Annotated in this window: 54 protein-coding genes and 4 tRNA genes (2 of these 58 running past the window's edge); 8 read left to right on the top strand and 50 right to left on the bottom strand. The window is 48.0% G+C overall.

Annotated elements, in window-relative coordinates:
* The 5 genes from ACS5WU_RS00860 to ACS5WU_RS00840 all read right to left on the bottom strand — a co-directional run.
* Window positions 1-902: the 5' end (the start) of an ABC transporter ATP-binding protein gene (locus tag ACS5WU_RS00860; protein WP_465088877.1), read on the bottom strand. Its footprint begins 907 nt before the window's first position; only the first 902 of its 1,809 coding nucleotides appear in the window; the start codon lies at window positions 900-902; its stop codon lies off the left edge, out of view.
* Between the two features lie 13 nt (window positions 903-915).
* Window positions 916-2,628, bottom strand: coding sequence for an ABC transporter ATP-binding protein (locus tag ACS5WU_RS00855; RefSeq protein WP_046443074.1), 1,713 nt, complete (start codon window positions 2,626-2,628; stop codon window positions 916-918).
* Between the two features lie 138 nt (window positions 2,629-2,766).
* Window positions 2,767-3,312, bottom strand: coding sequence for a glutathione peroxidase (locus ACS5WU_RS00850; RefSeq protein WP_046443075.1), 546 nt, complete (start codon window positions 3,310-3,312; stop codon window positions 2,767-2,769).
* Between the two features lie 106 nt (window positions 3,313-3,418).
* Window positions 3,419-3,655: a hypothetical protein gene (locus ACS5WU_RS00845; RefSeq protein WP_046443076.1), complete on the bottom strand. Its 237-nt coding sequence runs from the start codon at window positions 3,653-3,655 to the stop codon at window positions 3,419-3,421.
* The gene (locus ACS5WU_RS00840) at window positions 3,645-4,460 is read right to left on the bottom strand and encodes a glycerophosphodiester phosphodiesterase (protein ID WP_302760019.1); all 816 of its coding nucleotides are present in this window, start codon (window positions 4,458-4,460) and stop codon (window positions 3,645-3,647) included. The genes ACS5WU_RS00845 and ACS5WU_RS00840 overlap by 11 nt, the downstream gene beginning before the upstream one ends.
* Window positions 4,461-4,570: 110 nt before the next feature.
* Here ACS5WU_RS00840 and ACS5WU_RS00835 point away from each other — a divergent pair, with 110 nt between their 5' ends.
* Window positions 4,571-5,443, top strand: coding sequence for a patatin-like phospholipase family protein (locus ACS5WU_RS00835; RefSeq protein WP_302760018.1), 873 nt, complete (start codon window positions 4,571-4,573; stop codon window positions 5,441-5,443).
* A gap of 17 nt (window positions 5,444-5,460) precedes the next feature.
* Here the strand turns inward: ACS5WU_RS00835 and ACS5WU_RS00830 are convergent, their stop codons facing one another.
* The 9 genes from ACS5WU_RS00830 to ACS5WU_RS00790 form a co-directional block, all read right to left on the bottom strand.
* The gene (locus tag ACS5WU_RS00830; protein WP_046443078.1) at window positions 5,461-6,357 is read right to left on the bottom strand and encodes a sugar phosphate nucleotidyltransferase; all 897 of its coding nucleotides are present in this window, start codon (window positions 6,355-6,357) and stop codon (window positions 5,461-5,463) included.
* Entirely contained in the window at window positions 6,354-7,943 is a 1,590-nt protein-coding gene (locus tag ACS5WU_RS00825; RefSeq protein WP_320607269.1) for an ABC transporter permease subunit, read from the bottom strand. The genes ACS5WU_RS00830 and ACS5WU_RS00825 overlap by 4 nt, the downstream gene beginning before the upstream one ends.
* Window positions 7,940-8,707 carry an ABC transporter ATP-binding protein gene (locus tag ACS5WU_RS00820; RefSeq protein WP_302761684.1) on the bottom strand — a complete coding sequence of 256 codons (768 nt, stop codon included), beginning with the start codon at window positions 8,705-8,707 and terminating at the stop codon, window positions 7,940-7,942. The genes ACS5WU_RS00825 and ACS5WU_RS00820 overlap by 4 nt, the downstream gene beginning before the upstream one ends.
* A complete protein-coding gene (locus tag ACS5WU_RS00815) occupies window positions 8,707-9,681 on the bottom strand; it encodes an extracellular solute-binding protein (protein WP_197408913.1) in 975 nt (324 codons plus the stop codon). Before ACS5WU_RS00815 ends, ACS5WU_RS00820 begins: the two co-directional genes overlap by 1 nt.
* 199 nt (window positions 9,682-9,880) lie before the next feature.
* The gene (locus ACS5WU_RS00810; RefSeq protein ID WP_302761686.1) at window positions 9,881-14,131 is read right to left on the bottom strand and encodes a 2-hydroxyacyl-CoA dehydratase; all 4,251 of its coding nucleotides are present in this window, start codon (window positions 14,129-14,131) and stop codon (window positions 9,881-9,883) included.
* A gap of 117 nt (window positions 14,132-14,248) precedes the next feature.
* Window positions 14,249-15,727 carry a C40 family peptidase gene (locus ACS5WU_RS00805; RefSeq protein WP_059109168.1) on the bottom strand — a complete coding sequence of 493 codons (1,479 nt, stop codon included), beginning with the start codon at window positions 15,725-15,727 and terminating at the stop codon, window positions 14,249-14,251.
* 132 nt (window positions 15,728-15,859) lie between these two features.
* Window positions 15,860-16,522 (bottom strand): 4Fe-4S double cluster binding domain-containing protein, encoded by a 663-nt coding sequence (locus ACS5WU_RS00800; protein ID WP_465088876.1) that lies wholly within the window; start codon window positions 16,520-16,522, stop codon window positions 15,860-15,862.
* 1 nt (window position 16,523) lies between these two features.
* Window positions 16,524-16,652, bottom strand: coding sequence for a hypothetical protein (locus ACS5WU_RS00795; protein WP_268872442.1), 129 nt, complete (start codon window positions 16,650-16,652; stop codon window positions 16,524-16,526).
* Between the two features lie 12 nt (window positions 16,653-16,664).
* Complete coding sequence (locus tag ACS5WU_RS00790; protein ID WP_046443084.1) at window positions 16,665-17,804, bottom strand: sodium ion-translocating decarboxylase subunit beta; 1,140 nt, start codon at window positions 17,802-17,804, stop codon at window positions 16,665-16,667.
* A gap of 194 nt (window positions 17,805-17,998) precedes the next feature.
* Here ACS5WU_RS00790 and ACS5WU_RS00785 point away from each other — a divergent pair, with 194 nt between their 5' ends.
* Entirely contained in the window at window positions 17,999-18,574 is a 576-nt protein-coding gene (locus ACS5WU_RS00785) for a flavodoxin family protein (protein WP_059108902.1), read from the top strand.
* 407 nt (window positions 18,575-18,981) lie between these two features.
* Here the strand turns inward: ACS5WU_RS00785 and ACS5WU_RS00780 are convergent, their stop codons facing one another.
* Together ACS5WU_RS00780 and typA are read right to left on the bottom strand one after the other, a co-directional pair.
* Window positions 18,982-19,611, bottom strand: a complete 630-nt coding sequence (locus tag ACS5WU_RS00780) for a class I SAM-dependent methyltransferase (RefSeq protein WP_059108903.1) — start codon at window positions 19,609-19,611, stop codon at window positions 18,982-18,984.
* Window positions 19,608-21,422 carry a translational GTPase TypA gene (gene typA / locus ACS5WU_RS00775; protein ID WP_059108904.1) on the bottom strand — a complete coding sequence of 605 codons (1,815 nt, stop codon included), beginning with the start codon at window positions 21,420-21,422 and terminating at the stop codon, window positions 19,608-19,610. The genes ACS5WU_RS00780 and typA overlap by 4 nt, the downstream gene beginning before the upstream one ends.
* 127 nt (window positions 21,423-21,549) lie before the next feature.
* Between typA and ACS5WU_RS00770 the strand changes: the two genes are divergently transcribed.
* A complete protein-coding gene (locus tag ACS5WU_RS00770) occupies window positions 21,550-23,241 on the top strand; it encodes a U32 family peptidase (RefSeq protein ID WP_059108905.1) in 1,692 nt (563 codons plus the stop codon).
* 47 nt (window positions 23,242-23,288) lie between these two features.
* Here the strand turns inward: ACS5WU_RS00770 and ACS5WU_RS00765 are convergent, their stop codons facing one another.
* From ACS5WU_RS00765 to ACS5WU_RS00730, 8 genes are all read right to left on the bottom strand, one after another.
* Window positions 23,289-23,720: a DUF7832 domain-containing protein gene (locus ACS5WU_RS00765; RefSeq protein WP_046443088.1), complete on the bottom strand. Its 432-nt coding sequence runs from the start codon at window positions 23,718-23,720 to the stop codon at window positions 23,289-23,291.
* A 69-nt stretch (window positions 23,721-23,789) separates the two neighbouring features.
* Complete coding sequence (locus tag ACS5WU_RS00760; protein ID WP_302760496.1) at window positions 23,790-26,231, bottom strand: AAA family ATPase; 2,442 nt, start codon at window positions 26,229-26,231, stop codon at window positions 23,790-23,792.
* The gene (locus ACS5WU_RS00755) at window positions 26,228-27,346 is read right to left on the bottom strand and encodes an exonuclease SbcCD subunit D (protein WP_059108907.1); all 1,119 of its coding nucleotides are present in this window, start codon (window positions 27,344-27,346) and stop codon (window positions 26,228-26,230) included. The genes ACS5WU_RS00760 and ACS5WU_RS00755 overlap by 4 nt, the downstream gene beginning before the upstream one ends.
* A 172-nt stretch (window positions 27,347-27,518) precedes the next feature.
* The gene (locus ACS5WU_RS00750; RefSeq protein WP_046443091.1) at window positions 27,519-28,691 is read right to left on the bottom strand and encodes an iron-containing alcohol dehydrogenase; all 1,173 of its coding nucleotides are present in this window, start codon (window positions 28,689-28,691) and stop codon (window positions 27,519-27,521) included.
* Between the two features lie 282 nt (window positions 28,692-28,973).
* Window positions 28,974-29,049, bottom strand: a tRNA-Lys gene (locus ACS5WU_RS00745).
* 81 nt (window positions 29,050-29,130) lie between these two features.
* Window positions 29,131-29,205: transfer RNA gene (locus tag ACS5WU_RS00740), tRNA-Gln, on the bottom strand.
* Between the two features lie 25 nt (window positions 29,206-29,230).
* Window positions 29,231-29,307 (bottom strand) — tRNA-His (locus ACS5WU_RS00735).
* A gap of 20 nt (window positions 29,308-29,327) precedes the next feature.
* Window positions 29,328-29,404: transfer RNA gene (locus ACS5WU_RS00730), tRNA-Arg, on the bottom strand.
* Window positions 29,405-29,783: 379 nt separating this feature from the next.
* On the opposite strand from ACS5WU_RS00730, the gene ACS5WU_RS00725 reads away from it, so the two are divergent.
* A complete protein-coding gene (locus tag ACS5WU_RS00725; RefSeq protein WP_235811566.1) occupies window positions 29,784-31,058 on the top strand; it encodes a glycosyltransferase family 2 protein in 1,275 nt (424 codons plus the stop codon).
* Window positions 31,059-31,183: 125 nt separating this feature from the next.
* A complete protein-coding gene (locus ACS5WU_RS00720) occupies window positions 31,184-32,284 on the top strand; it encodes a glycerol dehydrogenase (protein WP_302760495.1) in 1,101 nt (366 codons plus the stop codon).
* A gap of 46 nt (window positions 32,285-32,330) precedes the next feature.
* Here the strand turns inward: ACS5WU_RS00720 and ACS5WU_RS00715 are convergent, their stop codons facing one another.
* From ACS5WU_RS00715 to rph, 4 genes are all read right to left on the bottom strand, one after another.
* A complete protein-coding gene (locus ACS5WU_RS00715) occupies window positions 32,331-33,533 on the bottom strand; it encodes a chloride channel protein (protein WP_465088875.1) in 1,203 nt (400 codons plus the stop codon).
* 166 nt (window positions 33,534-33,699) lie between these two features.
* Complete coding sequence (locus ACS5WU_RS00710; RefSeq protein ID WP_046443153.1) at window positions 33,700-34,176, bottom strand: metallophosphoesterase; 477 nt, start codon at window positions 34,174-34,176, stop codon at window positions 33,700-33,702.
* 5 nt (window positions 34,177-34,181) lie between these two features.
* Window positions 34,182-34,769: an XTP/dITP diphosphatase gene (locus ACS5WU_RS00705; protein WP_046443094.1), complete on the bottom strand. Its 588-nt coding sequence runs from the start codon at window positions 34,767-34,769 to the stop codon at window positions 34,182-34,184.
* Window positions 34,766-35,491, bottom strand: a complete 726-nt coding sequence (gene rph / locus ACS5WU_RS00700) for a ribonuclease PH (protein ID WP_046443095.1) — start codon at window positions 35,489-35,491, stop codon at window positions 34,766-34,768. Before rph ends, ACS5WU_RS00705 begins: the two co-directional genes overlap by 4 nt.
* 97 nt (window positions 35,492-35,588) lie before the next feature.
* Here rph and ACS5WU_RS00695 point away from each other — a divergent pair, with 97 nt between their 5' ends.
* On the top strand, window positions 35,589-37,349 hold the full coding sequence (locus tag ACS5WU_RS00695; protein ID WP_465088874.1) for an Rqc2 family fibronectin-binding protein: 1,761 nt from the start codon (window positions 35,589-35,591) through the stop codon (window positions 37,347-37,349).
* On the top strand, window positions 37,346-37,969 hold the full coding sequence (locus tag ACS5WU_RS00690) for a hypothetical protein (RefSeq protein ID WP_302762122.1): 624 nt from the start codon (window positions 37,346-37,348) through the stop codon (window positions 37,967-37,969). Before ACS5WU_RS00695 ends, ACS5WU_RS00690 begins: the two co-directional genes overlap by 4 nt.
* Before the next feature lie 45 nt (window positions 37,970-38,014).
* Here ACS5WU_RS00690 and pyrE read toward each other — a convergent pair whose 3' ends face one another.
* From pyrE to gdhA, 19 genes are all read right to left on the bottom strand, one after another.
* Entirely contained in the window at window positions 38,015-38,599 is a 585-nt protein-coding gene (gene pyrE / locus ACS5WU_RS00685; RefSeq protein ID WP_046443154.1) for an orotate phosphoribosyltransferase, read from the bottom strand.
* 21 nt (window positions 38,600-38,620) lie between these two features.
* Entirely contained in the window at window positions 38,621-39,532 is a 912-nt protein-coding gene (locus ACS5WU_RS00680; protein ID WP_046443098.1) for a dihydroorotate dehydrogenase, read from the bottom strand.
* Window positions 39,525-40,298, bottom strand: coding sequence for a dihydroorotate dehydrogenase electron transfer subunit (locus ACS5WU_RS00675; RefSeq protein WP_046443099.1), 774 nt, complete (start codon window positions 40,296-40,298; stop codon window positions 39,525-39,527). The genes ACS5WU_RS00680 and ACS5WU_RS00675 overlap by 8 nt, the downstream gene beginning before the upstream one ends.
* Entirely contained in the window at window positions 40,295-41,359 is a 1,065-nt protein-coding gene (locus ACS5WU_RS00670) for a carbamoyl phosphate synthase small subunit (RefSeq protein ID WP_320606862.1), read from the bottom strand. The genes ACS5WU_RS00675 and ACS5WU_RS00670 overlap by 4 nt, the downstream gene beginning before the upstream one ends.
* An 11-nt stretch (window positions 41,360-41,370) precedes the next feature.
* Window positions 41,371-42,300, bottom strand: a complete 930-nt coding sequence (gene pyrF, locus ACS5WU_RS00665) for an orotidine-5'-phosphate decarboxylase (RefSeq protein ID WP_046443101.1) — start codon at window positions 42,298-42,300, stop codon at window positions 41,371-41,373.
* On the bottom strand, window positions 42,281-43,561 hold the full coding sequence (locus ACS5WU_RS00660) for a dihydroorotase (protein ID WP_302761370.1): 1,281 nt from the start codon (window positions 43,559-43,561) through the stop codon (window positions 42,281-42,283). The genes pyrF and ACS5WU_RS00660 overlap by 20 nt, the downstream gene beginning before the upstream one ends.
* A 53-nt stretch (window positions 43,562-43,614) precedes the next feature.
* Window positions 43,615-44,937, bottom strand: a complete 1,323-nt coding sequence (locus ACS5WU_RS00655) for a uracil-xanthine permease family protein (RefSeq protein WP_046443103.1) — start codon at window positions 44,935-44,937, stop codon at window positions 43,615-43,617.
* Between the two features lie 68 nt (window positions 44,938-45,005).
* Window positions 45,006-45,560: a bifunctional pyr operon transcriptional regulator/uracil phosphoribosyltransferase PyrR gene (gene pyrR / locus ACS5WU_RS00650; protein WP_046443104.1), complete on the bottom strand. Its 555-nt coding sequence runs from the start codon at window positions 45,558-45,560 to the stop codon at window positions 45,006-45,008.
* A 316-nt stretch (window positions 45,561-45,876) separates the two neighbouring features.
* Window positions 45,877-46,794, bottom strand: a complete 918-nt coding sequence (locus tag ACS5WU_RS00645) for an RluA family pseudouridine synthase (protein ID WP_046443105.1) — start codon at window positions 46,792-46,794, stop codon at window positions 45,877-45,879.
* The gene (gene lspA, locus ACS5WU_RS00640) at window positions 46,775-47,263 is read right to left on the bottom strand and encodes a signal peptidase II (protein ID WP_046443106.1); all 489 of its coding nucleotides are present in this window, start codon (window positions 47,261-47,263) and stop codon (window positions 46,775-46,777) included. Before lspA ends, ACS5WU_RS00645 begins: the two co-directional genes overlap by 20 nt.
* 100 nt (window positions 47,264-47,363) lie before the next feature.
* Complete coding sequence (locus ACS5WU_RS00635) at window positions 47,364-48,038, bottom strand: DivIVA domain-containing protein (protein WP_046443107.1); 675 nt, start codon at window positions 48,036-48,038, stop codon at window positions 47,364-47,366.
* A 30-nt stretch (window positions 48,039-48,068) separates the two neighbouring features.
* Window positions 48,069-48,572: a cell division protein SepF gene (locus tag ACS5WU_RS00630; RefSeq protein ID WP_046443108.1), complete on the bottom strand. Its 504-nt coding sequence runs from the start codon at window positions 48,570-48,572 to the stop codon at window positions 48,069-48,071.
* Between the two features lie 16 nt (window positions 48,573-48,588).
* The gene (locus ACS5WU_RS00625) at window positions 48,589-49,275 is read right to left on the bottom strand and encodes a YggS family pyridoxal phosphate-dependent enzyme (protein ID WP_302761365.1); all 687 of its coding nucleotides are present in this window, start codon (window positions 49,273-49,275) and stop codon (window positions 48,589-48,591) included.
* A 4-nt stretch (window positions 49,276-49,279) separates the two neighbouring features.
* The gene (locus ACS5WU_RS00620; protein ID WP_046443110.1) at window positions 49,280-50,482 is read right to left on the bottom strand and encodes a biotin/lipoyl attachment domain-containing protein; all 1,203 of its coding nucleotides are present in this window, start codon (window positions 50,480-50,482) and stop codon (window positions 49,280-49,282) included.
* Window positions 50,483-50,562: 80 nt separating this feature from the next.
* A complete protein-coding gene (locus ACS5WU_RS00615; protein ID WP_307756813.1) occupies window positions 50,563-50,928 on the bottom strand; it encodes an ATP-binding protein in 366 nt (121 codons plus the stop codon).
* A 181-nt stretch (window positions 50,929-51,109) separates the two neighbouring features.
* Window positions 51,110-51,850, bottom strand: coding sequence for a sigma-70 family RNA polymerase sigma factor (locus ACS5WU_RS00610; protein ID WP_052740405.1), 741 nt, complete (start codon window positions 51,848-51,850; stop codon window positions 51,110-51,112).
* 21 nt (window positions 51,851-51,871) lie between these two features.
* Entirely contained in the window at window positions 51,872-52,261 is a 390-nt protein-coding gene (locus ACS5WU_RS00605) for an ATP-binding protein (protein WP_059108913.1), read from the bottom strand.
* Entirely contained in the window at window positions 52,258-52,578 is a 321-nt protein-coding gene (locus tag ACS5WU_RS00600; RefSeq protein WP_046443113.1) for an STAS domain-containing protein, read from the bottom strand. The genes ACS5WU_RS00605 and ACS5WU_RS00600 overlap by 4 nt, the downstream gene beginning before the upstream one ends.
* 154 nt (window positions 52,579-52,732) lie before the next feature.
* The gene (gene gdhA / locus ACS5WU_RS00595) at window positions 52,733-54,067 is read right to left on the bottom strand and encodes an NADP-specific glutamate dehydrogenase (RefSeq protein ID WP_059108914.1); all 1,335 of its coding nucleotides are present in this window, start codon (window positions 54,065-54,067) and stop codon (window positions 52,733-52,735) included.
* A gap of 368 nt (window positions 54,068-54,435) precedes the next feature.
* Between gdhA and ACS5WU_RS00590 the strand changes: the two genes are divergently transcribed.
* Window positions 54,436-55,656, top strand: a complete 1,221-nt coding sequence (locus ACS5WU_RS00590; protein ID WP_052740406.1) for an AI-2E family transporter — start codon at window positions 54,436-54,438, stop codon at window positions 55,654-55,656.
* Window positions 55,657-55,683: 27 nt separating this feature from the next.
* Here ACS5WU_RS00590 and ACS5WU_RS00585 read toward each other — a convergent pair whose 3' ends face one another.
* The 3 genes from ACS5WU_RS00585 to recA form a co-directional block, all read right to left on the bottom strand.
* Window positions 55,684-56,478: a TlyA family RNA methyltransferase gene (locus ACS5WU_RS00585; protein ID WP_302761073.1), complete on the bottom strand. Its 795-nt coding sequence runs from the start codon at window positions 56,476-56,478 to the stop codon at window positions 55,684-55,686.
* A complete protein-coding gene (locus ACS5WU_RS00580) occupies window positions 56,462-57,013 on the bottom strand; it encodes a hypothetical protein (protein WP_046443116.1) in 552 nt (183 codons plus the stop codon). Before ACS5WU_RS00580 ends, ACS5WU_RS00585 begins: the two co-directional genes overlap by 17 nt.
* A 640-nt stretch (window positions 57,014-57,653) precedes the next feature.
* Window positions 57,654-57,671 carry the 3' portion of a recombinase RecA gene (gene recA / locus ACS5WU_RS00575; RefSeq protein WP_302761075.1) on the bottom strand. Its footprint extends 1,062 nt past the window's final position, so 18 of the gene's 1,080 nt are visible here — the last part of the coding sequence; its start codon lies beyond the right edge, outside the window; it ends in the stop codon at window positions 57,654-57,656.

Here is a 57,671-nt window from a genome sequence, read left to right as displayed (position 1 = left end):
GTAAGCGTCCCGTTTGAGGTGAGCACCCCGCCAAGCACACAAATCCCGACGTATCCCAGATTACCCACAAAATTTGTAATCGGCATGATAATACTCGACGCAAACTGCGAACGCCGCGCGTCCTCATAAAGGGCGTCGTTCATTTCATCAAATTCTTTCTCCGTACGCTCTTCCGTATTATATAATTTGATAATATTATGCCCGGAGTACATCTCCTCCACATAGCTGTTCACCGATCCAAGCTTGTCCTGCTGACCAATATAATATTTCTGCGACTTGCGGACTACAAGCGAGGACAAATACATTGCAATCGGCAGTACCAGAAGCGCAATCAGCATCATCTGCCAGCTGATAGAGATCATCATTACGATAATACCAATAATCGTAAACACCGCCGTAATAAGCTGCGTCATCGTTTGCTGGATTGTCGTGCTGATTCGCTCAATATCCGTAGTGGTGCGCGAGAGCACGTCCCCATGCGTATGCGTATCAAAATAATTAAGCGGCAGCCGCTGTATTTTCCTGTCCACTGCTTCGCGCAAATCAAAAATCGTGTTCTGGGCTACCTTGGCAGTGGTTCTCTGCTGCAGGTACGTAAACAGGGCCGAAAGCCCATACACCACTACAAGTGTCGCCAAAATTGAAGACAGCTTCTGGAAGTCGATATTCGCGGAAGAATTATTACCATCCGCGGTGCTCGCGATGCCTGCAAAAATCGTATTGGTCGCTTCTCCAAGCATTTTAGGGCCAATAATCAAAAACAGCGTTCCCAACGCGGCCAGAATAAGCACCGCAAAGAGCTGTTTTTTATATGGCATGAAAAATCCAAGAAGACGTTTTGTCGTTCCGCCGATATTTTTTGCTTTTTCATCCTGAACCGGTTGTCCTTTTCCGACTTTCACTTCAAAACACCCCCTACGACATCTGCGTACGCGCGATTTCCGCGTAAACGTCACACGTTTTTACGAGCTGGTCATGCGTACCCTGTCCGATAATTTTACCTTTATCGATCACGAGAATGTTATCCGCGTCCATAATCGTATTAATCCGTTGCGCAACAATAATCACCGTTGCGTCTTTTGTATTTTCCTTGATTGCTTTTCGCAGCGTCGCGTCTGTCTTGAAATCAAGCGCAGAAAAACTGTCGTCAAATATATATATGCTTGCATCCCCCGCGAGCGCCCGCGCAATCGCAAGCCGCTGTTTTTGTCCGCCCGAAACATTCGAGCCTCCCTGCGCGATCGGATCGTCGTACTTCGACTGTTTTTGCTCGATAAACGAATCCGCCTGTGCGATACGCGCTGCGCGTTCTACCTGGCTCATAGGCATATCTTCGTTTTCATAAGCAATATTTTCCCTGATCGTTCCAGAAAACAGCACCGCTTTTTGCGGCACATAGCCAATACGGTCGCGGAGCTCGTGTATGTCATAATCACGAACATCAACGCCGTCTACAAGAACCGCTCCGTCTGTTACGTCGTACAGCCGGGGTATCAGCATAATCACAGATGATTTTCCGCTGCCCGTAGAACCGATGATCGCAGTGGTCTGCCCGGGCATCGCCGTAAAACTGATATTGGAAACCGCGGGGTTTTCCGCATCGCCATATTTAAAAGTAACATTCCTGAACTCCACAACGCCAGATTTTGCCTGCGGTTTTTCGGTATGCTCCTTGTTCCTGATATCAATATCAATATCCATAACCTCGTTAATTCTGTCCGCACACACGCTCGCACGCGGCATCATAGCAAAAATAAGGGACATCATAACAAGCGAATACATGATCAGCACGAGATACTGGATGAACGCCATCAAATCTCCCACTTCCAGAGTCCCCTGCGCGATCTGCTGCCCGCCAAACCATACAACGGCAATCGTTCCCAGATTGACAATCAGCATCAAAAGCGGCATAAGCGTAGACATCAGTACCTGCGAACGGACTGACGTTTTTGTCAAAACCCGGTTTGCATCCTCAAAACGTTTCTCCTCGCGTTGCTCTGCCGTAAATGCGCGAATCACGCGTACGCCGGTGATATTCTCACGCATAACGACGTTGAGTCCGTCAAGCTTGGACTGCATCGAGCGGAATACAGGGAATGCCTTCCTCATAACGATGATCAGAAACACCAGGATAAGAGGCATGCAGGCGATAATAACCCATGCAAGCTGCATGTTTTTTTGTATGGCGAGCGCAATTCCTCCCGCGCACATCAATGGAGCCAGGATTACCACACGAAACATCATAATCGAAAAATCCTGTATCTGCATAATATCGTTGGTGGTACGCGTAGTCAGCGAAGACGTTCCAACTTTATCAAACTCCGCCATTGTAAATTGCCCCACCTTATGGAAAAGCTTTTTACGCACATCCGTGCAAAATCCCACGCCGATCTTCGAAGCAAAATAACCTACGCCGATCGCGCTCGCAGAGCCAACCAGCGTTATACAAAGCATAATAATACCCGTCGTGGTAATGAAGCCGATATCGCCTGCAATCACACCTTTATCTATGATAGAAGACATCAGATTGGGAAGCATCAGCATGGAGAACACCTGGCCCAGCATCAATATGATCATCAAAACCAGTTGCCCGGTATATTTTTTTAATCCTTTGTATAGTTTCAGCAACGTCGGCCCCTCCCAAAATATGTTGATACAAATATTAATTCTATTCTATATGATACTGTCATGAAATTCCATACTTTTTTAATCTATTACGGGAATGCACAAAAAAACGCCGTCAAGCGGCGGCGTTTTAAATTATCATTACAAAAGCGCTTCGATATGCGGAGCAATTTGTTCGGGCGTTGACGTGGGTTCAAAGCGTTCTACCACGACTCCGTCCTTATTCACCAAAAACTTTGTGAAATTCCATTTGATGCTGCTGTCTTTGTCATAATCTTTATTCTCTGCACGCAGAATTTCATCAAGCTTCGCGGCAATCGGATGGGCCGGATCAAAGCCCGCAAAGCCCTTTTGGGATTTCAGGTAATCGTAAAGCGGATCAGCATTTTCACCGTTTACGTCAATCTTTGCCATCATTGGAAACGTAACGCCGTAGTTCAGGCTGCAAAATTCCTTGATCTCTTCATTGGAGCCCGGATCCTGCCCTGCAAACTGGTTGCACGGAAAACCAACCACCACAAGTCCCTTATCCTTATAATCCTGATATAATTTCTCCAGACCTTCAAACTGTGGCGTGAAACCACATTTGCTCGCTGTGTTCACAATCAACACAACCTTGCCCTCAAAGTCTTTCATCGGCTGCGTCCCGCCGTCCATCTTTTTCACACTGAAATCATAAATATTCATGATTGGCATCTCCTGTTCTAATTATTCCTCCACACCTGCATATACAGATATGTGCAGCTTATTTATAAGAAAAAGGGAGCACATTAAAACAACTATTTTTCTAATATCAGCTAAAGACAGAAATTCCCGCCGCATTCATCATAAAAAGATAGATTGCGCAGGCAACAATCGCAAGGAGCATTCCAACGACCGCAAAAATATGCACCGTCTTTAGCATCGCCCCGCCAATCACCACCGCCAGAATCGCGAAGGCAAGTCCAAGCCACCACACGGTCGGCACAAAAATCAAAAAAGACAGCGCGCCAAACAATATGATTAAAAAGGACAGAATCTTATTTTTCAATGTTTTTCACCTCAATATTTTCAAACACCATTACATCGGCATACTTCAACGCCCGTTCTTCCTCCTCACCAGTACGCACCGTCCACGCAAAAATTGGGATACCTCTTTTCCGAAGGCGCTTTATGACCGGCATTTCCAGCCCGTCAAGCTCATAGTTGATGAAGTTTGGACGGCTGATGGCGTTCACAATTAAATGCTTAAGGGCCCGGCGTTTCCATTTTGGAAATTCGTCGGCATACTGCGAAAAGGTTGCAGAAAGCTGCCCCCTGAGAACGCCCGGCGCATTTTTACGAAACCACCGAACTGAGAACGGCGAGAATGACTGCACCGCATATTTGCCACGGTATGTACTGAGGGCTTCGAACAGTGCCATCTCAAGCTTTCCCGCCCTTCCGACATTTTTCAGTTCAATCAGCAACGGTACCTTTCCATCTACAGTGTCAAATACTTCCTGCAGGGTTGGTATACCGTGCTGCGTACCTGCAAGCCGCAGCGTTCTGAGCTCTTCGAGCGTCAAATCCTCTATTCTTCCGTCAAAGCCCGTCATCCGTTTGAGGCTTTCGTCATGAAATACAACCAAAACCTCATCCCGTGAAAGATGAACGTCAAGCTCGATGGCATATCCATGATCAACCGCGTTTTGAAACGCGGCAAGGGAATTTTCCGGAAATTCCCCTGTATGCAGCCCGCGATGGGCATAAGCGTAATCCTCGAGCCATGACCGTACCGGCTTTCCCGCTGTCATAAAATAATAAAGAAACACGATCAGGCACAAAACCGCCGCAAGCAAAATAATCCAAAACATATCACATAACTCCTGATCATATTGTACCATACTTTTGATTTTATTTTTCAGAAAAGTTATAATAATAAAATACGCTTGTTTGCGTATATCGATCATGCGAGGTGAGACAAATGACAAATGCAGGACTGGTTCTGGAGGGCGGCGGAATGCGTGGCAGCTACACCGCCGGCGTTCTGGACGCATTTCTCGATATGGGAATCGAAATGAACGATATCATTGGCGTTTCTGCTGGAGCCGCAAACGCGATTTCTTATGTATCCGGGCAGCACGGAAGAAACCTGGCTATCTACAACACCTGTATCAACAGGAAATACCTGAGCTTGTGGAATTTTATTACCACCGGCTCGTTTTTTGGTATGAAATATGTCTTTTACGAGGTGACGCGCAACATCATCCCCTTCGATTATGACGCGTTTTGTGATTCCAAACAAAAGCTGACGATTGTTGCGACAAACGTTGAGGATGGAACGCCCTTCTACCATCAGCTTAACGATCTCACCAACGATTCCGACATGAAGTACCTTTGCGCTACTGCGGCAATTCCCATGGCATCCACGATTGTAAAGGTGGACGGCCATAAACTCATGGACGGCGGAGCGAGTGATTCGATCCCAATCGAATATTCCATGAAAAAAGGAAACAGCAAAAATATAATTGTGCTTACGCGTTGCGAAGGCTTTCAGCAGCACAGGAGCAAAATGCCATGGTTCCCCTACGTGCGTTACCCTTCCCACAGGCAATTTGCACACACAATCGCAAACCGTTATGCGTATTATAACGAAAGCATTCAAATCGCTGAACGGCAGGAAAAAGAAGGGAAGGCAATTATCATCCGCCCCACAAAGCCCATCATTGCAGGACGGATGGAAAAAGATCCTGCGAAACTGACCGCACAGTATCACGTTGGCTATGACGATGCAATGGCGCAAAAGGAAAAACTCCTCGCATTTCTGCGGGGAGTTGAAAATGTGACCATCAAATAAAATGATTCGAAGCTTCCTTATGCCTCGCCATATGTTGGATCGAGGCATTTTAATTCTTTGTAGGTATCGATCTCAATAATGTCGTCGAACGTGCATTCGCGGATGGCAACCTTAAAATCCCTGATATGATATTCAAGCGGTACCTGATCCCAGTACCGCTCTTTGCCGCCCGGCATCTCGTAAACCTGTTTTACGCATTCACCCAAACGTTTTCCGTCTTCGCCCGTCCAGTAGGATATTCCAAACATATGGTGGCAGTTCGTTCCGCCAATTCCAAGCTTCGTGATATATTTATGGTTACTGCTGTAAAAACACCAATCTTCCGTCTCCTTTACAGGCACGCCCAGATAATTGGAGGAATATTGATATTTCCGAATTATCTTCGGATTATACAACAACAAATCCGCTTCAAGTACATACGAATTTTCAAGCAGGTCGCGCGCATACATCACAGAAGAAATGTTGTTTGCCTCGTTATACACCGGATTTTCAATAAATTTGATCTGCGGATATTTGTATAGGAGCTGATCGAATTGCTCTGCAAGATATCCGCGCACAATATATATTTCTTCAATTCCCGCAGCAATAACGGCATCGATCAGCGTATCAATCAGCCTCGTGCCGTTTACCCGCACAAGCGGTTTTGGAGTGTTGAGCGTAATCGGTACGAGCCTTGAGCCAAATCCCGCAGCAATAAAAACAGCGCGTTTTACACGGTATGGTTCCAGCGCCAAAAGCCCTTCCTGAGTGATTTTCCCTTCCCGCGCATAGCCAAGGCTTTGTAACTGCGTCATCGTCTTATTAACCGTACCGAGCGCTTTCCCCAGCTTTTGCGCAAGCTCGCGCTGTGTGAGCACTTCTTTATTTTGTTCCAGGTCCGCCAATAGTTCAAATTGATTTTTTGTTAAATTCATGCCAGTTCCTTTTTCCTTAAATTTCGTTTATACAAGTTGATCCCGCCCTTTAAAAGAAGGTTTACCGCAAGTATCAGCAGAGATACAAACGCCGCGCATTCCAGCATCATCTGCGCCTCAAACATTGTAATCATCAGCGATAAAGGCTGCGTACTGAGCGTTGAAAGAAACGACACCGCGGAAATCGTCATCATCGAATTCACAAAAAAGTAAGCGAACATTTCCGCAATCGTCGCTTTTGACTGCGGTATCAGGACATCCAGAATGATTCTTCCACGGCTGATACCCAGCGTCGCTCCCACCGCTTCCAGATTCTGGTTCAGCTTTCCGAATGTATTATACATCATCAGGTAGGGCGAAGCAAAAAAGTGCATGATGTTGACCAGAATCAATATCGCAAGCGTGCCATAGATGGGAGTCCCATTGAAAAACATCATATAGGAGAGCCCAAGCACGAGTCCGGGTATTGCAAGCGTAATGATCGAAACAAGATGCAGCATCTTTGAAGATTTTGACGGCATACGCGCCGTCATATAGGCTGTAATATACGCGACGACCACGCCAAGCACTGCCACAAACGCTGAAATAATCAGTGAATTTGCAAGATATCGGTCTGCTCCGATTTCAAGCGTTCGCGTGATGTTATCAAGCGTCAGCGTCATATCGATCGGATACTTTGTTACGAAGGTTAACAGCGCAAACGCCGCAATCGGCAGCAGGATACACAGACTGACTGCCGTACAGGATACGTATGCAGCCGCGTCCCTTATTTTGTTCTTGATGATTCTGAACGGCCTCGTTACAAACGACAAATTTCCTTTGTTTTTATCCAGCAGGTCAATCAGGAAAGCCACAAACGCCGGAACAAGTAAAACAAGGCCGATTACACTTCCCTTTCCAAACTGCAGCAGACCTACTACATCCTGATACATCATAACCGGAAGCGTGGAAAACTGTCCTCCGACGGTAAGCGGCACGCCGTAATCTGTTATGATCAGCGTAAAAACTGCGAAAATTACGGAAATCATAGGTTTACGCAGGTATGGAAAGCCGATTGCACCAAATTGCCTGGCTTTTGATATTCCAAGCACACTCGCCGCTTCATAGGGCGTACTGTCCTCATATTTGAGCAAATCCAATATCATCAAAAACGCCACCGGGAACGAATACATGACGGAACCGATCACAATGCCCCAAAAGCCATATATGTTTCCTTCCAGATGAAGCAGATTCGTTATGACGCCGTTTGAGCCAAACAGCACAACAAGGCCCATGCCGTGTGAAATAGATGGAATCAGCATTGGCAATGTAAACAGAATGGTAAAGAGGCCTTTAAAACGGATGGCGGAACGTGCAATGAACCAGGCCAGTGCCGTTGCCAGCCCTACGGAAATCAGCGTGGAAACCGTTGACACCAAAAGCGAGTTTTCCATTGCGGTCAAAAAGGTCTCCGACGTGATGATGCCCGAAACATCCTCGCCTGCCATGGAAGACAGCATACGGATCAACGGAAGCAGTACGGCTACAATAAAAAATGCCGCAAGCAAAAGATGGATACCATTGACGCCCTTCTTCGCAGTCCTCATTGCTTTGCCCTCGCAAACCCAATCAGGGAATCTATTTTAAGCTGTATATTATGGATTACAAAGCGTTCCACATAATCATTCGCCGGATGGTCGACGATATTCCTCGGCGTATCGATCTGCTGTATCCTGCCATCATTTAAAACCATGATACGGTCCGACATGGCAAACGCTTCCTCCTGGTCGTGCGTAATATAGATCATCGTTGAGCCAAACTGCTTTTGAATACTCTTCAGCTCTGCGCGAAGGGAAAGCCGCGTATCCACATCCAGCGCGGACATGGGCTCGTCGAATAAAATAACGTCCGGATTAAGCGCCAGTGTGCGCGCAATCGCGACACGCTGCTGCTGTCCCCCTGAAAGCTTGTGCGGACGTTTCGCGCTGTGCTCTTTCAGGCCGACCTGTTCGATCAGGCGCTCTGCGATCTCACGTGATTGCCCTTTCAATTCAGGATTCCTTTTCAGCGCATATTCCACATTGCCAAGTACCGTCATATTTTCAAACAGCGCATAATTCTGGAATACGATTCCCATGCCCCTTTTTGCAGGAGCAAACCCTGTGATATCCACTCCATCCTTTTTGATCGTTCCCTTGCTTGCCTGCTCAAGGCCGATCAAAATACGCAGTATCGTCGTTTTGCCACAGCCGGACGGGCCGAGGATCGATAAAAATTCTCCCTCGTTAACGGTAAAGCTTATATTCCGCAATACCTCGTTTGTCCCAAATTCCTTTGAAATTCCTTCAATAACCAGTTTTTCTTTCCCCATCAGTATACCCACTTTTCCAGCAAACGCTCTTTCTCCGCTTTTGTATCGTTACTCATATCCGCATATTGAATGTCCTGCGGATATCCCTGCACATTGAAATCAACATCCTTATAAATTTTTTCCGGGAAGAATTTCTCTTTATCCTCCGCTATCAGCGTACTATCCAGAAATTCGAAAACATCCCGCACACATTGGCGGTCCTGTTTTCCCGCTACCATTGCGGCGCCGTATCTCGAATATGGCGAGCCTTCCTTGAAAAACTTGATTTTTAACTTTGCACCGTTGTTGTTTTCCATGACTGCCTGGCTTGTCATCGCAAGGCCGATCGCCGCTTCGCCCTGCACAAGCGCGTTTACGGGCCCCGATCCGGATGAGGTAAATTGCAGTATATTTTTAGAGAGCGCGTCAAAATACGCAAACGCTTTCTCCTCTCCCCATGCGTTCACGAGGCTTTTTAAAAACATATATCCGGTTCCCGATGATTTTGGATTTGGCATTGAAATGAGCCCCTTATATTCCGGTTTGATCAAATCTTCATAGCTTTCCGGCTCGGGCAGCCCATGTTTTTCCAGTATTTCGGTATTGATTGCGATACATCCGCCATTCCTGCATTCAGGCAATACGCGATGGTTCTCATCAAGCATATCTTCCATGTAACGCGAGGTGTCGTACCCTGAAAGGTCGGCAAGTACGTCTTTGAGCTTTTCCACATATCCATATTCAAGATCGTAAGAAATATCGCATTCCGATTTTTCGCCTTCGACAAGAAGCTTTGCAGCCTGGTTTCCGGTTGGCATATATCCTACGATAATATCATACTGCGGAAACTCCTCCCGCAGCCTTTTCTGGATGTATTCATTGCGGTACATCTCCGCACTTGAATAAATAACTACTGTGTTATCGCCCTTCCCCATACAACCCGTCATGGAAAATAACATAACAACCAGCAAAAGAACAGCGAAAAACCGCTTCATACCCATTTCACCACTTTACCTACTTTTTACACGTTTCTTATATTTTACAATCATAGCATTAAATATGAACACAGTCAATTACAAAAAAGCCTGTTTTAGATAATATAGATCTTTCTTGTCGTTCATTTATAAGTGATACAGTTCGAAAAATATAACAAAAGCGGCCCTCTTACGGAAAGCCGCTTTCTCTTTGCTGTTGTTATTCTCCCTGCTTTTGCTCCTGCTGCATCTTCAGGTTCTCAAAAGCGCTGTAGATCATCAGCTTGATCCTGTTGAGCTGGTTGACCTCCGACGCTCCAGGATCGTAATCCACCGCGACTATATTTGCCTGCGGATACGTATTCCTGATGCCGCGGATCATCCCTTTGCCCACAACGTGATTTGGCAGGCAGGCAAACGGCTGGACGCAGATGATGTTCGGCGCGCCCTCCTCGATCAGGTGGAGCATTTCCGCAGTCAAAAACCATCCTTCACCCGTACAGTTGCCGCAGGAAATCATCTGCTCGGACTGCTCCGCCAAATGGCGTATATCAGGGTATGGCGTATAGTATTTGCTTTTCCTGAGCGCGCGCTGAATGGGATTACGGAACCAGTTGACCAGCCATATGCCAAACATGGAGGCCTTATAAACACCTTTGGATTTTCCCATTTCCTCGTACTTGAACTTACAGCTGTACAAACTATACGTGAAAAATTCCATCAGCGCGGGCATCACGGCTTCGCCACCCTCCCGCTCAATGACCTCAATGGCATGGTTGTTGGCGTCCGGATGGTATTTTACCAGAATTTCGCCGACAATACCTACCTTAGGCTTCACTTCATTTGTGCGCTCGATCGCTTCAAAATCCTTTACCATCTGTTTTGCCGCCTTGCGGTAGCCAAAATATCGCGTATGTTCCACAATATCCTGTACTTTTCCAACCCACTTATCAAAGAGCGCATCCGTTTCGCCTTTATTCTTTTCATACGGCCTGGTTGCAAGAAGCAACTTCTGCAAGAGGTCTCCCAGCGGAATTGCAAGGAGCAGGCGCATCGCGAGCCCCGGCGTAAAACGGAATCCAGGATTTTTCTCCAGGCCAGAGAAGTTAATGGATACCACGACCACCTGCGGGAACCCCGCTTCCTTAAGCGCTTTTCGTAAAAACGCAAGGTAATTGGACGCACGGCAGCCACCGCCCGTCTGCGTGAGCATAATGACCGTATTGTCCGGATCAAGCTTTCCCGTCAGAAACGCATTCACGAGCTGCCCTACAACGATAATCGTCGGATAGCACGCGTCATTATTGACATACTTCAGTCCCACGTCGATATCTTCCTTGGTTACCTCTGTAAGCACCGTGAAGTTGTATCCTGTCGGATCAAACGCCTGTTTTAAGAACTGGAACTGCAAAGGCGCCATCTGCGGGCAGACAATCGTTCCCTTCTCCCGCATTTCCCTGGTAAAAATGCGCCTCTTCCAGACCGCATTTTTATGCTCTGTTTTCTGCTCTGGATGCTCCGCCTCTTCTTCCTTCTTCTCTTTGAGGGCAGCAATCAACGAGCGAATCCTGATTTTTGCCGCACCCAGGTTGCTGATCTCGTCAATCTTCAGCACCGTATAAATCTTTCCGGCAGCCTCAATGATCTCGTGCACCTGGTCTGTCGTAATCGCGTCAAGGCCGCACCCAAATGAATTGAGCTGCACCATTTGCAGGCAGTCATATTTCCCCACCGCCGCCGCCGCTTCATAAAGCCTCGTATGGAAGGCCCACTGGTCCATGACGCGGATCGGACGCTCCAAGTGCCCCAGATGGGCCACGCTGTCTTCCGTCAATACCGCAAGCCCATAGCTCGTAATGAGCGATGGAATTCCGTGGTTGATTTCCGCATCCACGTGATACGGCCTTCCTGCAAGCACGATGCCCGTATTTCCCGTCTCCTGAAGCCATTTAATCGTCTTTTCGCCTTGTTCACGCATATCCTGCTTAAAGCGGTCAAGCGCCTCATAGGCAGCGTCAGAGGCCTCCTGCGCCTGCTGCTCTGTTATGCCGTATTTTCCAAATTCCTTCATGATCTTTGCCGGCATAAACTCCCGCTCGTCAAGCGCAACAAAGAAATTAATAAATTCAATTTCACGTTCCTTCAGCACATCCATGTTGCTCTTGATTACCTCAGGATAAGATGTGACAACCGGACAATTATAGTGATTATTGGAATCCCCAAATTCCTTGCGTTCAAAGGGAATACAGGGATAGAATATTTTCGCTACGCCTTTTTCCGCGAGGTTTTCAATATGCCCGTGAATAAGCTTTGCAGGATAGCAGACCGTATCGGATGAAATCGTCTCCATTCCTTTTTCAAACATCGAATGGCTCGAAGGATCGGAAAGAACCACGCGAAAGCCAAGCTTTGTAAACATCGCATGCCAGAAAGGATAATTTTCATAAATATTGAGTGCGCGTGGAATCCCTATCGTACCATTGGGCGCATCTTTTTCATCAAGGGACTTGTAATCAAATACCCTCTTTAATTTGTAATCATAAAGATTCGGCAGATCGTTCTTTTTCATCATGCCGCTGCCCTTCTCACAACGGTTCCCGGAAATAAATTTCCTGCCGTCGTCAAAGGTCGTTATCGTAAGCATACAGCGGTTTTCGCATTTCCCACAACGTGCAAAGCTGCCTTTATAATTGAAAGCCGCAAGCTCTTCTACGGTCAATATGGAGCTCTTCCTGCCGCGCATTTCCTTTCTTGCAAGGAGCGCAGCGCCAAACGCGCCCATAAGCTCGGCGATATCAGGGCGCACAACATCCCGTCCCAGTTCAAGCTCAAACGTGCGCAGGATCGCATTGTTTTTAAAGGTACCCCCCTGCACTACGATATTCTTCCCAAGGTCTGCCGGATCTTTCACCTTGATAACTTTATACAGGGCATTTTTCACGACCGAATAGGAAAGTCCCGCAGAGATATCTCCAACTGTTGCGCCTTCTTTTTGCGCCTGTTTAACGCGGCTGTTCATGAATACCGTGCAACGCGTACCGAGGTCTACAGGGTTTTTTGCTTTCAGCGCTTCCTGAGCAAAATCCTGAATGGGTATACTCAGGTTTTGCGCAAACGTCTGTAAAAAGCTTCCACAACCGGAGGAACATGCTTCATTGAGCATAATACCGTCCACAACACCGTTTTTGATACGCAGGCACTTCATATCCTGTCCGCCGATATCAATGATAAGGTCAACATCCGGGTTAAAGAATTCCGCAGCCTTATAGTGCGCCATCGTTTCGATCTCACCAAGATCAAGCTTCAGCGCTTCCTTGATGATTGCCTCTCCATAGCCCGTGACGCATGCCCCTGCAATATAGGCTTTTTCCGGCAGTTTGCTGTAAATATCCCTAACAATCCGGACCGCCGAATCAAGCGGATTGCCTTCATTGGAATGGTAATGGGAATACAGAAGCCTGCTTTCCCCATCGATTAAGACAGCTTTGATTGTCGTGCTGCCTGCGTCCATGCCAAGGAAGCACTCACCCTGTGCCTGCGAGAGTTCCGCTCTTTGCACATTTTTTTGTGCATGGCGTTTTACGAATTCATCATATTCCTGCTGCGATGCAAAGAGCGACTGCAGCCTGCGCGTCTCATGCTCGCCTTCCCCGGCCGTTTGCAGCATTTCCGGTAAATCCTTTAGTTTAAATTTTCTGCCTTCCGCCATAAGCGCCGCACCCATCGCAACAAACAAATGGGAATTCTCCGGATGGATAATTGCCTCGTCATGCAAATTGAGCGTTTCGATAAAGCGCTTCCGCAGCTCGGTCAGGTAATGCAGCGGTCCGCCCAAAAAGGCAACATTTCCCCTGATTGGCCTGCCGCAGGCCAGGCCTGAAATGGTCTGGTTCACCACAGACTGAAAAATTGACGCAGCAATATCCTCCTTTGCAGCGCCTTCGTTGATCAGCGGCTGAACATCTGTTTTTGCAAATACGCCGCAACGGGCCGCAATCGGATAGATTGTATTGTAGGTTTTTGCGTATTCGTTCAGGCCCATCGGATCCATATTCAGAAGCGTGGACATCTGATCGATAAACGCGCCCGTTCCTCCCGCGCATGTACCGTTCATACGTTGCTCGAGGGACGGCTTCATATAAGTAATCTTTGCATCCTCGCCGCCAAGCTCAAGCACAACGTCTGCCTGCGGAATAAATTCCTGCGTGGCTTTTGCCCCTGCCACAACCTCCTGCGTAAAGGGAAGTCCAAGTAAATTCGCAACCGAAAGACCGCCTGAGCCGGTAACGGCAGACGTCACTTCATATTCTCCACATTCTTCTGCTATTTCTTTGAATAAATTTAGTAATTCCCCGCGCACATCCGAAAAATGTCTTCTGTAGCGCTCAAATAATATATTTTTGTTTTCATCGATCAAGACAAGCTTAATCGTTGTAGAGCCTATATCCAAACCTAACTTATAACCTGCCATACTAACCTCCTGCTGACAAAATATTATAGCAAATATATGTGAACTATACAAGAACATAAAAAAGAACGGACACTGTTTTAAGCGTCCGTTCCCGTATTTTTGTTTTACTTTTTAATGTTACAGGACTCGTTTCCCGCAGATAAATCTGCTCTGGAACCAGGAACCCATGTTTCTGACAACGATTTGTCCGGAACCTGACGAAGCGTCTACGATCTGTCCGCCGCCAAGGTAGATACCAACGTGACCGGACACGCATACGATGTCACCGCGCTGGAGGTTATCCCAGCTTACCGAGGTGTAGCCAGAGTTTGCCCAACCGCTGGAGGTCATGTACCCAATACCATTTCCGCTCTGTTTGAGCGCATAGTATACAAATCCGGAACAGTCAAACGAATCCGGGCCTTTTCCGCCAAGCACATACGGCTTACCAACCTGAGCCATAGCAGCATCAATAAATGCTTCTACATCGCCCGGATTTGCCGAAGGAGCGCTTCCGCCGCCTGACGAACTGCTTCCGCCGGAAGAGGAACTATTGCCCTTATTTCCGCTTGAGCTGTTGCCCTTATTGCCAGAAGAACTGTTTTCCTTCTTGCTTTCTTCTTCTTTTTTCTTATCTTCTGCCTTCTTCTCCTCAGCCGGTTCAGCATTATCAGAGAAAAGCATCTCTTTTGTCTGGTTGCCAACGCTGCCGTCGTCCGTAAGTCCGTTCATGCGCTGGAAATATTTCACTGCCTTTTCCGTATCCTCGCCAAAGTAACCAGTAACGCTCACAGAATATCCAAGTTGCTGTAACCTGTCCTGAATTTTCGATACATCGTCACCTTCAGCTCCAAGAGCTGCCGTGTATTCTTTTGCCGCATCGGAGAAAATCGCAGCCTGTGTAGCCGGACCTGCAGCTCCGTCTACATCAAGACCGTTTTTACGCTGGAATGCCTGAACCGCCATCAGTGTAGCCGGGCCAAAGAAATCGGTCGGTTGATCCTGAGACATATAATGGAGCTCCATCAGTCTTTCCTGCAGCGCAGGTACCGACGGATCATTCATTCCTGCCGTCAATGTCACATATTGTGGAGTCGGTTCCGGAGTCGGCTCCGGTTCCGTTGTGGCTTCCGCTACAGTTGCATCCTCTGCCGCCGGAGTCACTGCTTCGGTCATATCTGTTAGCTCGGGAGCCGGCGTTGCCGCAGCTACTGAAGGTGTTGCCTCCTGCACCGGCTCAGATACCGGTTCTACAACCGCCTCCGGCTCATTCTGCGTCGCTGGTACGCCTGTATCGCCGTTCGCAGCCATTACCATTACCGGTACCATAATTGCTACTGTGGCAATCGCTACAACCACTGTAAAACGTTTCCGGTTTACTCTTCTTGTAGCATATCTGCGCGTTTTACGCGGTGCGGCCTGCATCACAACCGATGCCCTGCCCGTCCGTGATGCCCTTACCGGATGAATGCCGCCGACGCTGCCGCGTCTGTGTGCACTTTTTCTGGTAACTGTCTTCATGTTAGAAAAGCCGCTTTTCATACTCGCAAGCTTGTTTTTCATGGTTTTTACCGTTTTAGAAAAACTTTTCTTAACATTAGATATAATATGGTTCATATTAATCTCCTCTGTCTTTTTCGCTCTAAACAGGTTTTACCCATTTTTATAACTTTGATCATTATACATCCTTTTTTTTATATTGTAAATAGTTTCGTAATAATTTATTAACAGATTTTTCAAAACAGATGATTATTTGCGGTTGTTTCCAACAGGACACGCCGCCATACAAATGCCGCAAACCGCTCCCCTCCCTATTTTTTGAAAAGCCCTTTTCATGTACCGGCTGCACTTTTCCGCGTCGATAATATCGCAAAGCGGCGTATTGATACTCCACTCTGTTCCGGCCAGCGCGCCGGATGGACACTGCTTCACGCAGTTCCCGCAATTTGTACATGGATTTTGTATAATCCCGCTCTCCTCCACCGGATAATCCGTCATCACCGTTCCAAGGCGCACGCCGCAGCCATATTCGCGTGTGACCAGAAGGTCGTTTTGGCCGATCCCTCCAAGCCCGCACAAAACCGCCGCAGCCTTATGGGAAAGCATTCCGCGCAGGCCGTCATCGCTCACAGACTGTGAAGCGGGTACATATACGGCTGCGTAGCCTTCCCGCTCAAGCGCAAGCACCAACGTGAAGGACACATGATCGATATACGCATTGCACGTACGGTAATGGTGAAAATAAGCTTTATCCGGTCCGTGTTTACGAATCCCTTCAATAATTGTGCGCGGAAGCGGCAGTGCAAAAGAAATCACATTGCGCAGCCCGGGATAGACTTCCATTCCCTGTGGCAGACGCGCTGTTCCGTATAACGGGACAAGCTTTTCTTCCAATATTTGCCGATAGTCCATTCTATTGTTTTTTCTTTTTTGTCGTAACCTTATTTACAATCAATACGACAATACAGATTGCCGCCATGACTACAAAAATCGAAACCATTCCCTGCCACATCAGCTGCAGCGAAGCACCAACTACATCCATAATAATCCTCCTTTACAGAAGCGCGGGCACGAGCCCTAAAATTACGCCGCCCGCGATGACCGAAGCGATCTGTCCTGAAACATTCGCCCCCACCGCAAACATCAACAGGTGGTTTTGGTTATTTGCTTCAAGACCCATTTTTTGTACAACCCGTGCCGACATCGGAAACGCCGATATGCCCGCCGCGCCAATCATCGGATTCAGTTTATTTTTCTTGCTGAACAAATTGATCAGTTTTGCAAACATCACGCCCGCAATCGTATCGAAGAAGAATGCAATCAGGCCGAGCGCCATAATCATAAGCGTCTGTATATTGACAAAATTTTCCGCCTTCATTGTGGACGCAATCGTAATCCCCAGAAGCAGCGTAATCAGGTTTACAAGAACCTTCTGCGCCGTATCGGAAAGCGAATCAAGCACCCCGCATTCACGCAGCAGGTTGCCAAACATCAGGAAGCCTACAAGCGCGATAGAAGCCGGAGCCACAAGTCCTGCAATCATCGTGACTACAATCGGGAATAAGATTTTTGCAATCTTGGGGATATCTCCCCCGTCGTACTTCATTTCGATCGCCCGTTCCTTCTTTGTCGTTACGAGCTTGATCGCAAGGGGCTGTATGATCGGCACGAGCGCCATATACGAATAGGCCGCAACCGCGATCGCTCCCATATACTGGCTGCCGAGTACCTGCGATACCAGAATAGACGTGGGGCCGTCCGCGGCTCCAATAATACCCACAGATGCAGCGTCTGTAAGCGAAAATCCCATTCCCGCGGCGGCAAGTATCGTAAAAAAGATACCAAACTGTGCCGCAGCGCCAAAAAACAGCAGCTTGGGATTTTTCAGGAGCGGTCCGAAATCAATCATTGCTCCAATTCCAATAAACAGCAATAGCGGCATAGCCTCGCTGGCGTTGATTCCCACGCTGAACAGCCAGTCTATAATACCCTGCACCGGCCCTACTCCTGCCATCACCTGATCAACTGCACCGGAAAATGGAATATTTACTAAAATTGCGCCGAATCCAATCGGTAATAATAACGCCGGTTCCAGTTTTTTTGAGATTGCCAGGTAAATGAGGACAATGCCAACAATAAACATTACAACCTGTTGCCATGTGAGAGCCATAAAACCTTCTACTAGAAAATCCATCGCTTTCTCCTTATATTGTTTTACATACAAAATTTAGTATATCATTCTATCAATTCAATGAAAATACATTTTAGAAACATTTTATATGTTGTTTGGCCTTTTCCCTGTTTATCTTATTGATAGATTTGTATATAATTATATAATCATTTGTTCCGTGAGAAAACCATTTTGATTACTATTTTGGAGGAATCGGCATGAAAGTCGTCGCGTTTAACGGAAGCCCGCACAAAAAAGGAAATACTTACCAAAGCCTTCTCATCGTATGTGATACACTGGAAAAGTATGGGATCGATACCGAAATCATACAAGTTGGAGGCAGGCTTTTGCAGGGATGTATCGACTGCCGGCACTGCCGTAATATCAATGACCGTCGTTGTGGAATTGCATCGGATGATATGAACGCGCTGATCGAAAGCGCGCTTTACGCAGACGGGCTGCTGATCGGTTCCCCTGTTTTTTATGGAAATATAACGCCGGAAACCAAATGCCTGATCGACAGGCTTGGCCGCGTCGCTCGCAGCAATGGTTACCTGCTGAAACGAAAGCCTGCGGCAGCGGTGGTCACGGCGCGCAGGAACGGCGGAGCCTTTGCTTTTTCCGCAATCAATTACTTGTTCCATGCAAATCAGATGATTGTCCCCGGTTCTTCAAACTGGAATTATGTGATGGCCGGAGATCCCGGCGAATGGCAGGATGATGGCGAAGGGATCCAAACCCTTACGAATCTGGGTGAAAATATGGCATGGCTTATACAAAAACTATCAGACTGAACAGCAATTTTCAGAGCTACGCGATACCGTGCAGGGAATCAATCCTATGCGATCATGGTATCGATATGTTTCATGCTGAAACAATCCATTGCCTGACGAGTCCTTCTGGAGGGCGCTACCGGCTGCCGGTCTTTGTTCTGCGCCCGTAAGCAGAGCGGCGTATAAAACTAATAAGGCGTTCTTGATGTCGCCAGGCATCAATTCGTTTTGCGGGGTGGAAACCGACGCAAAATATCCTTATACAAAAAAGCTCTCATACAAATTGCTGAATATGAGAACCCTTAGAAACAAGCGGATGGATATGTGAAATAGCTTCCTGTCCTATCCATACTATTGTACCCACAACTTCGGTACCTTTTAATGCCGCAAACATAACGGACTGTATGCGGCCTTTCTGTATTGTATTTTTATTTTTGGGCAAACGCGCAAAGCCAGCCGCGTCCTTCATCAAGCTCTATTCTTACGTTGGAATACCCCGCCCCTGTCAGCATTTGTTCCAGCTCTTTGGGCGTATTGTTGTGCATTCCCAGCACATCCACAATCCGCTTCTGTTCCTCGCTCTGCCCTTCATGGGCATACATCTCGGCAACAATCACAAATGTACCGCCCAGTTTTAAGACGCGCCTTACCTCTGCAAAATCGTGCGGCAGGTCCGGCCAGAAGTAATAGCTTTCCACCGTAGTGACCGTGTCAAACATATCGTCCGGGAACGGAAGCTCTGACACACTGCCGTGGAATATCTCCATCTTACCGCTTGCCACATCTTCTTTGTTTTCTTTTGCCGCGACCTCTACAGAAGTTTCGGAATAATCGATTCCATAGAGCTTTCCGTTTTTCGCGCGGCGGGAAAGCATTTTAAGGGCATTCCCGCCTCCGCACCCAACATCGAGCACGATAGCGTCATCTTTCATATCGATTTGGGAAAATGCCCATGCCGTAAGCTCTGCATGGCTTTCATTCATGCGGCTAAGCGTCTCTTCTCCAAGCTTCCCCTGTGGCATTTTACAATTTTGCAATACGTTATCCGGTGTTTTCATTTTTTATTCGATTTCATCCTCAGTTGGTGATCCAGCACACGTTTCCTGATCCGCAGGCTTTCAGGAGTTACCTCCAGGAGCTCGTCTTCCCCTAAAAATTCAAGCATCTCTTCCATGCTCATATTCTTCGGCGGAACCAGCCTCAGCGCATCGTCGCTTCCCGACGCGCGGACGTTGGATGCGTGTTTTTTCTTGCATACATTGACCACAAGGTCTTCGTTTTTGGGAGAGCTGCCTACAACCATCCCCATATAAACCGGGACGCCGGCCCCAATAAAGAGCGTTCCGCGCTCCTGTGCGTTATATAGTCCGTATGTAACCGCGTCGCCTGTTTCAAAGGCAATGAGCGATCCCACGCTGCGCTTTTCGATTTCTCCCTTATACGGTTCATATCCGTCAAATACGGTATTGAGAATTCCTTCGCCGCGCGTGTCTGTCAGGAATTCTCCACGGTATCCAAACAAGCCGCGTGCAGGTATCTTAAATTCGATTCTCATTCGCTCGCCCTGCGGCGTCATGTGAATCATCTCCGATTTGCGCGAACCGAGCTTTTCGATCACAGCCCCTACGCTCTCTGCCGGTACATCCACAAGCAAACGCTCGATTGGCTCGCACATGTGCCCGTCGATCGTCTTATATAACACTTTAGGCGGCGAAACCTGGAATTCATATCCCTCGCGGCGCATTGTTTCAATCAGGATCGAAAGGTGCATTTCACCGCGCCCAAGCACACGGAACGCCTCCGCTTTATCCGTCTCATGCACACCCAGAGATACGTCCTTACGCAGCTCTGACATCAGGCGGTCGCGCAGGTGCCGCGATGTGACAAACTTTCCTTCCCTGCCCGCAAAGGGGCTGTCATTTACGGAAAAGGTCATTTCCACAGTCGGCTCCGATATCTTAACAAATGGAATCGGCTCGAATTCATATGGCGCGCATACCGTATTACCGATATTCACTGTGTCAAGACCGGAAAACGCAACAATATCGCCCGCTTTCGCCTCGGGGACGGCAACACGCTTAAGCCCATCGTATTGATAAATTGCCGTCACTTTTCCATTTGTGCACAAATCCTCGACATGGTAGTCGCACAGGGACACTTCCTGCCCTGTTTTAATCGTCCCACGCTCGATGCGTCCTACGGCGATCCTTCCGACATAATCATTGTAGTCAATAGAGGACACAAGCATTTGAAGCGGCGCATCCGGATCGCCCTGGGGTGCGGGAATATAATCCAAAATCGTATCAAACAGCGGCTTTAAATCTGTTCCGGGTGCATTGGGATCCATCGTCGCCGTTCCCTCGCGTCCCGAGCAATAAACGATTGGACTGTCGAGCTGTTCGTTTGTAGCGTCAAGCTCCAAAAGCAGCTCCAAAACTTCGTCTCCCACGTCATTGAGACGCGCGTCCGGGCGGTCCATTTTATTGATCACAATAATCACCCTGTGGTTAAGCTCCAGGGCCTTCTGCAATACAAAACGCGTCTGCGGCATCGGCCCTTCGAAGGAATCCACCAAAAGCACAACGCCGTTGACCATTTTAAGTACGCGTTCTACTTCGCCGCCAAAATCTGCATGGCCGGGTGTATCCACAATATTTATTTTTACATCCTTATAATAAGTAGCCGTATTCTTAGCAAGGATCGTGATGCCGCGTTCCCGTTCGAGGTCGCCGGAATCCATTACACGGTCTGCAACCACCTGATTGTCGCGGAAACTTCCTCCCTGCTTGAGCATCTCATCCACAAGCGTTGTTTTTCCATGGTCTACGTGCGCGATAATCGCGATATTTCTCAAATCTTCTCTAACCAATTCTATTCTCCCTTTCTTTTCAAACAATTTATTATATACCAAAAAGGGCTTTAAATCAAGGAAAATCGCGGTTTGACAGGATGATGTATAATAGAAACGAAAGAATTGATTCAATAAGGAGTTTTTTATGGAGCTTTTATCGCCTGCGGGTAATTTTGACAGTCTCATTGCAGCAGTGCAGAACGGCGCGGACGCGGTGTATGTCGGCGCGCAAAATTTCAGCGCGCGCAACCTTGCGGATAATTTTTCCGATCTTTCCAAAGCCGCATCATATGCCCATGCCTCCGGCGTTAAGCTTTATCTTGCGCTCAATACGCTTGTGCGCGACCGGGAAATAAAACGCTGGCTCGAAACGGCGCAGGCCGCCTCAGACGCGGGCGTCGATGCTTTTATCCTGCAGGACCTTGGCTGCGCGATGCTTCTCAAATCGCTATGCCCTTCCATTCCCCTGCACGCGAGCACTCAGATGACCGCACACAACGCGGATCATGTCAGGCGCCTGCAGGAATTGGGATTTGAACGCATTATCCTCTCCCGCGAGCTTTCTTTTTCTGAAATCTACGCTATCAGCAGCCGCACCGGTGCGGAGCTTGAAATTTTTGTTCACGGCGCGCTATGCACCTGTTACTCAGGCCAGTGCCTGATGAGCAGTATATTTGGAGGAAGAAGCGCCAACCGCGGCCTGTGCGCGCAGCCCTGCCGCCTGGATTACCGGGCGGGCAATAAATCCGGACGGCTTTTGAGTACAAGGGACTTATGTCTTATCGATCATATATTCAGGATCAGGCAGGCCGGAATCGCCAGTATCAAAATTGAAGGACGCATGAAGCCTGCCGGGTATGTCGGCACGGTTACGCGTATCTACCGCAAGGCACTGGACGGCGGGCAAATCACAAAGCAGGATAAGGAAGACCTGCTGCGCGCATACAGCCGCCGCGGGTTTACAAACCTGCCGTTTACCGGCAATATGAAAACAGCCGCTCCAATCTCCATGCCCCTTCCCACCCCGCCTGTCAAAAAGGATAATTGTTTTGATGCTTATAAACCTCTCAAAAAGGGAAAACGGAAAAAGCCGCGCAAACTCGCCGCACAGGTGCAAACCCTGTCGCAGGCAAAGGCAGTGCTGCCGCTTGTGGACATTCTCTACATTCCCATTGATGCAAAATGGGCCGTAGAGCTGAAGCAAATGCAAAAAGAAGGCTCACCGCAGCTTATCGGCGTACATCCATTGATTTCACATGAAGGCGAACAGACAGGTTTTGACGCTTCCCTCTTTGACGGCGAATTGTTTGGAACGCTTACCAAAACAAACGCCGAACACAAAATTTCCGACGCTTCCCTGCACGTGACAAACGGCGAAACGCTTAAAACGCTGCGGTCTCTTGGCTTTGAACGCGCGACGGTGAGTGTTGAGCTCAACGCCGCGCAGATCACCGACCTTCCGGATGTAATGCCTACTGAGATGATTGCCTACGGACGGCTGACGCTCATGACGACCATGCACTGCCCACTGCATTGTGACAAAAAAAATTGCCGCGTTGCTTCCGGCAGGGAATTGCTTACCGACCGTATGGGAAAACGCTTCCCGCTCCGCAAAACCGGAAGCGGTTGCCGGGTTGAAATCCTAAACAGCGCGCCAATTTACATGGCCGACAGGCTTTCACAGGTAAGCGCGAATGTAATACGGCTTCTGTTTACCATCGAAACTCCTCAGGAATGCGTTAAAATCACCCGGGAATACCGTGACGCGATGGCAGGAAAGCCTGTTTCCCCTCCCAGTGATTTCACGCGCGGGCATTTCACGCGCGGCGTGAAATAAGCAATGCTATATAAAAGAAAAACCTCCTGTTCAGGAGGTTTTTTTATTTATTCAAATTGTCCATTTTTCCATTGTTCAAACTTTGTGTTGATCACAGCCTCAACCTTATCGTAGTTTTCCCAGCTGTCTTCGTGCAGGTATACCGCAAATTCACTGTCAGTATCCTCGCCAGACAGGACCTGCGCATAGTCGTCCACATATGCGGAATCATAGTAATCGCTGGTAAATTCAAGGGCCTCGTCCGTCATCAGATCCTCCAGCAGCGTTTCATCAAAACACTCCATCAGCATGTCCCTGCCCGACATATCGCGATTTTTCACCCGTTCAAATTCATCTGAAAAATCATCATACCATTCTTTTTGGATCATTTCATTGTTCACAAGCCACGCAAGATACATTCCAATATGCGTCCCCGCATTTTCGTATGGGATGCTGTCCGGAAAAGTTACTGCGTGCCAATCCATTTTATCAAATGCCATTGAAACACCCCCTGTATTTATTCACATCATACCTTACGCTATGGCATATTTCAATACTTCTTTCCAAAGTTAACAATTTATTATCAAATCGCTTCCCGTCCGTCCTTTTTGGACTTCTATCGTCGCTTCAATATTTTCTTTCAGGAGCTCGACATGGGATATAATTCCCACGAGCCTAGAGCCCCCGCGTACGCTTGCCAGAACGTCAAGCGCATTTTCGATCGAAGCCGGATCAAGCGATCCAAAGCCTTCGTCAATAAACATCGCATCAATATGGATTCCCCCGCTCTGCGCCTGTACCACAGTAGAGAGCCCCAAAGAAAGCGCCAGTGCAACCAGAAACTTTTCCCCACCGGAAAGGCTTCCCACGCCGCGCCGCTCCCCTGAATACGCGTCAAAAACCTCAAGGTCAAGCCCTGCCCGTCTGGTTCGTCCAACTCCTTCAAGCGTACGGAAAAGCTGGTAGCGCCCGTCGTGCACTCTTGAAAGCAGCGTATTTGCCTCCCGTGTGATCGCGGTCAGCATCACCCCCAGTACATACCGCTGCAAGCTTACGCCATTCGAGCCGCGCAGCAATCGTGAAAACTGGTCAAGCTCCACATATTCTTCCGTCCTTTTACGCAGGGATCTCTCCTGTTTTTCGAGTCGCGATACAGCTTGCTGCATCATTTCAAGCCGCGCCTTTGTTTGGGCAGCCTTCGCATCCGCCGCCTTCCTGTATTCCTCTTTTTCCTTAAGCTCTTTTTTCAATACGTCAGTTTCAGGCCTCTTAATTCCTTCCAGTTTTTCTTCCAATGTTTTTATCCGGCTCTGCACCAGCTCGTATTCTATTTTATACTGCTGTATTTTTTCCCTTGCCACTGCAATTTCCTGCTCTGTCATGCAGCTGCTCCTGAACTGCTCATCCGTCTGGAATCCCCTCTCTAAACATCCCTGTTTGAAATCTTCCATTGCTTCTTCGAATGCCAGCTTCGCCTTTTCAAGCTCTCCCGCAAACAATTCGCAGGACGTTTCCGATGTTTTGAGCGCACTGTATGCTGCTTCGGCTTCTTCCAGAACGGAAGCAAGCTGCTTACGCCCTGCCTTTCTTTGCCTGCCGCCCACGGCACCCTGCCCAAATTTTTTCAGCCCGTTCCCGCATACCTGCATATCCTGCGCGATTGCAAAAAGCTCCTTGTCAAGCTGCGCCAGCTGTTGCCGCAAATTTTTCACCTGCTGCTCCGCCGCCTCCACCTCCTGCGCAGTTGCTTTTATATCCGATTGCGCCGCCGGTTTTGGATGATGCGTACTTCCGCAAACAGGACACGGTTTTTCTTCCTCAAGCTCCCCTGCCAGCATATAAGCCGCGTCGTTCACATATGCCGTAAACAGCCTCCGGTACTCCTGCTCCTGTTTTTTGATTTCATCCTTAAGGCCCTGCTCTTTTTCCCTGAGCAGGCTTTCCTCCGTTTGGATTGCGGCGTGAATCCCCCTTAGGTTCTCTACGCATTCCGACACTGCTTTTCGGCTTTCCTCCGCCTTCCTTTGCGCGTCAGAAAGCATTTTTTCACGTTCCTGCATTTGTTTTTGCAAAGCCGAGGCTTCTTTCCTTCGTGGCAAAAGCTGTGCTGCGCTCTGCGCGCGCCTGCATTTTTCCTCCAGCTCCGCAGCCTCCTTCGCCTGTGCTTCAACCGTCTTTTTCTTTGCGAGCGCCCGCGCCCATTCGTCAAACAGTTCCTGTACTGCCAATGCGTTTTGCAAAGCATTTTGAACCGCTTTTTCTGCCAGCTCTGCCGATCCGCTGTCTGCTTCCTGCTCCTCAAGCTCCTTTTGTTTCTGCGCGGTCAATTCCTCCAGTTCTTCGCGGGATGTGCATCCAAACTGCTCCAAAATTGTTTTTACTGTTTGCGCCTCCGCTTCCTTTTCACGCTTTAAGCGCAGCGCCTGCTCCGCCAGCCACTCCGTAATTTCACTCCACCGTTCCGCCTTGAACAGCGTCACTAAAATTTCCTCCTTGGCTGCGGAATCCGCAACCAGAAGCTGTTCAAATTTACCCTGGGGCAATAAAATAATCTGCCGGAACTGCTCATAGCTGAGCCCTAATATTTCCTCCGCCTTTTGGCGTACGTTTCTCAGTCCCGGATTTTCAAAATACGGCTCGTACTCACCCTCATCGTTCATAAAAAACGCACTCTGATAAGCCTGCAATTCTTTTTCCCCGCTTCGCTTGACGTGTACGCGCACTCCGCGCGTGAAGCGATAACGTTTGCCGTTTACCTGGAAGGCAAAGCTTACCTGCGTATCCTGATCCTCTGCTGCAAAATCGCTGCGCATAGCGGTAATATCCCCGCGCCCTCCGCCGCTGCTTTCTCCAAAGAGTGCATAGGTCATCGCGTCGAGAACTGTTGTTTTTCCCGCCCCGGTCTTTCCATGAATCAGGAAAAGCCCCGCTTTGCGAAAATCGCGGAAATTGATCTCCTGCCTTTTTACATAAGGGCCAAACGCTTCAAATGTCAAAACCTCCGGCATCATTGCGCGTCACCTCCCTTTTTTGCGAAAAGCGCCTTTCGGAACCAGCTTAATTGATTTTCCGACGGCTCTTCCCCTCCGGTAAACTCACTGTAAAACATTTTCATGATCTCTTCCGGATGCAGGCTTACGGTTTCGTCCACGGTAAGCGTTGTTTCATCATTACCATCAGAAAGCTGTTTTCCTGCAAACGAAAGCAGATTTCTGTAAAAGTTACGAAATGTGTTGATAATCTCCATATGCGCATATTCGTCGGTCAGCTCTATTTTGACGTAGTCCTCCCTGCACGGATCGTTTTGTGCAAAGTCCAGTATCTCTTCATAGGCTCCCTTGATTACCCGCACATCATGACACATCTCAAGAGGTACCTCCCGATACGAAAAATCCTCCGTGTCGATTACTGTCACGCTTTTTTGCGCGTTCGCTTCCCCAAAGGAATATTTGACGGGCGCGCCGCTGTAGCGCACGCCTTTTGCAACATCCTGCGCGCGGTGCAGATGCCCCAGCGCCACGTAATCAAATCCCTGAAAGGCATCCCAGCCTACCATATTCGCGCCGCCAACCATAGCGGAATGATCGCTGTCCGAAACCTGCGCGCCTGTCACAAAACAGTGTGCTACAAGAACATTTTTTCCCTTTTCCTTTTTTTCATTCTCCATCAATACGCGCATCGCCGCATCATAGCTTTTTATTTCTTCGTCCGGATACAGGAACCGAACCTCTTCGATTGAAAAAAACGGAAGCAAATGGAACGCCGTATCTTTGATCAGAACAGTTTTGAGTCCATCCCTGACACTGCCTGCAATATAAAGACCTGCTTTTTCAAGAAGCGCGCCGCACGATGCAAGACGCGCAGCGCCGTCGTGGTTGCCGGCGCAAACCAGTACGGGAACTTTTTTTTCAATACAAAGCTGTGTCATTGCTTCATTATATAGAGCGATCGCGTCTGCATTGGATACGGCGTTATCAAACACATCTCCAGCAACGATCACCACATCGATTTTTTCCTCGTCCACGATTTCCAGTAGCCTTCCAATAAAATGGCGTTGCTCTTCAAGCAAAGAGGTATTATTGAGGCTAAGGCCCAGATGCCAGTCCGATGTATGTAATATCCGCATTGCGTTTCCTCCATTTACAGCATAGTAACAATATGATTATCATATCATATTTCATTTTTAAATTGTATGGGCCGGCCAGATTATTTAAGCCCCTGCTTTTGGTTTTGAAATGCAAATCGTCCTAACAAAAAAGCTTCCGGAACGCCCGGAAGCTTTTCATCTTTTCTTTGGATTAATATGCCAGCTCGTAAATATTACGGATATCGGATTCCTTTAATACGGCGAAATGTCCTACTGTACCGCCATTATCTTCAGCACACTTATGCGCCATCTCATCCAATACGCTTTTATCCGTAACGCCCAGATCGCGCAGGGAGGTTGGCATGTTGATCGATTTGAGGAAGCCAAGGTAACGCTTGAGCCCCTGCATGACAGTCCAATCCGGATCAGTTACATCGTATTCCACATCAAACACCCGCATCGCCCACTGGATGAACCGCTGTGGTTTATTTTTATAGACATATTTGATCCACGCCGGAAAAATGGCCGAAAGCCCTGCGCCGTGGGAAACGTCAAAAACAGCGGATACTTCATGCTCAATCGCATGGGAGCCCCAATCCTCTTCACGCCCCATGCCAAGCAAGCCGTCGTGAGCCACCTTGCACGCCCACATAATTTCCGCACGTGCATTGTAATCTTCCGGCTGGGTAATTGCCGCCTTTGCATTGCGCATCAAGCCGCGCATCACCGATTCGCACATCCTGTCTACAACGTCGGTATGCTCCGTTTTTGTAAAATAGCGCTCCATAATATGGGCAATCGCATCTGATATTCCCGCTGCCGTATGGTAAGCCGGGACAGAAAAAGTAAGCTCCGGATTCAAAATCGAAAAAACGGGACGGGCGCCTAAATCGCTGTATGCGAGCTTTTGCCTGGTTTTCTCATTGGTGATGACCATACCATCCGAAGACTCGCTTCCCGCACCGGGTATTGTCAGGATCGTACCAATGGGCAAAATCGCCTTGGCGGTTTTCTCTTCCAGAAAATAATCCCATACGTCGTCGCTGTTTGGCGTTCCGCAGGCAATCGCCTTGGCAGAATCGATCACGCTGCCGCCGCCCACCGCGAGTACAAAGCCGATTCCGTTGGAGCGGCACATCGCGATTCCCTCATATACAAGCTCGAGGCGCGGATTAGACTTTACCCCCCCAAGCTCGTAGACTGTAATATCAGAAGCTTTCAGGGACTTACGAACCCGGTCAAGAAGTCCTGAACGTTCCGCGCTGCCCCCGCCATAGTGCAGCAATACCTTGTCGCCATATTTTGCTACCTCGTCGCCTACCAAAAGCTCTGTATTTCTTCCAAAAATAACCTTGGTCGGATTATAGAAAATATCATTATCCATATTGAATCCCCTCCGCTTTCTTATTTTAAGGATATCTGTTTGCTTCTATTATTATATACAATATCTGTTATGTCAATTCATTAAAATGATGAAACCTGGAGATTATTTTTATAAGTCCCGATATTATTCTCCTCAATCATCTGCACTCTTTCAAATAACTCATCGGCAAATATCGTTTTTTCTCTGTATATATTTCATCGGCCGGAGACCGGCACACTGCAAAGCATTTTTTCGATAAAATAAAAAAACTGCCTGGAATCCTTGATTCAAGCAGCTTTGCTTTGGTGACCCACCGGAGACTCGAACTCCGGACACCTTGATTAAAAGTCAAGTGCTCTACCACCTGAGCTAGTGGGTCATTTTGCGTGGAACGTTGATTATTATATCATAGCCGCTAAAGATTGTATAGCCCTTTTTTAATCTTTGCGGATATTTTTTATGGCTGGGGTAGCAGGATTTGAACCTACGAATGCGGGAGTCAAAGTCCCGTGCCTTACCACTTGGCTATACCCCAATAAAAAAGATAATAACCTACAAAATGGGGTGAGTAGTGGGATTCGAACCCACGGCCTCCAGGGCCACAACCTGGCGCTCTAACCTACTGAGCTATACCCACCATATCAGTTATTATCTTAATGGCGCGCCTGAAGGGATTCGAACCCCTGGCACACGGCTTAGAAGGCCGTTGCTCTATCCAACTGAGCTACAGGCGCACAAGTTATTTGGATTGCATTTAGCCCCGGCTGACAATTAAAAATTATAACAAACCCAATCTTAAAAGTCAACAAAATTTAAACATTTACGCGGCATATACTGCCTTTATCTCTCATTTTACTCCCCATCCCTGTTTTTCACAATCATTTTGTGTTTTTTATCTGTGTAATTGGTTATCTAAGGAGAGAATCTGCGTTTTCTCCGTTGTTTTCTCCGCCCTTTTACAGGCGTGGCGGATTTGGCGGCTGAAATGTAATAAAATATTCAGATTTAATGAATAGATTTTGCCATATTTGTGTGCTATAATTAGCAACTGTGTCGTGTAAAAATATGTTAAATGAAAATTGTGGCTCTCTACACGATAAGGAGGTTTTTGAATTGTTATCTTTTATCTCGACCTTTAATATGGTGCTGTTTATCCTGTTTACAGCATTATATTCATATCAGATCATTTTTGTGGTGGTCGCGCTCTTCCATAAGAAAAAGGAAGTTGCCCCAGCAAAGAAAAACCACCATTTTGCGGTGCTCATTGCTGCCAGGAATGAAAGCGCCGTAATCGGCAATCTGCTCGACAGCATCAAGCGGCAAAACTACCCGCAAGATAAAATCGACATTTTTGTCGTCGCAGACAACTGCACGGATGATACTGCAGAAATCGCGCGCAAAGCGGGTGCACATGTTTACGAACGCTTCAACCATTCCTATGTAGGAAAAGGCTATGCCCTTAGTTTCGCGCTCAATAACATCAAAAAAGATTATGGCAGCGATGCTTTTGAAGGCTTTTTCGTTTTTGACGCAGATAACCTGCTGGACGAAAACTATGTTGCGGAGATGAATAAGCTTTTCGATCAGGGCTATCGCGTCCTCACCTGCTACCGTAATACAAAAAATTATGCGTCCAACTGGATTTCAGCCGGATATTCTCTTTGGTTCCTGCGCGAATCCAAATATCTCAATTATCCGCGTATGCTGCTTAATACAAGCTGCGCTATTTCCGGCACAGGATTTCTGATCCATAACGATATCATCCAGGCAAACAACGGCTGGAAACATCATCTGCTCACCGAGGATATTGAATTTTCTGTAGACAGCATTATCCATGGAGAGAAAATCGGTTACTGCGGCGCGGCCAAAATCTATGACGAGCAGCCCTGCACATGGAAGCAATCCTGGACGCAGCGCCTTCGCTGGTCAAAAGGTTTCTACCAGGTGCTTGGCAAGTACAGCAAAAAGCTGATCAAAGGCTTTGCGGTCGACCACCGTTTCAGCTGCTACGATATGTTTATTACGATTGCCCCCGCGATCTTTGTTACGCTTGCGAGCATCATCGTAAATTCCGTATTTATGATCAATGGCTTTATGGGCCCTGTCATCCATACTGCGGTAATAACCGCTACAGGAACTGCGATACTTACCTCCTTGTTCAATTTTTACAGCATCCTGTATCTGGTCGGCCTTATTACGACGATCACGGAATGGAAGGAAATACACCATACCAGTTCTGCAAAGAAGATTTTGTATACCTTTACATTCCCTATTTTCATCCTGAGCTATATTCCGATTTCAATCGCGGCATTGTTCAAAAAAATCGGCTGGGAACCAATTCCCCATAATATTACGAAAACAATCGATAATTTTGAACAGATGCGATAACTATGACATCTGTAAGCAGACGCCGGCAGGCGTCTGTTTTTGATTGGAAGACGCCCGCTTAAGCCGGCGAAAAGGTGTTATTATAAATATAGGAAACAATTTTAAATTTTCAGGAGGTTTTAATCATGGCAAACATACTCATCAGTCCAAATAAATACGTACAGGGCAGCGGCGAGCTCGAAAACCTTGCCCGCCATGTAAAGACGCTCGGCTCACGTTTTTTTATCATGGGAAGTCCCTCCGGGCTCAAGCGAGTTGAGGATACGGTGCGCAAAAGCTTTTCGGGCACAGATGCAGAGTGCTTTTTTGAACCGTTCAGCCGCGAATGCTCCATGAACGAGGTGAACCGTCTGCGGGAAAAATACCATGCAAATAAATGCGACGCAGTAATCGGAATCGGCGGCGGAAAGACACTTGACACGGCAAAAGCCGTGGCCTACTATGAGAAGGCTCCCGTTGCGATTGTCCCAACGATTGCGTCAACGGATGCGCCGTGCAGCGCGCTCACCGTACTATATACGGACGACGGGATCTTTGACCGGTATTTGTTCCTTCCCGCCAATCCGGATATTGTATTGGTCGATACGCAGATCGTATCTCAGGCTCCTGTACGTTTGTTTGTTGCGGGCATGGGCGACGCTCTTGCGACCTATTTTGAGGCGCGCGCCGCATCCGAGGCCAATGCAAATAACTGCGCGGGTGGAAAATGCACACTTGCCGCTCTCGCTCTCGCAGAGCTCTGCTACGATACCCTGATCGATCAGGGCCTGAAGGCCAAGCTTGCGATGGAGCATAATGTGTGCACGAAAGCGGTAGAAAATATCATTGAGGCAAACACCCTGCTATCCGGTATCGGCTTTGAAAGCGCGGGGCTTGCGGGCGCTCATGCGATACACAATGGCCTTACCGTCCTTGAAGCTTCGCACGATTACTACCATGGCGAAAAAGTGGCGTTTGGCACGCTTGTGCAGCTCATGCTGGAAAATGCGCCCATGGAGGAAATTGAAGAAGTGCTGCAGTTCTGTATCGATGTAGGCCTGCCTGTATCGCTTGCACAGCTTGGGCTCGCGGACGCAACGCCCGATGATATCCGCAAGGTCGCACAGGCTGCCACCGCAGAAGGAGAAAGCATCTATAATATGCCCTTCCCCATAGACGCCGAAATGGTTTATGCAGCGATATACGCCGCAGATTCAATCGGACGTTATTACCTTGATCTGGAATAGACTCTTGATATGAAAAGAGCTGTTTGCGATTGTAAACAGCTCTTTTCTATTCCGCATTTTTTTTAATAAACTTATGGCTGAGCTTATCGAACCATATTTTCTGGCTGGGATACAATCCAAAATATCCCGAACACACATATCCAAGCGCACAGGCAATCAGATAGAACAAAGCCCCGTTTGCACCAAAAAGTTCAATGCCGATCACGAATGCCGTCATTGGGCTGTTGATTGCTCCGCAAAACACGGAAACAAGGCCGATTGCCGCGCCAAACGACGGAGAAAGCCCCATAAGCCCCCCTGCGAAGCTTCCAAAGGTTGCGCCGATTACAAGCGTTGGAACAATCTCTCCGCCTTTAAAGCCCGCCCCAATCGTTACAACGGTAAAAAGTATTTTCAGCAAAAATTCCTGCCCTCCCGCCGCGTTTGCAACCGCTGTTCCAATCAGCGGAAGGCTATCCCCATTGTAAAGATTGCTTCCGACAAGGTAAGTCAGGCCTACGATGATAAATCCGCCCGCGGCAGCCCTTATGGCCTTATTTGGAAATGCTTTTTGATATAGCATCTTGCTCGTTCGCAGGGACGCGCACAAAAGGATGCTGACAAGCCCTCCCATCGCTGCAAGCAGGATAACCTGCACGCAGGAGACAACATCGAGCGCAGGCAGGCCTGTGACCTGATACTGGGGAAAATCGACATGAAACATCTGCGCAATCCCAAACGCAATGATTGACGATAGCGTGCAGGGCAGGATCGCCGAATAAAACATCACACCCACGCCTGCAAGCTCAATGGCGAGGATAATCGAAGTCATGGGGGTTCCCACGACGGCGGAAAATCCGGCGCTGATTCCGCACATGATCACGATCTTTTCTTCCTGATCGTTCATATGAAGCCATTTTCCAATCGATGAAGACAGGCCTCCGCCAAGCTGGATCGCAGCGCCTTCCGTGCCAACCGATCCGCCAAACAACCGTGTTATGAGGGTGCTTATAAAAATCAGCGGTACCATAACCGCAGGAATCCTGTCTGAATTCCGTACAGACTGTATGACGGTATCCGTTCCATTATCATGGCTTTTCTTACTCCAGCGGTAAAGCAGCGTGATCAATACCCCACCTGCCGGCAGCAGCCATATGATCCAGTTATGCTCCAGGAAAAAGCCCGAGCTGGTATTGATGAGCATCGCAAACAAAGATCCCAGTATTCCAACCGCGATCCCGATTACGCCCGCATACAAAACCCATTTCAAAAAAGTTTTTACGTATGCGGCAAACCCAGATTTATTTTCGGATTGTTTTCCTGCCATACCCTTACTCCGTTATCTTTAAGTTAACCCGGATAAACAAGCTGAAAACAGTTTCCGAAAAAACACGAAAAAAACATCCGGTTTCAAAACCGGATGTTTTTACTTTTCATCAGTCAATGATGCGCAGCTTTGGGATTACCCCAACCTCGCCAATCATCAGCGTCGCGGCGCGTTCTATCCCATCATAGGAGCAACCTGCGCTACCCGGGTTCACCAGCCATATCCCATCCTCAAACTCACAATACGGCTGGTGGGTATGTCCAAATAATATCGCCTTTGCTCCCTGCTCCTGCGCATAGTAGAAAGCCCTGTCATACGAATATTTGACCTTTAAAAGATGCCCGTGTGTCAAAATGATCTTTTGACCGCACAAAACGACCTGCTCTGTATCGTTTCCCGCGTCGCCCATGTCGCAGTTGCCTTTCACCGCAATCACGATAGCCCGCGTATTTTGCTCTATATAACGCGCGTCGCTGATATTATCCCCCAAGTGGAAAATATAATCGAAATCGGCAAACTGCCGCAGCGCACGGTCTATTACGCCTTTGTTCCCATGCGTATCGCTTAAAACAAGCGCGCGCACCATCTTTTTCACTGTATCCTGCCAACCTCTTCCTGCAATTTTCCAAGCGCCTTGGCCCGGTGGCTGATTTTGTTCTTTATCTCTGCGGGAATCTCCGCAAATGTTTGTCCGTATTCCTCCACATAAAACAGCGGATCGTATCCAAAGCCGTTCTCTCCTTTGGGTTCGTCGATAATGCGGCCTTCCGCTTTCTCTTCAACGTACAGCTTCTCCTTCCCGCCGTTTGCAAGAACAAGCGCGCATACAAACCATGCCCTGCGGTTTTCTTTATCCTTTACCAGCGAAAGAAGCTTTGCATTGTTTTTTTCATCGTTTGCCCCTTCGCCGGAAAACCGTGCCGAATAGATGCCCGGCGCTCCGTCCAGCGCTTCCACACACAAACCCGAATCATCCGCCAGCACGTCGCCATCCACCATTTCGCTGATCTCCACAGCCTTTTTACGCGCGTTTTCATGGAAGCTGTTTCCATCCTCTACTACGTCATGATTGATCCCCGCATCCTTCAGTGATAGGATTTCATCATAAAAGCCACTCAGGATCGCTTTGATTTCCCGTACCTTTCCCTGGTTGTTTGTCGCAATAATCAATCGTTTCATATCGTGATCCCCTCTTCCTTCAACACCTGTTTTTGGGCGTCGATTATTTCACCGATTCCCTTTTTGCACAAACGCATCAGCTTGGAAAATTCCTCTTCCGTGATGGTGCGTTTTTCTCCGCAAACCTGTATTTCCCCAATGTTTCCGTCCGACGCGGAAATCATATTCATATCTGCCTGCGCACTGCTGTCCTCGCTGTAGCAAAGGTCAAGCATCGGCACGTCGCCAACGATGCCTGCAGATACCGCGGCAATATGCTTTTTGAGCGGCGACCTTTGCAATACGCCTTCCCCGATTGCCCTTTCAACACATAGCGCAACGGCAACAAACGCTCCGCTGATCGAGGCTGTCCTTGTGCCGCCATCCGCGTTCAAAACGTCGCAATCCACAAAAATCGTGTATTCTCCCATATCCTCAAAATCACACACGCTTCGCAGGGAACGGCCTATCAGGCGCTGTATCTCGACGCCCCTGCCGTCTTTTTTCATCCCGTCGCGTTTTTTTCTTCCCGGGGTGGACGCCGGCAGCATAGAGTACTCGGCCGTCAGCCAGCCCTTCCCTGTTCCAGCAAGAAAAGGCGGAACCTCCGGCTCGAGCATAGCTGTACACAGCACCTGCGTATTTCCCGTACTGATCAATACGCTGCCATGCGCATTGTTGATTACATTCGTCCTGATTGTAAGCGGACGTAACTCATCCAGTTTTCTTTTGTCGTCTCTCATTCGTTTCTCCTCTGATCCGATTTTTTCATTTTAACACAATTCCTACACGCATTCAATTATGTGGTATAATAAACACGTCTGTATAAGGAGGTTTTTTATGACGCTTGACGGTCTTACTTTATATACCTGCGTTGCAGAATTGCAGGAAAAATGCCGGGACGCAAAAATACAAAAGGTGCTGATGCCCGGCAAGGAGGAACTGGTTTTCCAGCTTTACTCCGCCGCTGAAGGTACGCTGAGGCTTACCATTTCAGCAGATGCGGGAGATTGTTCCCTTTACCTTACCAGCCATACAAAAGAGAATCCCAAGGTGCCGCCTGCCTTCTGTATGTTCCTGCGCAAATACCTTACGGGCGCGCGTATCGCAGATATAACGCAGCGGGGCCTCGACCGTGTTGTCGTCTTCACGCTGGAGACAAAGGATGAAATGCTCCATCCCATAACGCTCAGGCTAATCGTGGAGATCATGGGGAAGTATTCCAACATTATCCTTGTCAATGCGGAAAACCGGATTCTGGACAGCATCCGCAGGGTTTCTGTGGATGTAAGCAGCAAGCGCCAGATTTTACCCGGCGCTGTATACGACGATCCCCCGCAGGAAAAGCTCAATCCCCTTACGCTTTCCCTTGGAACGCTCACCGAGGCGCTGCACACAAAACGTGATACCAAAATTGTTTCCCATATTGTAAGCGTTTTTGACGGAATCTCCCTGCAGACCGCACAGGAGGTACTGTACCGCGCCGGTATTGACGAGACGATGACAGGCGCGCTCTGTGGCAAACAGCTTGAGCGTATCGCGCGGGCGTTGCATGACTTTTTGACAAATGCTGTGGCGCATCCCTTACCGTGTATACAAAGAAATGCGGACATGCTTCCGGTGTTTTTTTCCTGCGTCCCTTATGAGACCTACCCGGAGCAAACGCGCAAAAGCTTTGCTACGGTCAACGAAATGCTTGATTATTATTACAGCAAGCGACTTATGATTTTCCGGATGACGCAGCAACGCGACGCGCTTTATAAAACGGTGCACAAAATTTACGCCAAGCTTTTGAAGCTGATCGGCGTTTATGAGGCTACGCTGCGCGACGTTGCCAAAGCGGAAAAGCTGCAAAAACGTGCCGACCTTATCACCGCCAATATCTATCGCCTGAAAAAAGGAATGCAATCCTTTGAAGCCGTGGATTATGAAACCGGGGAGAATGTATCAGTCGCGCTGGATGTTTCGCGCAGCCCTCAGGAGACGGCGCAAAAGCTGTATAAAAAGATCGGAAAGCTCAAAACGGCAGCCCTGATCAATCAAAAAAAGCTTGCCGACGCACGTGAAGAACAGGAATTTTTGGAGGGTGTGCTCCACTTTACGGAAAATGCCCGCTCAACGGACGAGATCAGCGAAATCAGGCTTACGCTCGTACGCGCCGGTTATCTTGCGCCTCCGCCTAAAAATAAAAAGGAGCCTGAGATACAATCCCATCCCCTCCACTATGTTTCCCCCACCGGTTATGAAATATTTGTGGGCAAAAACGACCGGCAAAACGAGCAGCTTACCATGCGCGACGCAGCCAAAGACGATATCTGGTTCCACGCGCAGAAAACGCCCGGCTCCCATGTGCTTCTGGTAACCGGCGGAACCGATCTTAACGATATTGACGATGAGACAGTCGTTATGGCGGCAGAGCTTGCCGCGGCGCATTCCCGCGCACGGCAATCCGGTAAAACCGCTGTGGATTATACCCAGCGCAAAAACATCAAAAAACCGCCGGCCGCACGCCCGGGCAAAGTGATCTATGACGATTATTTCACTGTTTACGTAGATGCGGCAAACGGTACGCGGCGCATTCCGGAGGAAGAAAACGAATGAATTTGCAGGACCAGATTTACGACCTTTTTATCAATGCAGGCTGTGACCGCAATGAAAATCAGAACAAGGTCATCCATGATAAATATATCATCAAACGCGGTCATTCCCCAAACGGCTGGTATTCCCTTTCCAACAAGGACCGTTTTCGCCTGCAAATGACGCCCGTCGGTGTGAAATGGGAGTACGTGCAGGTGAACGACACAATGTTTTTATGGTATGACGGGGACGTACTCAAAAAGCTGATCGCCTATGTGGATTACCCGGACGGAACCACGCGCGCATATTATGAAGGTGATTTCCATATCACGTCCATCATCCGCCGCAGGATTCCCCCTACCGTCCTTACCCGTAAATACTGCAAAATCTGCGGAGATAACCTTTTGGGACGCGAGATACGCGGTTTCCTCGTTGACCTAGGGGAAGAAAAAGGCGGCGGAAATGGTTATATGGACCTTCATTTGTATGAGAAGTCCCTGTGTTTTCGCAGCGATATCCCCGCCCGTGTCGATGGGATCTGGCCGTTCAACAAATGGCTGCACAAATACCTGCGGTGGCATCGCGAGCTTCCGCTCGAGCACTTTGAGAAATCAAAAACGGACGGGCTTTTGCCGCGTCCGTAATCGAAAACCGGTCAATCGCGGGGCGTTACTTACGCCCCTGTTTTATTATTTAGCCTGTGGAAGCTTCCTGCTGCCCGGCTTCACAAGCTGCGCGCCCGTTTTACAAATCGGGCATTCGTCCGCTTCATACGATTTTACTTCCATGGAAAGCACTGCGCGGAACGGCACGCCAAAATCGACTTTTCCAGCGCTCCTGTCTACAACGCTGCCCACAGCCATCACCTGTGCGCCCATTCCATCCAGAAGCTCAATAACCTCTTTCACAGAGCCGCCGGTAGTCACAACATCCTCCGTAACGAGTATTTTCGCGCCTTTTGGAACCTCAAAGCCCCTGCGCAGCGTCATTTTCCCATTTTCGCGTTCCGCAAATATGTTCTTTACGCCAAGCTGGCGCGACATTTCGTATGCCATAATGATACCGCCAACTGCCGGCCCCACCACAAGGTCGATATCCATATCTGAAAACTGCTCCGCCAACTGCCGGCAAATCATTTCTGAAACATCCGGATACTGGAACAGCTTTGCACACTGCATATATTTATCGGAATGCCTCCCTGAGGTCAGCAGAAAATGCCCCTCCAGCATCACCTCTTTTTCTTTGAATACAGCAATGATCTCTTCTCTTGTCATCATAATGCTTTTTCCTTTCCTTTATATATTCAGCGTTCCCGTAAGCTCTGTAATTTTTTCAGTTCCCAGCTCTTGCGCAAAGCGCTCGAGCTCTTCGGCGATTTCTACCGATGCGGAGGGATTACGCATGGTCGCCGTTCCCACCATCACTGCGTCAGCGCCCGCAACCATAAACTCCGCGGCGTCTTCGCCCGTCATGATGCCGCCCATACCGATGATCGGCACAGAAAGCCCTGCCTGGAATACTTCCCATACCATACGAAGCGCAACCGGTTTGATTGCCGGTCCGGACAGGCCTCCCGTCACGTTTGCAAGGACAGGCCTGCGCGTGCGCGCATTGATCGCCATTCCTGTAATGGTATTAATCAGGGAAAGCGCATCCGCTCCTCCATCCACTGCTGCTTTTGCCATATCCGTAATTTTCGTTACATTGGGCGTCAGCTTCACGATCAGCGGCTTTTTTGATACTTTTTTCACTTCCTCCACCACGCCGCGCAATGTCCGGGCGTCTGTGCCAAAATTCACACCGCCATGCTTTACATTTGGGCAGGAAACGTTCACCTCGTAAAGCTCTATGTCCGTATCGTTGAGCTTTTCCGCTACGTAAACATAATCCTCCACGCACGCGCCTGCTATGTTCGCTATCTTTACCGTATCGATCTTACGTATCCTTGGGTAGATCGTCCGCAAAAACTCATCCACTCCCGGATTCTGCAAACCGACAGAGTTGAGCGCTCCGCTTGCTGTCTCCGCAATTCGCACCGGCGGATTTCCAAGCCTGCTTTCTCTGGTAAGCGCCTTTAGCGTAAAGGCGCCAAGCTTTGCGACATCCATATGCAGCCCGTATTCCTCTGCAAAGCCAAAGGTTCCCGACGCCGTGATAACAGGATTTTTAAGTTCTACCCCCGCAATATTCACTCTCATATCATTCATAAAGCGCGTCAACCTCCCTGATGTCAAATACCGGTCCCTGCGTACACACCTTTTTGTATTCGCCGCCTATCTTGCACACGCATGTTGCGCAGCCGCCTGTTCCACAGCCCATATGCTGCTCCATGGATACGAAAGCCGGTACGTCGCCAATCACCCTGGCAAGCGTCCTGAAAAATACCAACGGGCCGCACGCAAGGATTACGTCCGGCTTATCCTTGCTGAGTTCATCCGCAAGGAGATTTGTACAAAACCCGGCGACGCCGAATGTCCCGTCATCCGTCGCCACATGGGTTGTTGCAAAGCTTTCAAAATCCTGTATCTGGTATACGCATTCTTTGGACCGATACCCCAGAAAAGCGGTATATTCCCTGTCCGGATATTTACAGGATAACGACTTTAACGGAGCGATGCCGATCCCTCCGCCGATCAGCCATACCTTTTTCATATCATCCTTGAGCATAAAACCGTTCCCCATAGGCATGAGCACATCAAGCGTATCTCCCGGGCGCACCAGAGAAAGCAGCTTTGTTCCTTTGCCAATGGCATTATAGGCAATATGTACCTCTTTTTTTTCAAAATCTACATAATTAATACTGATCGGCCTTCTTAAAAGAAGCTCACGCGCGTGCGGTATCTCTATATGCGCAAACTGCCCCGGCCTGTAAAACCGCATCGCATCCTCGCTGCATGTAAGCTTCATCAAATAGGTATTCTGTGCAATGAGTTCATTGCTCAGCACCCTTTCCGTCGTATGCTTTTTGATCATATCTTCCTGTTCCTGTCTATCAATTCTATATATTCGTCAAACAGATATGCGGTATCCTCCGGCCCCGGCGCCGCTTCCGGATGAAACTGCACCGTGAACATCGGATATCCGATATACTTTACGCCTTCGATTGTCTGGTCGTTCCAGTTTTTATGCGAAACCACAGCGCATCCCGGCAGCGAACGGCTCATGATCGTATAGCCATGGTTCTGCGACGTGATATACACCTTGTTTTTCTGCATATCCTTCACAGGGTGGTTTGCGCCGCGGTGTCCATATTTCAGCTTTTCCGTATCCGCCCCCATTGCGAGCGCTACAAGCTGGTGCCCAAGACAAATTCCAAAAATCGGAAGCTCTCCGATCAGTTTTTTCAAATTCTCAATAATCTGCGGATTATCCTTGGGATTTCCCGGACCATTTGTCAGAATCAGGCCGTCGTATCCGCCCTTCAATATCTCCTCCGGCGGTGTAAGCGCCGGGAAAACCGTAAGCGCGCAGTCGCGCTTTGCCAGGCTGCGCAGGATGTTTCTTTTGAGTCCGAAGTCAAGCACCGCAAGCTTTCTCGTGCCGTCACAATATTGATATTTTTCTTTGCAGGTCATTGCTTCCACAGGCTTTTCAAATTCATAAGCCTGCATCTCTTCAATCTGGTGAACAGACGGCGGCACCTGTGTTATGATGCCGTGCATGGTTCCCTTATCCCTTATTTTCCGCGTCAGCTCGCGTGTATCTATTCCCGCCAGGCCTACGACATTATATTTTTCAAGGTATTCCTGAAGTGTCTCCTTACAGTTCCAATTAGAAGGCTGCATACACATTTCGCGCATGACAAACGCACGTACATTCGGCCCTGCCGATTCCGAAATTTCTTCATCGATGCCGTAATTGCCAATCAGCGGATACGTCATTGTCACGATCTGCCCGCAATAGGACGGATCGGTGAGCACCTCCTGATATCCCGTCATGCCCGTATTAAACACAACCTCACCCATAATATCGATTTTCGCTCCAAAGGCTTCCCCTTTGAAGATCGTTCCATCTTCCAGTGTCAGATACGCCATTACTTTACCCCTCATTCATAAGCGATTCCATTTTTGTCAAATGTATCGAGTATATCGCGTTGCATATTGAGCGTCGCTTCCCGCGCCGCGATGTCAAACTGCATTCCCGCATATTTTTCATTTTGGTATGCTGTTAAAATCGCCCGGGAATTATTTACGATTCCGCCGAGGCCCTTTTTATCAAAATTAGGCACAAGCCCCTGTGCGCTGCCGCCCTGTGCGCCATAACCGGGTATCAGTACAAAGAGTCCCGGATGCGCTTCGCGTATCTTTTCGGCCTGTTCCGGATAGGTTGCGCCAATCACGGCGCCTACTGCAGAAAAGCCATACTTTCCAACGCATTCACTGCCCCATTGCTCCACAAAATCCGCCATGCGTTCATACACCGTTTTGCCCTCAATTTTGAGGTCCTGCAGCTCTCCGGAGCTTTTGTTGGAAGTCTTAACCAGTACGAAGATTCCCTTTTTGTACTTTTTACAGTCTTCCACAAACGGCGCGATACCGTCTGTCCCAAGATACCCGTTCACTGTCGCGAAATCCGCGTCAAATACGGGAATTTCCTCATCCCCGATTTTTGTCCTGCCAAGATATGCGCTCGAATATGCGGTAGCAGTCGCACCGATATCGTTTCTCTTCACATCCGCGATCACCACAAGTCCGGCATTTTTGGCATATACAATCGTATCGTGGAAGGCCTTCATACCCTCGCAGCCATACATTTCATAATATGCGGCCTGCACCTTGACCGCGGGAACGATGTCCGCAATCGCGTCAATCAAAGTACAGTTATACTGGAAAATATTCGACGCAGCGTATTGCAGCGGATTCATAGAATATTCGCGAGACAAAAAATCCGCGGGAATATAATCAAATTTAGTATCGAGTCCTACGCAAATTGGGCTCTGTTTCCTTACGATATCTTCAATGAGCCTGTCTATCATAGGTAATGGTCCCCTTCCTGATTGTATAGTTTACCCGGCCTTTCAGCTCCATTCCCAGAAACGGGCTGTTTTTTGCCTTTGAAACAATTTCTTCTTTATTATACACGAATTTCTCGTGGATGTCGCATAATGTAATGTCTGCCGGGGCATTTTTTTTGATTTCTCCACCCTCTCTTTTCAGCAGCTCATTAGGCCTTTTGCTTAATAAGCGGGCGATATCTTCAAGGCTGATCACGCCCGTTTCGAGCAGGTTTGTCACCGTAAGCGCAAACGCTGTTTCAAAACCGATCATGCCAAACGGCGCTGCTTCCATTTCCTGCGCCTTTTCCTGTTCGCTGTGCGGCGCGTGGTCCGTTGCGATTGCATCGATCGTGCCGTCTGCGATTCCCTGCCGTATTGCAAGCAGATCGCTCATTTCACGCAATGGCGGATTTACCTTTGCGTTTGGGTTCCGGTCTGCTATTTTTTCGTCAGTGATGGAATAATAATGGGGCCCCGTCTCACAGGTCACAGGCACGCCCCTCTTTTTTGCCCTGCGGACAAGCTCCACGCTGCCTGCCGTTGAAACATGGCAGATGTGGATCGGAGCATCAAGCTTTTCCGCATAAAAGATATCGCGCGCCGTCATACTTTCCTCCACTGCGCGCGGTATACCGGCAAGCCCGGCCTTTTTGGCATTTTCCCCATCATGTACAACGCCCTGTCCGCGCAGTTCAAGGTCTTCTTCGTGCAGCATCAGAAGCATTCCAAGCTTTTTGGAATACTCCATCGCGCAAAGAATGACTTCATCCCCTGCAACCGGCAAACCGTCGTCTGAAAACGCGACTGCACCCGCATCCCGCAGCTTTTCAAAGTCCGTCAATGCGCCGCCCTGCATACCGCATGTAATGCAGGCCACCGGCAGTACGTCCGTAAATCCTTCCTTCTCTGCTTTTTCTATGATATAGCGGACCGTCTTCTCGCTGTCAATCACAGGCTTCGTGTTTGGCATACAGCATACCGCTGTATAACCGCCCGCTGCAGCGGCCCTCGTACCCGTCGCAATGTCTTCTTTATGTGTAAGCCCCGGATCGCGCAGGTGGCTATGCAGGTCTAAAAAACCCGGAAAGGCATATAATCCTTTCGCATCGATTTCCACTCCTGCCCGTTCCGTTATATTCGTATTTATTTCGGCAATGCGCCCCTCACGGATCATAATATCCATATCAGGCTGCATCCCGTCTGCATTCACAATCGTGCAATTTTTAATCAGTAAGGTCATGTTTCTCCTTTATGATTGCCCACGGGCGGAAAACCCGCCCGCAGGTCTTAAAGTTAAATGTTTTTCGGCAATACCAGGTTCAGTATAATGCCTGCAAGTGCGCTCAGGAAGATATTCGAGAGCGTGAAGGATTCAGAGAACTGGATGCCTCCGGAAAGCCCAAGGCCAATTACCAGCATCAACGATACAATGATCAGGTTGCGGCTGTGCGAAAAGTCCAGCTTTGCTTCTGCAAGCGTACGTAAGCCAATCGTTGCAATCATACCAAACAGCATGATCGATACCCCGCCCATAACAGCGCCCGGAATCGATCCAAGGAAGGCTGTGAATATACCAAAGAAACTGATAATGATAGCAAATACCGCAGCGATCCGAAGCGTAGACGGATTATAGTTTTTGGTCACAGCCAGCACGCCCGTGTTTTCGCCATACGTTGTGTTTGCCGGTCCGCCGAGCAGCCCTGCAACCATCGTTGCGATCCCATCGCCCGCAAGCGTTCTGTGCAGGCCCGGATCTTCAAGGAAGTTCTTACCCACAACTGCGCCGTTTGTCGTAATGTCCCCAATGTGCTCCATAAATGTAACGATTGCGGTTGGCGCTATGATCGCAATCGAAGTAATTACTCCTGCCGGATTCAACTCATGCGTAAAGAAGAAATTGAAGGATGGCACCTGGAATCCAAGGTTTGCCCCATTCTGGAATCCGGAGAAATCCACTTGCCCCATCAGCGCCGCGCTAACGTAACCGACGGCGATCGCAACGATGATCGGTACCAGTTTGAAAAATCCCTTCGCAAAAATGGAAATTACTACCATTGTCACAACGACAATAAGCGCGATCACCCACCGAAGCCACAGAATATCCGGCACGCCCTCCGCAGCGGGAGCCGTGATGATATTATTAAAGGCTGTAGGCGCCAGCGTCAGTCCGATCACCATAATCATCGGCCCGGTCACTACAGGCGGGAAAATCGACATGACTCGTTTTACGCCAATAAGCTTCACAAGCAGCGCTAAAATCAGGTACAGCGCGCCAGCACACATAATTCCGATTGCCACATACGGCAGCGCAGCCTGGTATTCCGGCGAAGCAAGGAACCCTTCTACCGATGGATCCACCCCGCTGATCTGCGTTGCAACGATGATGATCACGCCAATGAATGCAAAGCTCGAGCCAAGGAACACAGGCACTTTGCCCTTTGTAATCAGGTGGAAAATCAGTGTTCCAATTCCTGCGCAGCAAATTGCGACTGCCGGATTCAGTCCGGTGAGGAGCGGTACCAGCACAGTCGCGCCAAACATGGCGAACAGATGCTGGAAGCCAAGGATCATTTTTTTACCCAATCCCTGCTGCTGTTGTTCGATTGTTTTGTCCATACGATACCTCCCAAATAGTAAATAGATGAAACCATAGTATAAAAAAGCCCGCCCACAAAAGGACAGGATTAGTCGCCGTTTTTACGGTCGCAGATCGTTACGCTTTCTTCATTGTCAAATTCGGTCACCTTTACGGAAATGACCTCATGCGTTGCGGTCGGCACGTTTTTACCTACAAAATCTGCGCGGATTGGAAGCTCCCTGTGGCCACGATCCACAAGTACTGCAAACTTGATAAACTGCGGCCGTCCTGTATCCATAATCGCATCCATTGCAGCGCGTGCGGTACGCCCTGTATATAAAACGTCGTCAACCAGAATGATTTTTTTGCCGTCTACGTTAAAACCAAAATGAGACTCATTTACAACCGGCTGATCCGAATTTTTGGAAAGGTCGTCCCGGTAAAAAGTAATGTCAAGCGTGCCGATTTCAATATCAACGCCTTCAAATTCCTTAACATAACCTGCAATGCGCTGGGCAATCGTAACGCCGCGCCGCTCGATGCCGATAAACACGAGCTCTTTTGCGCCGTCTGTGTTTTCAATGATCTGATGGGCAATGCGCTTTAATGTACGCTGCATCGTTTCCGCATCCATAATCGTCGTTTTTTTGATGCCTTCCATGTTCTTCTCCCCAATCATTCCACAAAAAAAGCCTTGGTACATCTTTTCCCCAAAAGACACAGCAAGGCACACAAAAACTTTCTTATGTCACCTTACGGCCTCTCAACGGACCTGTTTAAAGGTATAATTTTCTCTATGAACCAGTATAGCAAATTTGGCATCCTGATTCAATCGCTTTTTACACTTTTTTGTTACAATTTCTCAAATTATTGCTCAGGCAACATTTGCTGGATATTGCTTCCCCCCGGTGGCCGCCTCTTGCCTCCTTGGGCCAACTCACCTTGTACAGAGAACAGTTTCATACGCACAACGTGTGCTACGCTTCGTTTTTATTCTGTAAAGATCGCAGCACCTTTTTGAAATAGTCCGGCAGCGGAGCGCAAAACTTCATTCTCTCTCCTGTCCGCGGGTGCGTAAGCTCCAGCTTATATGCGTGCAAAAGCTGCCCATTCAGCCTGAATTTGTCCGTTTGTTTTGTATATACACGGTCACCGACTACAGGAAACCCCATATGCTTGAGGTGGACGCGTATCTGGTGCGTCCGCCCCGTCTGCAGCGCGCACTCCACCAGCGTATATCCATCATAACGGCAAAGAACCCTGTAATTTGTCACTGCTTCGCGTCCATCCCGTACCACAGCCATCTTTTTGCGGTCCCGCGGATCCCTGCCAATCTGCGTTTTGATCGTTCCCGTATCCGATTTGATATTGCCATAGACAAGCGCAAGATAAATCCGTTTCGCACTTTTTTCTGCGATCTGTGCACTGAGACTTTTATGGGCCGCGTCGTTTTTCGCTATCACGAGCAGGCCGGACGTATCCTTGTCAAGCCGGTGTACGATTCCCGGGCGAAGCTCCCCGTTGATCCCCGAAAGGTCCTTCAGATGGTATATCAGCGCATTTACGAGCGTTCCTTCATAGTTGCCCGGCGCCGGGTGCGTCACCATGCCCTGCGCTTTGTTTACAACGGCAATATCTTCGTCCTGATAGATGATATTGATTGGAATATCCTCAGGCCTGACTGAAACTTCTTCCGCCTCGGGTATTTCAAGCACAATCTCGTCGCCCGCTTTTACCTTGGCCCCCGCTTTTGCCGGTTTCCCATTCAAAAGGATATTCCCCTGCAAGGTCAGGTTCTTCAAAAACGAGCGGGAATATTGCGGATATTCCTCAGCCAGATATGCGTCGAGGCGTTTGGAGCCGTTCGCCTCCGCTTTATTCCTGAGCGTCGGCATCCTTTTTCTCCGCTTTCTTGTGCTTATCCCAAAACCACAGAATATAGACCGCAAGCATAATCGCACCAAACGTTACAAAGCAATCCGCCACGTTGAATACCGCAAAATTCACAAAGGTAAATTCCATCATATCGATCACAAATCCATGCGCCACACGGTCAATCAGGTTTCCAATCGCGCCAGCAGCTATAAACGCCATTGCGATATTGAACAGCTTTGAGTTGAGACGTTTTTTGAATTTAAACAACAGATAAATGACGACGACTGCCATAATGCCGGATAAAAGCGCCAGCAGCCATGTCGCATTGCTGAACATACTGAACGCGGCCCCCGTATTTTGCACATAAGTAAAATCCATAAACCCTGGAATAAACGTTACCGACTGGCCTACCGCAAGGTTCGCCGCCGTAAAATACTTTGCAACCTGGTCTCCAACAAGGATCGCCGCAATCAGAATTACATAAATCATAAAATGCTCCCATCCGTAACATACATTTACCGTACTATCATATCACAGAATTTGCGAAAAAAAAATACCGCCTGCTGATCAGGCGGTATTCACATTTTTATCAGTCGTCTATGATTTCATTTACAATTTCCTGCAGGTTTGCAGTACTTTGCTTAAAATCATGCTCTGTCTCATCTTTTGATTGTCTCAATATTTCGTTCAGGCGGATGCTGGTATTCTGTGAATCGTTGTCAATGTCCATCATCTGGTTTGTGAGGTTATTGATCGACTGGCTGATTTCAGCCGCCTGCTGTCCCAGTACGTCTTCATTCTCCAGCTTGGATTCCGCATATGCCATCTGGTCTTCCAGGAACAGGCGGAAGCGCCGCTTATAATCCGCAACCTGCTTTTCATATTTTTTGATTTCCTGCTTTGCGGCCTCCATTCGAAGCTGCGTGCTCTCAATCACGGTTTTCGCATTCTGGTTTGCAACGTCCATGATCTTTTGTGCCTGAATTTCCGCTTTTTCAATATACATTGTTGCATTTCTTTGCGCTGTAATAACGGTTGCCATCAGCTTTTCTTCGATATTCTCAAGCTTATCAGCCTTTAGCTTAAGCCTGGCAATCTCAGATTTCATCTCCTCATTTTTGGCAATCACGTTCTCGTTCTCTTCCAAAAGGGATTCAAACTGCTTGATGATTTCATCCAAAAACTCATCGACCTGTTCCTGATCGTATCCGTTAAATTTTTTCCCAAATTCTTTTTCTAATATATCCTTAGGCGTAATATTCATCCACAATTACCTCAATCATACCGTCTCCGGTTATTCCCGTTCCAAATAGCTGCTGAATCCAAAGTCGTCAATCGCCTCCGCCGCATTTGTGGAAACATCAACATTATAAGGAGCTACGACAAAAATATTTCTTGCCGCTTTCCTGATATTGCCGTTGAGCGCATATACCGCGCCGCTTACAAAATCAAGGATTCTCTGCGCCACATCAGTATCAAGCTCATCCAAATTTACGATAATCGGTTTTTTCTCCTTCAGATTATCGATAATGCTTTGCGTATCTTCATAAGATACCGGTTTGTAAATCAGAACGCGTACTTTACTTGTATCCGGAATGCCAACCACTTTCGCCGTCTCTCCTCTATTCTTCTTCGAGAATTTTTTTTCTTCCACAGGAGCCGGAGCAACAAAATCATCCGGCGGAAAATCCAAATCATCTTCCATCATGTCCTGATCGTCATACTCGTTGTCGTACTCTTCCTCATCCGTAGACTCCAGTCCGATAAAAGATAATAATTTGTCTCCAATTTTAGCCATAAAGTAAGCCTCCTAGTTATTGATAGATTCTATCGCCGAATATGGCAGTGCCTACACGCACCATATTGGCCCCCTCCAAAATTGCATCTTCATAATCATTCGACATGCCCATCGACAGGTATTCGAATGCCGGGTATTGATTCTTTAATGAATCAAAAAGCGACTTTGCCTGCGCGAACACCCCGCGTAAATAAGCGTGGTCGTCTGTGTAAGGCGCAATCGTCATAACCCCCTTAAGGCGTATCCGGTCAAAACCGGCAATGCTTTCCAGAAACGGATCCACATCCTCCAGAAAAAGCCCGGATTTCGTATCCTCTTTCGCAATATTCACCTGCATGAGCGCATCAACCGACACGTCTTTTTTCACGCATTCCTTTTGCAATTCCTGCGCGAGGGAAAATCGATCCAGGGAATGTACCAAAAATACCTTATTTTCCATTATATACTTAACTTTGTTCGTTTGCAACTGTCCAATTAGATTCCATTTGATATCATGCGGCAAAATTTCCTCTTTTTTCAGGAGTTCCTGCACGCGATTTTCCCCAAAGGTACGCAAACCCGCATCGTAGGCCTCTTTTACAACGTCTGCATTCACTGTTTTCGATACCGCCACAAGCTCGATCCCATCCGGATTTACACCGGCCTTTTCTGCCGCCCGGGCTATTTTATCTTCTACAATTTTAATATTTTCCACAAGTCCCATTCTGCTATACCTCAACGTGCTGATTCGCCATCAGCGGACTGTTTTCCGCCACCGGCACAACGATTGCGCTGCCGTCCTTTTGTATTTTCACCGTAACCGGAACAAATGTTTTCTCCCGTCCGACAACGACGTTCACGCCGGTCACTCCATCCTCTTCCCGCAGGGCTTTTTCCGGCACCTTCAAGCCTGTAAACTGTGTATACACCTTTGCGTCTGTCCTGCGCGCATTCAGCAGCTCTCCGATATCGTCGTCGATTTCGATTGCATAAACGTAACCGTCCTCTTCTTTTACATTACCAACAACAATCCCCTGATATTGCCTGCTGATGTAATCGTCAAATGCGATTGAAAACGAGTTATCATTTGCAAATTCCGGTATTTCCTGATCGCTGCGCACCACCAGATACCATTTGAAATTATTTACGAGGCGATAAATCTGCTTTTCAGCGCCCTCATCCGAAGACTCCTGCTGGCTTTTTGTCGTACCGTTCAATACGTCCAAAACATCCGCAGAAGTAATCTCTTTGATGCGCGCTGCATTGAGCGTGCCTTCCATTCCGTCAAAATAAAAACTGACAACCCCCTCGGCCGGTGCGTTCATGACCTCCAGCCAGTCGTTGTCTACCCTTGCTTTAAGCTGCTCTTCCTTATCGTAATAGGTCTGCAACTGCTGATCGGCCGCTACGGTATCCCGCAAATACTGTTGCTTTTGCGCCATCAGGTCTTTAAGCTCCCGTTCCGCGGTGAGGATACTCCCCTCCGCTCCGCCTATTATGCCTGAAACCTCTGCCGTTTTCTGCGCGATCTGACTATTATAGCTTGCCAGCTGCTCATCCCCGCCTGCTTTTTCAAGCTGCGTTTGCTGATACTGCTCTATTTTGGTCTGTATTTCAATCAGGTCGTTCATGACCTGATCGTTATAGCCCCATTTGTAAACATTCGCCACAGGAGTTTCCGCCTCTACGCGTTCTCCTTCCTGTACGATGTACTGCACCTTTCCGTAATTTGGAACGGTAATAATCTGTTCGTCCCTTACAACCACAACCGGAACCGTCGTTTCAAAGGGAATCGTCCCATCTTCCACCACTGCGGTCTGGATGTTGGTCAGAAAAAAAATTGCCGCAACCGCCGCAGCGGCTATGATTCCAATGAAAATATAAAATTTTGGATTGGCCCGCCTTCTTGGCGGCCTCCTGCCTGTTGCCATAAAATCATCCTCTTCAGTCGGTATCAATACGTAACTGCATTCATGCAATATTTTTTAGTATTATACCACATTCAGAGGAATTATCCTAGCGTTAATGTCACATCCACTTCATTTCCCGCTTCGCTGTACCGAAGCGTATCCGTCATCATCCTGACAAGGTAAACCCCCCTGCCATTTTCCTTTAAAAGAACCTCCTGCTGCTTAATATCCCGCCTGATCACGCTTCCCGCTTCAAAACCGCTTCCATCGTCCGCAAGCACGATATGCAGCTTATTCTGTTTGTATTCTGCACTCAACCGAACCTCTTTTGCATCCGAATATTTGAAAATATTCATTACAAGCTCGCTCAGAATGAGTCGGATACGGTACATCTGTTCGTCGTTCAGGTGTTTCTCCTCCTCGATTCCCAAAATGACCGATTTTACTGCGTCGTTCAATTCATCCAAACTGAAAAGTCTTTTTCTGATTAACAATTTTCATACCCCTACCTTGTGAATCTTTTGAGGCATATTTACCCCTCGAAGTCAGTCCGTTAACAAAAAATGTATGAACTTTGTGTGAATACGATGATATTTTCATGCCGGTGGCGTAACCGCCAAAACATCATTCCTGTCAGGCTGCCATGTTTTACTTTTTATAGACCATCGCAAGCTTGCCTAATATCTTGCGCTCCATACGCGACACCTGCATCTGCGATACGTTAAGAATATCGGCAACCTGCTTTTGCGTCTTATTCCTGAGGTAGCGTTCTTCGATAATTTTTTTCTCCGTATCGTTCAAAAGGCTCATACAGTAAGTGATAAAATCGTGATTCTCGACATGCTCAAAGCTTGCGTCTTCCTGGCCAAGGACGTTGCCCAGTGAAAAGTTTTCGCTGTCTGCAAGCGCGCTGTCCAGAGACAGCATGTTATCCGCCTGCTGCATTTCCAAAACCTCGAGCACACGCTCCACCGATATCTCAAGCTCTGCGGCAATCTCCTTTGGCGAAGGCTTCCTGCCATTCTGCGCCATATATTCCTGGGTATAAAGCTTGATCTTTTTAAGCTGCTCCGTATCGCGTCGCGGAAGACGCATCACACGTGACGAATCCCTGAAATAGTTTTTGATCTCGCCGATCAGGGAAGGCGTCGCATAACTGGAAAATTTGATTCCGCGTTCCGGCTCAAACCGTTCGATTGCCTTGACAAGCGCGAGACTCGCCACCTGGTACAGGTCCTCATAATCCACGCCGCGCCCCGCAAACTTCTTTGCGGCGATCTCTGCAATATAAAGATAGCGCTCGATAAGCAGGTTCCTCAAGTCGACGTCATGATCCACCACATATAATTTAAACAGCTCGTCGCTGTCCATTTTTGCATAATCTGCCACTGCAAATTCCTCGTTTCTGTATTATTGAACCATGGGCTTCTTTGAAAAAGTCACTTCCTGCAAAACACCGTTTTCTTCATGGAAATCTGCATCGTCGCTCAACGATTCAATCATAAGGCGGCTGATTTCCTCAGAAAACCCGGTACAATCCGTGCATTCCTCACACATCTTCATATTCCCTGTTCCGCGTACGCTCACACGAATCGCATCGTCGCAGCCAAGCGTAATCTCAAGCCCATCGCTTGCCTGCCTGCACAGAAACAAAATACAGGCTTCTGCAACGCAAGCTTTGAGGTCTTCAATCTCATCTACATTGTAATCGATATTACAGGCGATCCCCGATACGGCAAGACGTATTGCCTTAATATATTCCCTCTTCGCGGGGAATTGCATCTTTATCACTTCACTCATTGTTCGGCCACCTCAATTTCAAAAACATTCGTAAGGCCCGTTACGTCGAATATTTTAAACAGATATGGCTTCAATTCCAAAATCTGCATTTTACCGCCGTATTCCTTCACCTTTTTCAGGATACTGACCAATACGCCAAGCCCCGTGGAATCAATGTAACGAAGCTCCGCACAGTCCACCGATACGTCTGTTTTATTTGTACTGATCGCCTCATCCATCACACGCTTGAATTCATTGACACTGTTGAGGTCAAGATCCCCCTCCATCTGCGCCAATATTTTATTGTCGCGCGCGTCATAAGTTACCTGTATTTCCAAAACGAAACACCTCCAAAAAATTTTTATTGAAATTTGAGCAAAATAACTCCGCTACATTTATAAACAAATCAGTTTTTCATTAAACGAAAAAAGCGGGAGGAACTGAAATTTCCTGCCGCCTTTTTCGATTCTATGGAGTTTTTATCGTCTCTGATTAAACAATCCCCTGCGCCATCATAGCGCTTGCGACCTTTGTAAAGCCCGCAATATTCGCACCTGCAACAAAGTTATCCTCGCAGCCATATTCTTTGCAAGCCTGCTCGCACTGTTTATAGATGTTGATCATGATCTGGTGCAGCTTCTGGTCTACTTCTTCAAACGTCCAGGGCAGTCTCAGGCTGTTCTGTGACATTTCAAGCGCCGATGTTGCAACGCCGCCCGCATTCGCAGCCTTACCCGGAGCAAACAATACGCCGGAGGACTGGAACACACCCGTTCCTTCGATTGTCGTAGGCATATTTGCGCCCTCGCCAACTGCATATACGCCGTTCTTTACAAGTACTTTTGCCGATTCTTCATTCAGCTCGTTCTGCGTTGCGCACGGAAGGGCGATATCGCATTTGATCGTCCAGATGCCGCTGCAGCCTTCGTGGTATTCCGCGCCTTTTACCGTATCCGCATATTCCTTAATCCTGCCGCGGCGTACTTCCTTGATGTCCTTGACGATATCGAGCTTGATGCCGTCCGGATCGTAAATATATCCGTTGGAGTCGGAAAGCGCAACTACCTTTGCGCCGTATTCCTGCGCCTTTTCCGTCGCATAAATTGCAACGTTGCCCGAGCCGGAAATAACGACTGTCGCATCTTTGAAGGATTTGCCTTTTGCTTCAATTACTTCCTTCATGAAGTATATGAGCCCATAACCCGTCGCTTCCTTACGCGCAAGACTTCCGCCATACTCAAGCCCTTTGCCTGTCAGGATACCGCAATACTGGTTCGTAAGCTTTTTGTACATTCCGAACAGATAACCAATTTCCCTTGCGCCTACGCCGATATCGCCTGCCGGAACGTCTGTATCCGGGCCGATGTGGCGATACAGCTCAGACATAAACGCCTGGCAGAAACGCATCACTTCGTTATCGCTTTTGCCCTTCGGATCAAAGTCGCTTCCGCCTTTTCCGCCGCCGATCGGCGTTCCCGTAAGGCTGTTTTTAAACACCTGTTCAAATCCTAAAAATTTGATGATACCGAGGTTCACGGAAGGATGCAGCCTGAGGCCGCCTTTATACGGCCCAATCGCGCTGTTGTACTGAACGCGCATTCCGCGGTTTACCTGTACGTTTCCTTTATCATCTACCCACGGCACACGGAACATCACGACACGTTCCGGCTCTACAAGCCGTTCAAGCAAAGCAGCCTTCTCATATTCCGGATGCTTTGTAAATACCGGTTCCAGTGTGGGAAGAACTTCCGACACGGCCTGTATGAATTCAGGCTGGTTTTGGTTTTTCTCTTTTACCTGTTCTAAAACATTTTTTACATAAGACATTTGAAAACCTCCAAGACTTCGCTAAAAATTAGTTCTCTTTTAAATTCATAATGACATTATATCAGTATTAAAATTCAAAAACAAGGTTTTTGTAGTGTTTTTTGGCGATAATTTTGAAAGTTTTTGCAATTTTTTATTATTTCTCTTTCATTTCATTGCTTGCCGTTCCATTTTTTGAAACAAACTTGATTAATTTCACACCTTTTGATACAATATATCCATAAAATTGTTATATTGGTGGGGACCAATACATTGCAGAGGCAGCACTATCGTTTAAAGTGTTGCTTTTGTTTTTCTTCAAATCTTTTTCTGTGCATCTTCCTTCGCTTCCTGTATAATGAAAGTATCATTCTCAGGGAGCATATTGCATGAAAGTTGAATGGAACAAAAAATATACGACAATCGCAGTCTATACCATCATCGTCGCTACGGTCATTACGCTGATCGTGCTGTTTTTTCTGAACATTACCTTTTTCGGTACGGCGATCGCGGCGCTTTTTTCAATCCTTGCGCCTTTTATTACAGGTTTTTGTATCGCGTACCTGTTGGTACGGCCCTGCCGTTTCGCTGAAAAACACTGGTTTGGATTTGTGGAACGAAAAAAACCGCATCCGCGGCTCAGGCGCAGCCTTTCTATCGTCACGATTATATTGATCGTATTTGTTATTTTCGCATTGCTCGTATACTTCATCATACCACAGCTTATTGACAGTATTACCATGCTGTTTAATAATATTCCCCACTACCTCGATTCGCTTCAGAACTCAGTCGTTGGACTGCTTCAATCCTGGAATATCTATACGCCGCAAATAGCGGAACATCTGGACGCGCTTCGCGCTACTTTCCTGGATATTTCCGCATTTTTTGACAAGCTGATATCCAGCCTTCCCGTATTTATTTCGAGCGTAGGCACCGGCCTTTTCAATTTTTTTGTAGGAATGATCGTCAGTATCTATGTGATTTTTGCGAGGGAAAAATTCCGGCGTCAGGGAAAAAAGCTGACCTATGCGTTGTTTTCCAGACACTTTGCTGAAAAATTCCTGGACGTCATTCATTACTCCAACAATGTGTTTTTAGGCTTCATCAACGGAACCCTTATTGATGCGGCCTTCGTAGGAATTACAACCTTTATTTTTATGACGATCTGCCAGTTCCCTTATGCGCTTCTTATCGCAGTCATCATTGGCTGTACCAACATTATTCCATTTTTTGGTCCGTTTTTGGGCGCGATACCCAGCGCTATCATATTGCTGATCGTCGATCCGTGGTATGCTCTTGCATTTGTCATTTTCATACTGATTCTGCAACAAATTGACGGAAATATAGTCATGCCAAAAATTGTTGGGCTTAACATTGGGATGTCCGCATTCTGGGTGTTGTTTTCCCTGATTTTATTTGGCGGGCTTTTTGGCTTCTGGGGAATGCTGCTGGGCGTTCCGGTATTCACAATTATCTATTCGCTCATCACGGCCGCAATCAATAATTCACTTGAAAAAAAAGGAATCCCCAGGGAACGCTATTTGTACCCCAAGGATCCATTTACATCTTCGCCAAAGAAAAAAGGCAAGCGGAAACCTGCCGGCAATTAGCAAGTTGTTTTTATTGTATTTGGCTCTTCAATCCATTTCAAAATGCGCGGCGTCCACAACCTGCCCGGTTAGCGGTTCCGTTTCAAGAGCATCTTCCCTGTATGTTTTATAGTACGCTAAATATTCGATATTTCCGTTTGGTCCTTTTACCGGTGAATATGTGAGGCCATAAAGAAAGAAGCCGTTTTCCGCAGCCATTTCGACTGACCTTGCAATCACGTCCTTATGAACCTGCGCGTCGCGCACGACGCCTTTTTTCCCTATATGTTCCCTGCCCGCTTCAAACTGCGGCTTGATGAGCGTCACAACCTGCGCGTCCTGCGCGCACACACGGCTGATTGCGGGGAATATCAATCCAAGTGAAATAAACGACACATCTACACTGACGAAGTCTACCGGGCGTTCCTGCTTTTCAAGGTAACGCGCGTTGGTCCGCTCCATCAATTTAACGCGGCTGTCGTTACGAAGGCCCCAGTCAAATTGTCCGTAACCTACATCCACCGCATAAACGTAGGAAGCGCCATTTTTCAGCATACAATCTGTAAATCCACCGGTGGACGCGCCGATATCCATGCACACCTTCCCGTGTAAGTCTAATACGAAAGCCTTTACCGCTTTTTCAAGCTTCAGGCCGCCGCGGCTGACATACGGACAGCTGTCCTGCCGGATTTTGATCTCCGCATCCTCTTCATAGGCTTCGGAAGGCCCTTTCACGGGTTTTCCCCCCACAAAGACCTCGCCCGCAATGATCAACGCTTTCGCTTTCTCCCTGCTTTTTGCGAGCCCTTTTTCCGCGAGCAGCACGTCAATTCTCTTTTTCATTCGTTTTCCTCCCGCCACGGCTGAAAAAGGTTGCGACCGATCCAATCGCAAGCACAATATCTTTATTTCGCTTCATGGCAATCGTCTTCCCCCATGCCTTGCCCGCAACGGTAACCGCGGCAATCAGCGCAGATATCGCGATGGAAATTGCCATATCCGGGAAAGGAAAGTTGAACACCAGCGCCTTGAGCGTAATCGCCGCGCCAGCAGCGCCGCTGACGATCCCGCAGATATCGCCGATTACGTCGTTACAAAAATTCGATACAACATCCGCATTTTTAAGCATCTTAAGCGCATAATGCGCCTTTTGGTTCTTTTTTGCCGACATCGCAATAAACGGCGCCTGGTCGCAGCTTGCGAACGCCACGCCAACAATGTCAAACAACACGCCAATCGCAATCAGCCCAATCAGTATTCCGACGGACGCAATCAGGGAAAGGTTGGAAATAAAATATTCCGCAGCCACCGATACGCCTGCGGAAATAAATAACGTAATAAAGAATATCTTGATCGTCCAATATTTAATAACTTTCATGCTTCTCCACGCAGCTTTCCTGATCAAGCTGCGGCTATTTTTATAAAAAGGTGGTGGCAATAAGGGTAGACCTTGCAGTATATGGTCCGGTAGGATTTCCCCTGGGCCTGCTTCCCGTCGCCGATAGAAGCGGTTTCCCATCAAAGGCCCAGGTGCAGCGTTACCGCTTGCACGACCGGATTGCCTGTTCAAACCACACTATAATCCCCTTATTGCCTCAATACAGTCTAGGAGCTTTCCTCGACAGCACAAATCCAATTTCTAGTCTCTTTTGCCAGCATGGTTTTTTACAGTCCTGCTCACCATTGCCCGTACGCTGCAAATGATTCGCCAATTATCCCGCATTTCCACCATGCCAACTCAAGGCAGGCTACTCTGTACACAGCTTAGTACCGCATAGCAGGTTTTTACCCTGTCCAGTAATGGGTTAGATACCACCACCGCAACAGGTCTCCGCGAAAGCTGGGTCAACGCCCATATGCCCTTATGGATCGCCCTTCTTTCTTAACTCCCAGCATCAGCTCCCGACGGGGCGTCAGCAGCCAACACCAGAAACTTCATCGATGTGCCCTATAACGGATTTTTAGGCCCGTCTTCGAAATCGGCAGTACCGACTAGAATACTGCACCACCTGTTTTGCTTATTTTTCCGGAACGCG

Source organism: Christensenella sp. KGMB01412, assembly GCF_055522415.1.
This window is presented reverse-complemented; position numbering and strand designations above follow the sequence as displayed.

Coding starts and splice junctions, on each gene's coding strand:
- ACS5WU_RS00635 (WP_046443107.1), bottom strand. CDS start 48,038: ATGAATATTACGCCTAAGGATATATTAGAAAAAGAATTTGGGAAAAAA.
- ACS5WU_RS00815 (WP_197408913.1), bottom strand. CDS start 9,681: ATGAAGCGGTTTTTCGCTGTTCTTTTGCTGGTTGTTATGTTATTTTCC.
- ACS5WU_RS00850 (WP_046443075.1), bottom strand. CDS start 3,312: ATGAATATTTATGATTTCAGTGTGAAAAAGATGGACGGCGGGACGCAG.
- ACS5WU_RS00790 (WP_046443084.1), bottom strand. CDS start 17,804: ATGGATTTTCTAGTAGAAGGTTTTATGGCTCTCACATGGCAACAGGTT.
- pyrR (WP_046443104.1), bottom strand. CDS start 45,560: ATGGAAGGCATCAAAAAAACGACGATTATGGATGCGGAAACGATGCAG.
- ACS5WU_RS00780 (WP_059108903.1), bottom strand. CDS start 19,611: ATGAAAACACCGGATAACGTATTGCAAAATTGTAAAATGCCACAGGGG.
- ACS5WU_RS00720 (WP_302760495.1), top strand. CDS start 31,184: ATGGCAAACATACTCATCAGTCCAAATAAATACGTACAGGGCAGCGGC.
- ACS5WU_RS00695 (WP_465088874.1), top strand. CDS start 35,589: ATGACGCTTGACGGTCTTACTTTATATACCTGCGTTGCAGAATTGCAG.
- ACS5WU_RS00630 (WP_046443108.1), bottom strand. CDS start 48,572: ATGGCTAAAATTGGAGACAAATTATTATCTTTTATCGGACTGGAGTCT.
- ACS5WU_RS00785 (WP_059108902.1), top strand. CDS start 17,999: ATGAAAGTCGTCGCGTTTAACGGAAGCCCGCACAAAAAAGGAAATACT.
- ACS5WU_RS00810 (WP_302761686.1), bottom strand. CDS start 14,131: ATGGCAGGTTATAAGTTAGGTTTGGATATAGGCTCTACAACGATTAAG.
- ACS5WU_RS00760 (WP_302760496.1), bottom strand. CDS start 26,231: ATGATGCCGGAGGTTTTGACATTTGAAGCGTTTGGCCCTTATGTAAAA.
- ACS5WU_RS00820 (WP_302761684.1), bottom strand. CDS start 8,707: ATGGGGAAAGAAAAACTGGTTATTGAAGGAATTTCAAAGGAATTTGGG.
- ACS5WU_RS00705 (WP_046443094.1), bottom strand. CDS start 34,769: ATGAAACGATTGATTATTGCGACAAACAACCAGGGAAAGGTACGGGAA.
- ACS5WU_RS00750 (WP_046443091.1), bottom strand. CDS start 28,691: ATGGATAATGATATTTTCTATAATCCGACCAAGGTTATTTTTGGAAGA.
- ACS5WU_RS00830 (WP_046443078.1), bottom strand. CDS start 6,357: ATGAATTTAACAAAAAATCAATTTGAACTATTGGCGGACCTGGAACAA.
- ACS5WU_RS00755 (WP_059108907.1), bottom strand. CDS start 27,346: ATGCGGATATTACATACATCGGACTGGCATCTGGGCCTTAGCCTCAAT.
- ACS5WU_RS00670 (WP_320606862.1), bottom strand. CDS start 41,359: ATGGCGTATCTGACACTGGAAGATGGAACGATCTTCAAAGGGGAAGCC.
- ACS5WU_RS00805 (WP_059109168.1), bottom strand. CDS start 15,727: ATGAACCATATTATATCTAATGTTAAGAAAAGTTTTTCTAAAACGGTA.
- ACS5WU_RS00835 (WP_302760018.1), top strand. CDS start 4,571: ATGACAAATGCAGGACTGGTTCTGGAGGGCGGCGGAATGCGTGGCAGC.
- ACS5WU_RS00710 (WP_046443153.1), bottom strand. CDS start 34,176: ATGGTGCGCGCGCTTGTTTTAAGCGATACGCATGGGAACAAAGGCGTA.
- ACS5WU_RS00655 (WP_046443103.1), bottom strand. CDS start 44,937: ATGGACAAAACAATCGAACAACAGCAGCAGGGATTGGGTAAAAAAATG.
- ACS5WU_RS00690 (WP_302762122.1), top strand. CDS start 37,346: ATGAATTTGCAGGACCAGATTTACGACCTTTTTATCAATGCAGGCTGT.
- gdhA (WP_059108914.1), bottom strand. CDS start 54,067: ATGTCTTATGTAAAAAATGTTTTAGAACAGGTAAAAGAGAAAAACCAA.
- ACS5WU_RS00625 (WP_302761365.1), bottom strand. CDS start 49,275: ATGGGACTTGTGGAAAATATTAAAATTGTAGAAGATAAAATAGCCCGG.
- ACS5WU_RS00840 (WP_302760019.1), bottom strand. CDS start 4,460: ATGTTTTGGATTATTTTGCTTGCGGCGGTTTTGTGCCTGATCGTGTTT.
- ACS5WU_RS00770 (WP_059108905.1), top strand. CDS start 21,550: ATGGAGCTTTTATCGCCTGCGGGTAATTTTGACAGTCTCATTGCAGCA.
- ACS5WU_RS00765 (WP_046443088.1), bottom strand. CDS start 23,720: ATGGCATTTGATAAAATGGATTGGCACGCAGTAACTTTTCCGGACAGC.
- ACS5WU_RS00620 (WP_046443110.1), bottom strand. CDS start 50,482: ATGGCAACAGGCAGGAGGCCGCCAAGAAGGCGGGCCAATCCAAAATTT.
- ACS5WU_RS00590 (WP_052740406.1), top strand. CDS start 54,436: ATGAAAGTTGAATGGAACAAAAAATATACGACAATCGCAGTCTATACC.
- pyrE (WP_046443154.1), bottom strand. CDS start 38,599: ATGACAAGAGAAGAGATCATTGCTGTATTCAAAGAAAAAGAGGTGATG.
- ACS5WU_RS00825 (WP_320607269.1), bottom strand. CDS start 7,943: ATGAGGACTGCGAAGAAGGGCGTCAATGGTATCCATCTTTTGCTTGCG.
- ACS5WU_RS00660 (WP_302761370.1), bottom strand. CDS start 43,561: ATGACCTTACTGATTAAAAATTGCACGATTGTGAATGCAGACGGGATG.
- ACS5WU_RS00605 (WP_059108913.1), bottom strand. CDS start 52,261: ATGAGTGAAGTGATAAAGATGCAATTCCCCGCGAAGAGGGAATATATT.
- ACS5WU_RS00680 (WP_046443098.1), bottom strand. CDS start 39,532: ATGAATGATATGAGAGTGAATATTGCGGGGGTAGAACTTAAAAATCCT.
- ACS5WU_RS00800 (WP_465088876.1), bottom strand. CDS start 16,522: ATGGACTATCGGCAAATATTGGAAGAAAAGCTTGTCCCGTTATACGGA.
- rph (WP_046443095.1), bottom strand. CDS start 35,491: ATGAGAGACGACAAAAGAAAACTGGATGAGTTACGTCCGCTTACAATC.
- lspA (WP_046443106.1), bottom strand. CDS start 47,263: ATGATTTATGTAATTCTGATTGCGGCGATCCTTGTTGGAGACCAGGTT.
- ACS5WU_RS00645 (WP_046443105.1), bottom strand. CDS start 46,794: ATGCCGACGCTCAGGAATAAAGCGGAGGCGAACGGCTCCAAACGCCTC.
- ACS5WU_RS00585 (WP_302761073.1), bottom strand. CDS start 56,478: ATGAAAAAGAGAATTGACGTGCTGCTCGCGGAAAAAGGGCTCGCAAAA.
- ACS5WU_RS00580 (WP_046443116.1), bottom strand. CDS start 57,013: ATGAAAGTTATTAAATATTGGACGATCAAGATATTCTTTATTACGTTA.
- ACS5WU_RS00675 (WP_046443099.1), bottom strand. CDS start 40,298: ATGATCAAAAAGCATACGACGGAAAGGGTGCTGAGCAATGAACTCATT.
- pyrF (WP_046443101.1), bottom strand. CDS start 42,300: ATGATAGACAGGCTCATTGAAGATATCGTAAGGAAACAGAGCCCAATT.
- ACS5WU_RS00795 (WP_268872442.1), bottom strand. CDS start 16,652: ATGGATGTAGTTGGTGCTTCGCTGCAGCTGATGTGGCAGGGAATGGTT.